Genomic DNA, 41977 nt, shown 5'->3' on the forward strand with positions numbered 1-41977 from the left:
AAAAGGGGCTTTAAAAGCATACTCAAAGCTGTAAGCTTTACGGAACCCCCAGCCTAGCTGGGGGTTTTCGGTGCACAACGAATAAAAACGGTGAGCATGATGCTCACCGTTTTTTTATGCCCGCGTTTGGCGCCAGACTACACCATATTTTTCAGCCGGTAGATCCATTCCAGCGCCTGGCGTGGCGACAGGGAATCCGGATCCAGCGCCTCCAGGGCTTCTACCGCCGGCGAGGTCTCTTCCTGCAGCAGCGTCATCTGGGTGGCATCGACGCTGCCCGAGGCGGTGTGGCTGGAGATAGACTCCAGCTCGCGCAGCTTCTGACGGGCGCGCTTGATGACGTCGCGCGGCACGCCGGCCAGCGCGGCGACCGCCAGGCCATAGCTTTTGCTGGCAGCCCCGTCCTGCACGCTGTGCATGAAGGCGATGGTATCGCCATGTTCGAGCGCGTCCAGATGCACGTTGACCACGCCTTCCATTTTCTCCGGTAGCGTCGTCAGCTCGAAGTAGTGGGTGGCGAACAGCGTCATCGCCTTGATGCGGTTGGCCAGGTTCTCGGCGCAGGCCCAGGCCAGCGACAGGCCGTCGTAAGTGGAGGTGCCGCGGCCGATTTCATCCATCAACACCAGGCTGTGCTCGGTGGCGTTGTGCAGGATGTTGGCGGTTTCGGTCATCTCCACCATGAAGGTAGAGCGGCCGGAAGCCAGATCGTCCGCCGCGCCGACGCGGGTGAAGATGCGATCCACCGGGCCGATAGTGGCCTTGGTGGCCGGCACGTAACTGCCGATGTGCGCCATCAGCACGATCAGCGCCGTTTGCCGCATATAAGTGCTTTTACCGCCCATGTTCGGGCCGGTGATGATCAGCATGCGGCGCTGTGGCGACAGGGTGAGCGGGTTGGAGATAAACGGCTCACTCAGCACCTGCTCTACCACCGGGTGGCGGCCTTCGGTAATGCGGATCCCCGGCTGTTCACTCATGGTTGGGCAAGCGTAGTTCAGGGTATCGGCGCGCTCGGCCAGGTTGGCCAGCACGTCCAGCTCGGCCAGTGCGGCGGCGCTTTGCTGCAGTTCCGCCAGGTGCGGCAGCAGCAGATCAAACAGCTCGTCGTACAGGCTTTTCTCGATCGCCAGCGCCTTACCCTTGGAGGTGAGCACTTTGTCTTCGTACTCTTTCAATTCCGGGATGATGTAGCGCTCGGCGTTTTTCAGCGTCTGGCGGCGCACATAGTGGATCGGCACCAGGTGGCTTTGGCCACGACTGACCTGAATGTAGTAGCCGTGTACGCCGTTAAAACCGACCTTGAGCGTATCCAGCCCCAGTTTTTCACGCTCGCGGATCTCCAGCCGATCGAGGTAGTCGCTGGCGCCGTCGGCCAGTGCGCGCCACTCGTCCAGTTCGCTGTTGTACCCGGGGGCGATCACGCCGCCGTCGCGCACCAGCACCGGCGGCGATTCAATGACCGCGCGTTCCAGCAGCTCACGCAGCTCGTCGAACTGGCCCACCTGTGACAGCAGCTGCTGCACGTGCGGGGTGTCCACGTCTTGCAGCAGCGCGCGGATGTCCGGCAGTTGCTGGAAAGCATGACGCATGCGCGCCAGATCGCGCGGCCGCGCGGTGCGCAGCGCCAGACGCGCCAAAATTCGCTCCTGATCGCCCACCTGACGCAGAGAAGGCTGCAGATCGGTGAACAGGTCCTGCAATGCGCCGATCGCCTGTTGGCGGGCGGTGAGAACCTTGATATCGCGGGTCGGCATGTGCAGCCAGCGTTTCAGCATGCGGCTGCCCATCGGCGTGACCGTGCGATCGAGGATCGCCGCCAGCGTGTTGTCGCTGCCGCCGGACAGGCTTTGCGTCAGCTCCAGATTGCGGCGGGTCGCGGCGTCCATGATGATGCCGTCCTGCTGGCGCTCCATGGTGAGGCCGCGAATGTGCGGCAGCGAAGTGCGCTGGGTATCTTTGACATACTGCAGCAGGCAGCCGGCGGCGCGCAGCGCCTGGTGCGCCTGCTCGACGCCAAAGCCGGTCAGATCGCGGGTGCCGAACTGCAGGTTGAGCTGCTGACGCGCGGTCTCAAGCTCGAATTCCCACAGTGGGCGGCGGCGCAGGCCGTGGCGCTGTTCTATGAGCGCCATTTGTTCGAAGGTTTCCGGGTAGAGCAACTCGGCCGGATTGGTGCGCTGCAGCTCGGCGGCCATGGTTTCCAGATCCTGCGGCTCGGCGACGCGGAAGCGGCCGGAGCTGACGTCCAGCGTGGCGTAGCCGAAGCCGCGCGCGTCCTGCCAGATCGCCGCCAGCAGGTTGTCCTGGCGCTCTTGCAGCAGCGCTTCGTCGGTGATGGTGCCGGGGGTGACGATACGCACCACTTTGCGTTCGACCGGCCCTTTGCTGGTGGCCGGATCGCCGATCTGCTCGCAGATGGCGACGGACTCGCCGAGCTGCACCAGCTTGGCCAGGTAGTTCTCCACCGCGTGGTGCGGCACGCCGGCCATCGGGATCGGTTCACCCGCCGAGGCGCCGCGTTTGGTCAGCGAGATATCCAGCAGTTGGGAAGCGCGCTTGGCGTCGTCGTAAAACAGCTCGTAGAAATCGCCCATGCGGTAGAACAGCAGGATTTCAGGATGCTGGGCCTTGAGGCGCAGGTACTGCTGCATCATTGGCGTGTGCGAATCGAGTTTATCGGTGCTATTCATGCGATTATTTTTCCAATCCATTGAATGTAAAGGTCACTGTGATTTTCATTGTCATCATTCGCTATCACATTGTTTCAGCAGGCGCCGCCCCATTTAGCGCTTGCCGGGCGGCGCAAATCAAATCATCAAAACGCCAGACGGCGCGCTCAAACCCGAGGTTTGCACAGACGCTTATACTAGCCTAGCGGGCAATCGGCTGTCACAGGTAAAAATGGGAAGCGCTGCGCAAGGCCGGTTTGTAACGCAGCGAGATTGTTGTTCGCCTGCGGGCAACAACGCAAGTCGCCGCCCGCAGTGGTGGTGGAAAGGTTATTGCGCGGCGGTGAGAGGCAAAGGCAGTTGATAGAGGCGGAAGCTGTCGGGCACTTCGGTTTCATGGCCGGGCAGCAGGCGGTGGCGGATGCGCGATTCGCTGACGAAGGCGCAGCCTTGTGGCGTGATAGTCAGGTTGACCGGCGATTCCATGCCTTCGCGCAAGATCTCAATCCGGTGCATGCCTGCCGCCTTGGGGGAAGGGATCCGCAGGATCCGCCCCTGGCCGCTCTGGATCCCGTTTTCCAGCACGATCAGCGCGCCGTCCGGTGCCAACCCCATCCCGTCCGGGTTTTCGATGAGGCGCGGCAGCTGCATTTCCGTCAGCTGCGGCTTTGGATCGTTATAGCTGAGGGCGTAGAGCTTACCGGTGCCGAAATTGGCGACTGCCATCAGCCGGTCGTCGAGCAGCACGATCCCGGCGGCCCCCAACCCGCTGGGAGCCGCCAATTGCGGATCCCGATACAGCGTACTGAATGCCGTTTCGCCCGGCCGCAGGCGCAGGATGCCGCCGCCGCGGGTTTCCGTCACGTACACCGTGCCGTCTGCGCCAAGCACGATATCGTTGCCCATTTCCCCCGCCGGCAGCGCCAGGCTGCGGTTGAGGGTGCCATCCGCGACGTTCAGCGCATAGATGCGGTTGGCGCGCGTTTTGCCGCCGGAGAGAAAGTCTGGCGAGTTCCCCCACAGCAGCCCGCGCCGTTCGTCCAGCCGCAGCGCGTTTGAGGCGAACACCGTGTCAGCACCGGGGAAGAAGGTTTCCCACGCCTGCCCCGGCCGTTTGCGCAGCACGTTGCCGCTGGTGATCAGCCCGACATACAGCGTACCGTCCGCCGCGCGGGCGATGCCGTTGGGGTAACGTGCGCCGGGCGGCAGCGTTATGCTGCTTTCCGTGCAGTCTGCGCTGACGGCGGCCTGCGCCGGCGCGCTAAGGGTGAATGCGGCAGCGAGGGTGAACAACGCCGCTCGCGCGGTAACAGCGTATGACATGTTTCTCTCCGGGAATGAGGGAAAGGGGGCTACCAGCGCTCGGGGCGGGCAGCGTGTGCCATTGGCGCCTCCAGCGCGGCCACGTCTTCCGGCGATAGCCTGAGGTCGAGCGCCGCCAGCGCATCCTGCAGATGGTGTGGCTTGGACATGCCCACCAGCGGCGACGCTACGCCGGGTTTGGCCAACAGCCAAGCCAGCGCGATCTGCGCCGGTGGAACGCTGTGCACGGCCGCCACCTCCGCTACGGCAGCGACGGTGCATTCCACCTCGTTTCTGCCGCCGTACCAACGGGGCGCCTGTTCGTCGGTGGCGGCGCGCAGCGTGCCGCCACTGGCGGAGCCGGCCAACACGCCGCGGGCCAGCGGCGACCAGGGCGTCAGGCCAAGACCTTCCTCCAGGCACAGCGGGATCAATTCTTCTTCGTCTTCACGCGTCACCAGGTTGTATTGGCTTTGCAACGAAATAAACGGCGCCAGGCGGTGCTGACGTTGAAAGGCCAGCATTTTCATCAGGCGCCAGGCGTGCAGTGAAGACGCGCCGAGATAGCGGATCTTGCCCGCCCGCACCAGGCCGTCGAGGGTGTCGGCAGTTTCTTCGATCGGCGTTTCGGTGTCGAAGCGGTGCAGGACGAACAAATCGAGGTAATCCGTTCCCAGCCGCTGCAAGGAGGCGTCGACGCTGTGCAGCAGGTGCTTGCGCGACAGCCCGCGGCTGTTCGGCTGCGCGTCCATCGGAAAGTAGGCTTTGGTGGCGATCACCACGTCTTCACGACGGGCGAACGCCTTCAGCGCGCGGCCGAGAATGCGCTCGCTTTCTCCGCCGGAGTAAATGTTGGCGGTATCGAAAAAGTTGATGCCCGCCTCCAGCGCCTCGCGGATAAAGGGGCGCGCTTGCTCTTCTTTCAGCACCCAGGGCCGCCAGGCCGGATCGCCGTAGGTCATGCCGCCCAGACAAAGGCGGGACACCTGCAGGCCGCTGTCGCCAAGCCGAACGTAGTTCATGGCGTCGCCCCCTCAGCGCATGCCGGCGATGGTGTAGCCGCCGTCCACCAGCAGGCTTTGGCCGGTGATGAAGCGGGCTTCGTCCGTCGCCAGCCACAGTGCCACATCGCCGATGTCTTCCGATTCGCCCAGGCGGCCGGCGGGCGTGTGGGCGATAAAGGGCGCAAACGCCGCGCTGTCGGCCACGCTGCCGCGCGCCATCGGCGTGTCGATGATGCCGGGGTTGATGTTGTTGACGCGGATGCCCTGGCCGCTGTATTCGAGCGCCACCGCGCGGATCATCGCATCGAGCGCGCCTTTGCTGGCGGAATAGCTGGATGAGCCGGCGAGCGCGCCGTGGGTCAGCCAGGAGGAGGTGTTAATGATCACGCCGCCTGAATGTTGCGCCAGGAAGGTTTCAATCTCGTATTTCATCGCCAGCCAGACGCCACGGAGGTTAATGGCGATCACGCGGTCAAAATCCTCGCTGCTCTGTTCGGTGATGGGGGCGAAGTTGCCGATGATGCCGGCGTTGTTGAAGGCGACGTCGAGCCGGCCGTAGTGGGCGGTCACCGTGGCGAGCAGCCTGCGGATGTCGTTTTCCTGGGAGACGTCGGCCACGATGGGCAGGGCGTCGCCGCCGGCGAGCGCGATGTCGCGCGCCGTGGCTTCAATTTCCGCCGCACGCCGGCCGGCCAGCGCCACTTTTGCGCCTTCGCGGGCATAGGCCAGCGCGGCTGCGCGGCCGATACCGGTGCCGCCGCCGCTTACCAGCACGACTTTGTCAGCCAGACGGCGCGGCGTTTCATGAGTTGGGGCTGTAGTATTAATCATCGCATCGATACCTGGTAATGGGTTCGATCGCAATGCTATGTTGTTAGATGACGGATAACTATCCGCTAAAAATTCATCTCACTATTAGATAATTTATATTAATAGCATGAAGAAACCCGAATTGTCCGGCCTGGCGGCCTTCGTGGCTATCGCCAGTGAACGCAGCTTCCGCCGCGCCGCCGCCCGACTGGGCGTGACGCCGCCGACGCTGACCCACACCCTGCGCGAACTGGAAGCGCAGGTGGGCATTCGCCTGTTGAACCGCACCACCCGCAACGTCTCGCCGACGGAGGCCGGTGAGCATCTGTTGGCACAGCTGGTGCCGGCCTTTACCGACATCGACGCCGCGCTGGAGAGCCTGAATGCGTTTCGCGAAGGGCCACGCGGCCTGGTGCGCATCAACGCGCCGCGTTCGGCGATCGATCTCGCCATCGTACCGCATCTGGGGCGGTTGGCCAGCGAGTACCCCGGCATTACGCTGGAGGTAGTGGCGGACGAAGGGTTTGCCAACATCGTCGAGCAAGGCTTTGACGCCGGTATTCGGCTCGGCGAGGATCTGCACAACGATATGCGTGCGGTGCGCCTGACGCCGGATCTGCGTTTTGCCATCGTCGCCACGCCGGACTATTTTCAACGGTACGGCGAACCGACGCATCCACAGGATTTGCTGCAGCACCGCTGCATCGGTTGGCGCAAGGCCTCTTCGGGCGAGCGCTACAAATGGGCATTTCAGCAGGGCGAGCAGCGATTTTCCGTGGCGGTCAACAGCCCGCTTATCGTGGATGACGCCAGGCTGTTGCTGCAGGCGGCGTTGGCGCACGTCGGCATCGCTTTCGCCATCGAACAGGAGGTGGAAGAACACCTCGCTAGTGGGCGGCTGCGGCGGGTGTTGGCCGACTGGTGCGCGCCGTTTCCCGGTTTTTACCTCTATTATCCCAACCGCAGGAATCATTCCGTGGCGCTGACCACGGTGATCGAGTTGCTGCGTCTGCCCACCTAATCTTCTTTACCGGCCATCGCGTTCGGATGGCAAGTAAGTGAATCAAGCTTGAACTATTTTTATTCCCTCTTCGTTTGTTCGGGCGCAAATAATCCCTTAAATTCCCGGCGAGTTTATAACTGGCTGTTTATAATTGTTATTTGAGTATTAATTGCGAATATTCCGAGTTTTTATCGGTTATTTGAGAGCCCGGTCACACTATTTTTTTATGTGAAATGTGAAGGGGGTCAAGCCGGCTGGTCAAGGAGAGACGGTTATTATCCCCGCTGGCTTACCGATCCGTTTTTCATGCTCCGTATACTGTCTGCAACCAGGGCAACGTGACGGAAATTTTCATAAGGAATGTGCGTGAAGCAATCGTGATTGCATCTGGCATACAAATAACACGGGGTTTTTTTGATTATCTGAGGTGCTTGGTATGGAAAAGAAAAAAATCTATCTGTTTTGTTCTGCCGGTATGTCCACTTCCCTGTTGGTATCAAAAATGAAGGCGCAGGCCGAGAAATACGAAGTACCGGTGATCATCGCCGCCTATCCGGAGGCGCTGGCCGCGGAGAAAGGCATTGAAGCGGATCTGATCCTGCTGGGGCCGCAGATCGCCTACACCTTGCCGGAAGTGCAAAAACAGCTGCCCAACAAACCTGTTGAAGTCATCGATCCGCTGCTGTACGGCAAGGTCGATGGGCTGGGGGTGCTGAAGGCCGCGGTGGCCGCCATCAAGAAAGCCAATCAATAACAGGAGGCCGCCGTGAATACCCTCATTGCCTCGCTCGAGAAGGTTATCCTGCCTTTCGCCGTAAAAATCGGTAAGCAGCCCCACGTCAACGCCATCAAGAACGGCTTTATTCGCCTGATGCCGCTGACCTTGACCGGGGCGATGTTCGTGTTGATCAACAACGTGTTCCTGAGCTTTGGCGAAGGATCGTTCTTCTATTCGCTGGGCGTGCGCCTGGATGCCTCCACCATCGAGACGCTGAACGGGCTGAAGAGCATCGGCGGCAGCGTTTACAACGGTACGCTGGGGATCATGTCCCTGATGACGCCGTTCTTTATCAGCATGGCGTTGGCCGAAGAGCGCAAGGTCGATCCGCTGGCTTCGGCGCTGCTGGCGGTGGCGGCCTTTATGACCGTCACGCCGTTCAACGTCGGCGAAGCCTATGCGGTGGGCGCTAACTGGCTGGGCGGCGCCAACATCATTTCCGGTATGGTGATCGGGCTGGCGGTGGCCGAGATGTTTGCTTTCATCGTGCGGCGCAACTGGGTGATCAGCCTGCCGGACAGCGTGCCGGCTTCGGTGTCGCGCTCCTTCTCGGCGCTGATCCCCGGTTTCATCATCCTCTCCATCATGGGGTTGGTGGCGTTCGCGCTGGCGCACTGGGGCACCAACTTCCACCAGATCATCATGGACGGCATTTCGGCGCCGCTGGCCAAGATGGGCAGCGTGGTGGGCTGGGTGTACGTGCTGTTCTCTTCGCTGCTGTGGTTCTTTGGGGTGCACGGCTCCATGGCGCTGGCGGCGCTGGACAGCGGCATCATGACGCCGTTCGCGCTGGAAAACGTGGAGCTGTATAACAAATACGGTTCGGTCGAAGCGGCGGTGGCTGCGGGGAAAGAGTTCCACATGTGGGCGAAGCCGTTCGTCGACTCCTACATTTACCTCGGCGGCACCGGTTCGACGCTGGGCCTGATCATCGCCATCTTCATCGCCTCGCGCCGCGAAGATTACCGCCAGGTCGCCAAGCTGGCGACGCCGTCCGGCATCTTCCAGATCAACGAACCGATTCTGTTCGGCCTGCCGGTGATCATGAACCCGGTGATGTTCATTCCGTTCATCCTGGTGCAGCCGGTACTGACCATCATCACCTCGCTGGCTTATTACTCCGGGCTGATCCCGCCTATCACCAACATCGCGCCCTGGACCATGCCGGTCGGCCTGGGGGCGTTCTTCAACACCAACGGCAGCATCATGGCCCTATTGCTGAGCCTGTTCAACCTGGCGGTCGCCACCGTGATTTATCTGCCGTTCGTGGCGATCTCCAACAAGGCGCAGAGCCAGATCGACGCGGCGACGGAAAGCGAAGAAGACATCGCCAAGGCGCTGAAATTCTAACAGTGGAACGGGGCGGCGTGGCCGCCCCGCGAGGGACGCGAGTATGGAATATCAATTTGCCGACGGGTTCTGGTGGGGCAGCGCCACCTCCGCGCCGCAGTCTGAAGGGGCGGCCGCACGGGACGGCAAGAGCCGCAACATCTTCGACTATTGGTACGAGATCGCGCCCGAGCGCTTTCACGATCGGGTGGGGCCGGGCGAGGCCTCAACCTTTTACGACCATTTCCGTACCGATATCGGGCTGCTCAAAACGTTGGGCCACAATACCTTTAGAACGTCGATCTCGTGGTCGCGGCTGATCCCGGACGGCGACGGCGAGGTGAACCCGCAGGCGGTGGCTTTCTATAACGCGATGATCGACGAACTGCTGGTGCAGGGCATCACCCCGTTTATCAATCTCTACCACTTCGATATGCCGCTGTGCATGCAGCAGCGCGGCGGTTGGGAAAGCCGGGCGGTGGTCGAAGCCTATGCGCGTTACGCCGACATTTGCTTCGGTCTGTTTGGCGATCGGGTCACCCACTGGTTCACCTTCAACGAGCCGATCGTGCCGGTGGAGGCCGGTTACCTGAATGACCTGCACTATCCTTGCGTAGTGGACTTCAAACGGGCGGTCACCGTGGCGTATCACAGCGTACTGGCGCATGCCATGGCGGTGCAGCGTTTCAGAGCGCGGGAGCTGCCGGGGAATATCGGCATTATTTTGAACCTGAGCCCGACCTATCCGCGTTCCGATGCGTCGGAGGATCGGCAGGCTGCGCACGACGCCGATCTGCTGCTCAACCGCAGTTTCCTCGATCCGGTCGCCAAAGGGCGTTATCCGGCGGCGTTGCTGCAGCTGCTGGAGCGGCATGGGCTGATGCCCCACTGCGAGCCGCAGGATGCGCAGCTGATTGAAGACGGCGTGGTGGACATCCTCGGCGTCAACTATTACCAACCGCGCAGGGTGCAGGCGAAAGAGGGGCGCCGTGCCGAGGGGCCGATCGCATCGCCGGAGGATTTGTTCAGTTACTATGCAATGCCGGGCCGCAAAATCAATCCGCACCGCGGCTGGGAGATCTACGAAAAGGGGCTGTACGACATCCTGATGGATCTGAAAGAGAACTACGGCAATCTGCCTTGTTATATTTCGGAAAACGGCATGGGCGTTGAAGGCGAAGAGGCGTTTATCGGCGCCGATGGGCGGGTGGAGGACGATTACCGCATCGACTTTATTCGCGAGCACCTGAAATGGCTGCACCGCGCGCTGGCGGAAGGCTCGCAGTGCAAAGGCTATCATCTGTGGACCTTTATCGACTGCTGGTCCTGGCTGAACGCCTACAAGAATCGTTATGGGCTGGTGCGGCTGGATCGGGCGGATCAGCGCCGCACCATCAAGAAAAGCGGCTACTGGTTTGCCGAGGCGGCCAGACGCAACGGATTTGACTAACGGGAGGCCGGCGCTGTGTCCGACAACCGAATTTCGCTGAGTGCGAACGACGTGAAGCTGATTCGCGAGCAGGATTTTTTTAACTGCAAAGATTTTCACCTGTTTATCTACAACAAGGTGGAAAGCGCCACTGGGCTGCATCAGCACGACTATTACGAGTTTACCATCGTGCTGAGCGGCAAGTGCTACCAGGAGATCAACGGCAAGCGGGTGCTGCTGGAACGCGGGGATTTCGTCTTTATCCCTATCGGCTCCTACCACCAGAGCTTTTACGAGTTCGGCGCGACGAAAATCTTCAACGTGGCGGTCAGCAAAGCGTTCTTTGAAGAGCACTATTTGCAGCAGCTGCCGCGCTGCTTCGTCGCCTCGCAGGCCTACAGCCTGAGGAGCGAGTTTTTGGCCTATATCGAATCGGTGGTGAGTTCGCCGCAGTTTCGCGAGGATGATTTCGCCGAATTTCTCGAAACGCTGACTTTCTATGTGATCAGCCGCATTCGTCACTATAAGGAAGAAAACGACGGCGGCGATGATATCCCGCAGTGGCTGAAGAACACCCTGGCCGGCATGCATGACAAGGCGATGTTCGGCGAAAGGGCGTTGGCGAACATGGTGGCGCTGTCGGGGAAGACCCAGGAGTATCTGACCCGGGCGATGCGGCGTTACTACCATAAGACGCCGATGCAGGTGATCAATGAGATCCGCATCAATTTCGCCAAGACGCAGCTGGAGGTCACCAACTCTTCGGTTTCCGATATCGCCTTTGATTCCGGCTATGGCGATGTCAGCCTGTTCATTAAGAACTTCAAGCGGCTCACCGACGTGACCCCAGGCAACTACCGAAAAAAGTGCTACGGCCCTCTTTAGGGCCGCTCCCGATCAGTATCAACGCCGATATGCCGATGAGCTTCAGGCCGCCGGCCGGTTAATCATTCGATTTTTACCTTAGCGAAGGGGAATGCCGCGTCGGTCGGTCGGGCTTCCCTTGCCAAAAATCCATCTCGCGGGAGCCATTATGGAAAAACTACTGATCGTGAATGCCGACGACTTCGGCCTGAGCAAGGGGCAAAACTACGGCGTCATCGAGGCGTATCAGCATGGCGTGGTTTCCTCTACCACGGCGATGGTGAACGGCGGCGGCGCCCAGCACGCGGCGGCGCTCAGCCGGCAATATCCGGGGCTGCCGATCGGGCTGCATTTCGTTTTGACCCATGGCAGGCCGCTGGGCGCCATGCCTTCGCTGGTCAACGAGCATGGCGAACTGGGTAAATGGCTGTGGTGCCGCGCCGAGGCCGGCGAGCTGCAGCTGGACGAGATTCAGGAGGAACTGCAGCGCCAGTTCGCGCGGTTTGTGACGCTGTTCGGCAGGCCGCCGACGCACATCGACAGCCACCACCATGTGCATATGCAGCCGCAGATTTACCCGCTGGTGGAGGCGTTTGCGCAGGCGCAGGGTCTGCCGCTGCGTCTCGATCGCGAAGAGGCGAAGCGGCGCGATATTACGTTGCAGACGCCCTGCAGCACCGACGCGTTTGACGCGGGATTCTACGGTGAAATGATTTCCGAAGCCTTGTTCCTGCAGCGGTTGACGCGCGCCGACGAGCAGGGCGCCGAGTCATTGGAAATGATGTGCCACCCGGCGTTCCTCGACGCGACGATCCTGCAGAGCAAATATTGTCACCCGCGCCTCGTCGAGCTGGAGGTGTTGACCGCGCCGACGCTGAAAGCGGCGATCGCCGAACGCGGTTTCATGTTGGGCTCCTTCCTGGATCTGTAGCGCTGCCGTTTACAGCATGGCGTGCGCCTTTTTCAGGCCGGTATCCTCTTGCGGATCGGCCCCCTGAGGCAGGGGCTCCGCCTCCTGTTCCTCGGGCTGCGGCTCGTCGACATCGGGCGCCGCTTCCGGCGGCGGCATGGTGTCGTGAATGATCTGCTCATCGAAGGTCGGATTGAGCGCCGGCGACAGCGGCGAACTGGTGAGGCTGTCCGGCAGCGGAATATGCGGCACCGGTGCGTCCTGCGCCAGCTGAGGTTCCTCCGCTTTCGCCGTGCGGCTGAGGGCCGCCAGCAGCACGCCGCACAGGGCGAAGAAGGCGTACAGGATATTACCGCCAAGCGGCTCGATCAGCGCGCCGACCGCCAAGGGCCCGATGCTGGCGCCGACGCCGAACGCCATCAGCAGGCAGGCGGCCAGTGAGACGCGGCGCTCCGGCTCAATCAGATCGTTGGCCAGCGCCACTACCAACGGGTAGAGCGTAAACTGCAGCATGCTGACGACAAAGCCCACCGCCAGCAGCAGCGGGAAATCGATGTGCGGCAGCAGCGCCAGCGGCAGCGCCGCCACGATCAGGAAAATAGCGTTGAGTCGCATCAGCAACGGGCGGCTATAGCGATCCGACAGCCAGCTGAGTGGGAACTGCGCCACCAGCCCGGCGAAGATGGCCAGTGCCATGAACAGGCCGGTTTGTTGAGTGGTTAAGGACTGCAGGCTGGCATAGACCGGCGCCAGGCCGTAAAACGAGCCCACCACCATGCCGATCACCAACGTGGTGGCCAGCACCTTGGGAATGGCGCCGACAAAGTAGCGCAGCTCCATCGGCGCCGGCGACATGTGGCGCGCATTGGTGCGGGTGGTGAGGGCGATGGGCACCAGACAGAGCGCGAAGCACAGCGCGATCACCAGCAGCGTGGTGATGCCCAGGTTGCTTTGCAGCATCAGCACGATCTGGCCCAGCGACATGCCGAGATAGGTCGCCGCCATATAGAAGCCGAACACCATGCCGCGCTGGTTGGATTCCGCCTGGTCGTTCAGCCAGCTTTCCAGCACCATGTACTGACACATCATGCACAGCCCGATCACCAGGCGCAGGGCGACCCAGGCGGGAATGAACTCCGTTAGGCCGTGCCCCAGCACCGCAGCGGTAATGATGCCGGCGCAGGCCACGTAGGCGCGGATATGCCCGACGCGGGCGATGAGAAAGTGGCCGACCTTGCCACCGATCACCAACCCGATGTAGTTGGCGGCGATGATGGCGCCGATCAGCGCGCTGCTGACGTGGATGGAGGCCAGCCGCAGCGAGACGTAGGTGGTGAGCAGGCCCGAGCCCAACAGCAGCAGCAGGGTGGTGGTGTACAACGGCAAGAATACGCCCAACGTTTTTTTCACGCTATCATCCTAATCTCTTCTGGTGCGCCCTGAGGCCGCCGCCGCAGCGTGCCGCCTCCGTGATGTTCCTTGTGCTGGTGCGCCGCCGCTCGCTGGGGCGCTTCTTTTGATACTAGCAGCTTGGCTGGGCGCTTAAAACCGCACCTCCTGCGAGGCGCTGCGCATTTCCACGCGTCGGCCGCCGCATCGCCTTGATAAATGCTACTATCGGGCGCATATACCTGAATTCGCGAGGGAGAGGTTATGAGTGAAAACCAACTGCGCCGGCTCAGCGTGCTGGTGGGGGAAAAACTGAAGGCACAGGGCCGCTGGATCACCTGTGCGGAATCCTGCACCGGCGGCGGTATTGCCAAGGCCATTACCGATATCGCCGGCAGCTCCGCCTATTTCGATCGCGGTTTCGTCACCTACAGCAATGCGGCGAAGCATGACCTGCTAGGGGTGAGAGAAGCCACGTTGGCGGCGCACGGCGCGGTCAGCGAAGAGGTGGTGCGTGAGATGGCGATAGGGGCGCTGCGGGCGGCGCAGGCCGATCTGGCGCTATCGGTGAGCGGCATCGCCGGCCCGGACGGCGGCAGCGCGGAAAAGCCGGTCGGTACCGTGTGGTTCGGCTTCGCCGGCAGCGATGGCCGGGGGCTGTCGCGCATGATGCAATTCGAGGGCGACCGCGACGCGGTGCGGCTGCAGGCGACGATTTTCGCGCTGCAAACCGCCATCGACGAATTTTTGTAAATTAGGCTTGATACTGTATGACTATACAGTATAATTAGTGACATTTCCTGCACAACATACATTCAGTGGCAGTGTGGGGTAACACCGGCATTGCGAAACGAAGGAGCAAAAATGGCTATTGATGAGAACAAGCAAAAGGCGTTAGCTGCGGCACTGGGCCAGATTGAGAAACAGTTCGGCAAAGGCTCCATCATGCGCCTGGGTGAAGACCGCTCCATGGACGTGGAAACGATCTCCACCGGCTCACTGTCACTCGATATCGCTCTGGGCGCCGGCGGCCTGCCGATGGGCCGCATCGTTGAAATCTACGGCCCGGAATCCTCTGGTAAAACTACCCTGACGCTGCAGGTGATCGCCGCTGCGCAGCGCGAAGGCAAAACCTGTGCGTTCATCGATGCCGAGCACGCGCTGGATCCTGTCTATGCGAAAAAGCTGGGCGTCGATATCGACAACCTGCTGTGCTCCCAGCCGGACACCGGCGAGCAGGCGCTGGAAATCTGTGATGCGCTGACCCGCTCCGGCGCGGTTGACGTCATCATCGTCGACTCCGTGGCGGCGCTGACGCCGAAGGCGGAAATCGAAGGTGAAATCGGCGATTCGCACATGGGCCTGGCGGCACGCATGATGAGCCAGGCGATGCGTAAGCTGGCCGGCAACCTGAAAAACGCCAATACCCTGCTGATCTTCATCAACCAGATCCGTATGAAAATTGGTGTGATGTTCGGCAACCCGGAAACCACGACCGGCGGTAACGCCCTGAAGTTCTACGCTTCGGTGCGTCTGGATATCCGCCGCATCGGCGCCATCAAAGAGGGCGACGAAGTGGTGGGCAGCGAAACCCGCGTGAAAGTGGTGAAGAACAAAATCGCTGCGCCGTTCAAGCAGGCTGAGTTCCAAATCATGTACGGCGAAGGCATCAACAGCCGTGGCGAGCTGGTCGATCTGGGCGTGAAGCATAAGATGATCGAAAAAGCCGGCGCCTGGTACAGCTATAATGGCGAGAAGATCGGTCAGGGCAAGGCGAATGCCTGTAACTTCCTGAAAGAAAACCCGGCTATCGCCGCTGAGCTGGATAAGAAGCTGCGTGACCTGCTGCTGCACAGCGGCGGTGAACTGGTGGCCGCTTCCGGTGACGACTTCGAAGACGACGAAGCGGAAACCAGCGAGCAGTTCTAATCGCTGAAGATATGCGCCGCCGTTCGTGTGGCGCATATCCCATAAATTCAGGCTTGAATGATGAATGACTTGCTAAGCCGCGCCATGCGCCTGCTGTCGCAACGCGATCATAGTGAAGCTGAACTGCGCCGCAAACTTGCGGCGCAGCCGTTTGTGGCGAAAGCCCGTTTTGGCGGCAAGGGGCCACATGCGCCGGCATCACCGCCGGTGGCTGAAGAGCCGGTGGATCCTGCGCTGATCGAGCAGGTTATTGCCTACTGTTACCAGCATAATTGGCTAGACGATAAGCGTTTCGCTCACAGCTACATCGGCAGCCGCAGCCGCAAAGGTTACGGTGCGCAGCGCATCCGCAGTGAGCTGATGCAAAAGGGCGTCGACAAAGCGCTGGTGCAGGACGCGTTGGCGGAATGCGACATCGACTGGTGCGAACAGGCGAAACAGGTGGCGCAGCGAAAATTTGGCGATGCGTTGCCAACCGACTGGAAAGAGAAAGCCAAAGTGCAGCGCTATCTGCTCTATCGCGGCTTCTTCCAGGAAGAAATTCAGTCAATTTACCGTGATTTTGCGCAATGAGCGCACACGGGGTTTTACTTCCCTCTGAAGAAAATTTATCTTATCCCCACTTTTTGTTCGTGAGCTGGTTGTCATCGTCGGGATGACGCGTCACCGGCTCACGTGTCGTTATTCTAGCCTTTCCAGGAAAATTATGAGCAAGAGCACCGCTGAGATCCGTCAAGCGTTTCTCGATTTCTTTCATAGTAAGGGTCACCAGGTTGTAGCGAGCAGCTCCCTGGTGCCTAACAATGATCCGACATTGCTGTTTACCAATGCCGGCATGAACCAATTTAAGGATGTTTTCCTGGGGCTGGACAAACGCGCCTATTCCCGTGCCACCACCTCGCAGCGCTGCGTGCGCGCAGGCGGCAAGCACAATGACCTGGAAAACGTCGGCTATACCGCCCGTCACCACACCTTCTTTGAAATGCTGGGCAACTTCAGCTTCGGCGATTACTTCAAGCATGACGCGATCAGCTACGCGTGGGAACTGCTGACCGGTGAAAACTGGTTCAACCTGCCGAAAGAGCGACTGTGGGTCACCGTGTATGAAACCGATGACGAAGCGTTCGACATCTGGCAGAAGCAAATCGGCGTACCGGCCGAGCGCATTATTCGCATCGGCGACAACAAGGGCGCGCCTTTCGCTTCCGACAACTTCTGGCAGATGGGCGACACCGGCCCATGCGGCCCGTGCACCGAGATTTTCTACGATCACGGCGATCACATCTGGGGCGGCCCTCCTGGCAGCCCGGAAGAAGACGGCGACCGCTACATCGAGATCTGGAACATCGTTTTCATGCAGTTCAACCGCCAGTCCGACGGCACCATGCTGCCGCTGCCGAAACCTTCGGTGGATACCGGTATGGGCCTGGAGCGCATCGCGGCGGTGTTGCAGCATGTGAACTCCAACTACGAAATCGATCTGTTCCGTACCCTGATCGCCGCCGTGGCAAAAGTGACCGGTGCAACCGATCTGGACAACAAATCCCTGCGCGTTATCGCCGACCACATCCGTTCCTGCGCCTTCCTGGTGTCGGATGGCGTGATCCCGTCTAACGAAAACCGCGGCTACGTGCTGCGCCGCATCATTCGTCGCGCGATCCGCCATGGCAACATGCTGGGCGCGAAAGACACCTTCTTCTACAAGCTGGTGGCGCCACTGATCGAAGTGATGGGCCCGGCGGCCGACGAACTGAAACGCCAGCAATCGTTGGTGGAGCAGGTGCTGAAAACCGAAGAGGAGCAGTTTGCCCGCACGCTGGAGCGTGGCCTGGCGCTGTTGGACGAAGAGCTGGCCAAGCTGCAGGGCGATACCCTGGACGGCGAAACCGCTTTCCGTTTGTACGATACCTACGGCTTCCCGGTCGATCTGACCGCTGACGTCTGCCGCGAGCGCGGTCTGAAAGTCGATGAAGCGGGCTTTGAAGAAGCGATGGAAGCGCAGCGCCGCCGTGCGCGCGAATCCAGCGGTTTCGGCGCCGATTACAACAGCCTGATCCGCGTGGACGGCAGCAGCCAGTTCAGCGGTTACGATCACGACGAGCAGCAGGCAACTGTCATCGCGCTGTTCCGCGACGGCCAGCCGGTCGATCGGATCAACGCCGGCGAAGAGGCGGTGGTGGTGCTGGATGAGACGCCGTTCTACGGTGAATCCGGCGGCCAGGTCGGCGATAAAGGCGTGCTGAAAGCCGCCGGCGTAGAGTTTGTGGTCAACGACACCCAGAAATACGGCCAGGCTATCGGCCACCAGGGCAAACTGGCGCAGGGCTCGCTGAAGCTGAACGATCGCGTGGATGCGCAGATCGACGCTGAGCGCCGCAACAGCATCCGTCTGAACCACTCCGCGACTCACTTGCTGCACGCCGCGCTGCGCCAAACGCTGGGCGACCACGTCGCGCAGAAAGGCTCGCTGGTTAACGACAAATATCTGCGTTTCGACTTCTCGCACTTCGAAGCGATGAAGCCGGAGCAAATCCGCGCGGTGGAAGATCTGGTGAACCAGCAGGTGCGTCGTAACCTGCCGGTACAGACCGAGCTGATGGCGTTGGAAGATGCCAAAGAGAAGGGCGCGATGGCGCTGTTCGGCGAGAAGTACGATGACAACGTGCGCGTACTGACCATGGGCGACTTCTCCACCGAGCTGTGTGGCGGTACTCATGCCAGCCGCACCGGCGATATTGGCCTGTTCCGCATTCTGAGCGAGTCGGGCACCGCGGCGGGCATTCGTCGTATTGAAGCGGTGACCGGCGCAGGCGCTATCGCCACGCTGCACCAGCAAAGCGATTTGTTGCAAGACGTTGCGCAGCTGGTTAAGGGCGACAGCAACACCCTGACCGATAAAGTGCGCTCGGTGCTCGATCGCACCCGCGCGCTGGAAAAAGAACTGCAGCAGTTGAAAGATCAGCAGGCGGCGCAGGAAAGCGCGTCGCTGTCCAGCCAGGCAAAAGTGGTTAACGGCGTGAAGCTGTTGGTCAGCCAGTTGGACAATGTCGAAGCCAAAATGCTGCGCACCATGGTGGATGACCTGAAAAATCAATTGGGTTCAGCCATCATCGTGTTGGCAACGACGGCTGATGACAAAGTCAGCCTGGTTGCAGGCGTGACCAAGGATCTGACTGACCGCGTGAAAGCCGGCGAGTTGATTGGCAACGTGGCGCAGCAGGTAGGCGGCAAGGGCGGTGGTCGCCCTGATATGGCGATGGCGGGGGGGACGGATATCAACGCCCTGCCAGCGGCGTTAAACAGCGTAGAAGCCTGGGTGGCCTCGAAGCTGTGAACATAAATAAATAGCACGCACAAACGCCATAATACTTTGTTGATTATGGCGTTTTCATACTGTGCTAACACAATTTAGTTACAATTGCGGGAACAAAGTTTTTCAGGTCGGCTAAACTTACCATTATCTGAGGTGGGACCAAGTCTGCTTACACTTATTGTGGGTTGCGCGGCTTACGTTTTCACCACATATGATGGATAATGACGGGGAAACTGAGAGACCCGACTCTTTTAATCTTTCAAGGAGCAAAGAATGTTAATTCTGACTCGTCGAGTTGGTGAAACCCTCATGATTGGCGATGAGGTTACGGTCACTGTGCTAGGGGTAAAAGGCAACCAGGTGCGTATTGGTGTGAACGCCCCCAAAGAGGTTTCGGTTCACCGTGAAGAAATCTATCAGCGCATTCAGGCAGAGAAGTCTCAGCAGACGACTTACTGATTCCGAAGCAGCGTCTCGTTGCCAGACGAGACGCTACTGCATCGTTTTACCCACTTCTTTCGTTCTCCCCTCTCTTTTTCGTGATTATTTTCCCGGTTAGTTCCCTGCTTTGTTGCTACAGATGCTGCGGTTGCCTGTTGATAAAACGCCCTTTTTGCCGTGAAATCGCCCATGTTGGGTGCGAATTGTGCAAACGCGCATGAGTTGGGAAAAATTGTTTGACTTAAAAGTCGGAGAAAGTAATATGTGCGCCACGCAGTGCCGATGAGCTTCTCTAAAGCAAGTTAGGCGCAATTCGAAAGAAGCGTTTGGTGAGGTGGCCGAGAGGCTGAAGGCGCTCCCCTGCTAAGGGAGTATGCGGTCAAAAGCTGCATCCGGGGTTCGAATCCCCGCCTCACCGCCATTTGCATCCGTAGCTCAGCTGGATAGAGTACTCGGCTACGAACCGAGCGGTCGGAGGTTCGAATCCTCCCGGATGCACCATATTAGCCGTATGGTAGAGTTGGGAACAAAGTACCATAGGGTATCAAAGAATTACTGTGCATCCGTAGCTCAGCTGGATAGAGTACTCGGCTACGAACCGAGCGGTCGGAGGTTCGAATCCTCCCGGATGCACCATTCTTTAAGTCTGGCTTCATTAGCGAAGCAGGCAAGCAGTAAAAATAGTAATGCATCCGTAGCTCAGCTGGATAGAGTACTCGGCTACGAACCGAGCGGTCGGAGGTTCGAATCCTCCCGGATGCACCATCTAAGAGAAACCCGCTTCGGCGGGTTTTTCGCTTTTCAGCATTTAGCCATTCTCTCTCCCCCGTCCTCCTTTGCGCCCGATCGGGCACAGCACATTCCGTTATGACGCAGTCAGCGACAACCCAACGGCTTTACGCTAAAGTAGTTTTCTTTCCTCAACGATCATGGAGTAACGATGTACGACCGCTATCAGGGTCTTATTTTCGACATGGACGGCACGATTCTGGACACCGAGCCAACGCACCGCAAAGCGTGGCGTGAAGTGCTGTCCCGTTATGGCATGACGTTTGATGAAGCGGCCATGGTGGCGCTGAGCGGTTCACCGACCTGGCGCATCGCCCAGGCGATTATCGCCAGCCATCAGGCCGATCTCGATCCCCATCACCTGGCCGCGGAGAAAACCCGCGCGGTGGAAGCGATGCTGTTGGACAGCGTGCGTCCATTGCCGCTGATCGAGGTGGTGAAGTCCTATCACGGCCGCCGTCCGATGGCGGTCGGTACCGGCAGCGAGCACCGCATGGCGGAAATGCTGCTGCGTCATCTCGGCCTGTTCAACTGCTTCGACGCGATCGTCGGTGCGGACGACGTGCAGCGCCACAAACCGGAGCCGGACACCTTCTTGCGCTGTGCCGAACTGATCGGCGTGCCGCCGGAAAAATGCCTGGTGTTTGAAGACGCCGATTTCGGCATTCAGGCGGCGAAAAGTGCCGGTATGGCTGTGGTAGACGTCCGTACGCTGTGAGTAGTACGCTAGCCGTAATATCGTTATTTGGCAGTAGCTTCCTCAGTGCGACGCTGCTGCCGGGAAATTCAGAAATCGTTCTGGTCGCCTTGCTGACCCAGAGTCGCGTCTCGCCGGAGTTGCTGGTGCTGGCCGCGACTCTGGGCAACACGCTGGGTGGCTTGACCAATGTCATTATCGGGCGCCTGTTACCGGCGTTGAAACCACAGCGGGGGCTGGCAACGGCGCTTGGGTGGCTGCAACGCTTCGGCCCGGCTGCGCTGCTGCTCAGCTGGGTGCCGGTGGTGGGCGATTTGTTGTGCGTGTTGGCAGGTTGGCTGCGCATGCCCTGGGGCTCTGTCGCGCTGTTTCTGTGTATCGGAAAGGCGCTGCGTTACATCGTTTTGGCTATGATAACGGTACAGGGCATCGCCTGGTGGCAGTAACCAAGTGAATATAACTCAATATTCTCTCGGGTGCGGATTCAGTATGCTTACGAGTTATTGTTTTTAGAAGCGGGAGGTCAATTTGATCCCGGACGTATCACAGGCGCTTTCTTGGTTGGAAGCCCATCCCCAGGCATTAAAAGGTATTCGTCGTGGCATCGAGCGTGAAACGCTGCGGGTCACGCCGAACGGCACCTTGGCGACCACCGGGCATCCGGAAAAGCTGGGCGCGGCATTGACGCACCACTGGATCACCACGGATTTCGCCGAAGCGCTGTTAGAGTTCATTACGCCGGTTGATGACAACATCGATCACCTGCTGACGTTCCTGCGCGATATTCATCGTTACGTGGCGCGCAATATCGGCGATGAGCGCATGTGGCCGCTCAGCATGCCGTGCTTTATCGAAGCCGAGCAGGATATCGAGCTGGCGCAGTTTGGTTCGTCGAACATCGGCCGCATGAAGACGCTGTACCGCGAAGGGCTGAAGAATCGCTACGGCGCGCTGATGCAGACCATTTCCGGCGTGCACTACAACTTCTCGCTGCCGCTGGAGTTTTGGCAGGCCTGGGCCGGGGTGCAGGACGCAGAAAGCGGTAAAGAGCAGATCTCGGCGGGGTATTTCCGCCTGATCCGCAACTATTACCGTTTCGGTTGGGTGATCCCGTATCTGTTCGGCGCATCGCCGGCCATTTGTTCTTCGTTCCTCAAAGGGCGTGAGACCAATCTGCCGTTCGAGCGCACCGAGCAGGGGATGTGCTACCTGCCGTACGCCACCTCGCTGCGTCTGAGCGACCTGGGTTACACCAACAAGTCGCAGAGCAATTTGGGTATCACCTTCAACGATCTGCACAGCTATGTGGCCGGTCTGAAGCGGGCAATTGCGACGCCTTCTGAAGAGTTCGCCAAGCTGGGCGTGAAAGAGGGCGATCGCTACCTGCAGCTGAACAGCAACGTGCTGCAAATCGAGAACGAGCTGTATGCGCCGATCCGGCCGAAGCGCGTGACCCAAAGCGGCGAGACGCCGTCGGACGCGCTGCTGCGCGGCGGCATCGAATACATCGAAGTGCGTTCGCTGGATATCAACCCGTTCTCGCCAATCGGCGTGGACGCGGTGCAGGCGCGTTTCCTGGATCTGTTCCTGGTGTGGTGCGCGCTGGCCGATGCGCCGGAGATGAGCAGCGATGAACTGCTGTGCACGCGCAAGAACTGGAACCGGGTGATTCTGGAAGGGCGTAAGCCGGGCCAGACCATCGGCATCGGCTGTGGCGCCAGCCATGAACCGCTCGAAAAAGTGGGTAAGGCGCTGTTCGCCGATCTGCGTCGGGTGGCGGAAGTGTTGGACGGCGAAGCCGGCAACCGTCAATACCAGCAGGTGTGTGATGAGCTGGTTGCCGCGTTCGACGATCCTGAGTTGACCTTCTCTGCGCGCATTCTGAAGGCGATGAAGGCGGAAGGCACCGGGCGCGTCGGGTTGCAGCTGGCGGAGCAGTATCGTCAGACGTTGCTGGAAGAGCCGTTGGAAATCCTGAACGAAGCCGAGCTGGATAAAGAGCGGGAAGCCTCGTGGCAGCGCCAACGCGACATAGAAGCCAATGATACGCTAAGCTTTGAAGCGTTCCTGAAGCAAAACGGCGGAAGCTGAAAAAGAAAAAGGCCACATCAATGTGGCCAAATATGCATCTCTGATGACAGGGATGATGATAACAAATGCGCGTCTTTCACATACTCAGACTCGCAGGGTTAGAAAAGGTTTCCCGGTTAGGAAAAAAAGTTTCGAAATAAATGCTCTTTTACGAGGAGGTAGCGAAATGCCATTGCTGGATAGCTTTACCGTCGATCATACCCGTATGGCAGCTCCGGCTGTCCGCGTTGCGAAAACCATGAAAACGCCTCATGGCGATACCATCACGGTGTTTGATCTGCGCTTTTGCCGCCCGAACCTGGAAGTGATGCCCGAGCGCGGCATTCACACGCTGGAGCACCTGTTCGCCGGCTTTATGCGTGACCACCTGAACGGCCAGGGCGTGGAGATTATCGACATCTCCCCGATGGGCTGTCGTACCGGTTTCTACATGAGCCTGATCGGCGTGCCGGAAGAGCAGCGCGTAGCCGATGCGTGGAAAGCGGCGATGGCCGACGTGCTGAAAGTGACCGACCAGCGCAAAATCCCTGAGCTGAACGAATACCAGTGCGGCACTTACCATATGCACTCGCTGGAAGAAGCGCAGGAGATCGCCAAGCACATCCTGGATAACGACGTGGTGGTTAACCACAACGACGAGCTGGCGCTGCCGAAAGAGAAGCTGCAGGAACTGCATATCTAGCCGCGAGTTTCCCGCAGAGATAAAAAAAGACGCGATTTCGCGTCTTTTTTACTTTCAGGCCGGCGGTCAGTGGTGGCCGACGCTGGATTGCAGCGAGGTGATCGGCGTGACCCGCACCTGTTTGATCATGTTGCCCTGCACGTCGAGAATGTCGATATCGTAATGGCCGATACGCACCCGGGTGCCAATTTCAGGGATCTCTTCCAGCTCTTCGAGCAGCATGCCGTTGACGGTGCGGGCCTCGCTGGCCGGCAGGGTCCAGTTGAAGGCCTTGTTCAGTTCGCGCACGTTGGCGGTACCGTCGATCAAGACCGAGCCATCGCTCTGCGGCGTGACCTCTTCCGCCAACGTTGGTGACATCGAGGTGGTGAAGTCGCCGACGATCTCTTCGAGAATGTCTTCTACCGTGACCAGGCCCTGAATGTCGCCGTACTCGTCGACCACGATGCCGACCTTCTCTTTGTTGCGCTGGAACTTCACCAGCTGCACGTTGAGCGGCGTGCCTTCAGGCACGAAGTAGATCTCATCGGCGGCGCGCAGCAGGTTCTCTTTGTTGAACTCTTTTTTCTCGGTCATCAGGCGGTAGGCTTCGCGCACGCGCAGCATGCCGATCGCGTCGTCCAGCGAGCTGCGATACAGCACGATGCGGCCGTGCGGCGAGTGGGTCAGCTGGCGCATGATCGACTTCCAGTCGTCGTTGACGTCGATGCCGACGATCTCGGTGCGCGGCACCATGATGTCGTTAACCGTCACCTTTTCCAGATCCAGCACCGAAATCAGCATGTCCTGGTTGCGTCGGGAGATTTGCGACTGGGATTCGCGCACGATAGTGCGCAGCTCATCCTTGCTGACGGCGTCGCTGATGCGCACGTTGGTGCGGATGCCGAACAGGCGCAAGGTCAGGCTGGTGATGCCGTTGAGCAGCCAGACCAGCGGGAACATCACCTTTTGCAATGGCGCCAGCAGGACGCTGCTGGGGAAGGCAATACGTTCCGGATAGAGGGCGGCGAAGGTCTTTGGCAGCACTTCGGCGAACAGCAGCACGGCGAAGGTCAGTATGCCGGTCGCGATCGCCACGCCGAGATCGCCATACAGCCGCATGCCGACGATGGTCGCCAGCGCCGAGGCGAGGATGTTGACCAGGTTGTTGCCGATCAGCACCAGGCCGATCAGCCGATCCGGTTTTTGCAGCAGCTTCTCCACCCGACGCGCCGAGCGGTTGCCCTGTTTGGACAGGTGACGCAGGCGATAACGGTTGAGCGTCATCATGCCGGTTTCGGAAGCGGAGAAGTAAGCGGAGACCACGATCATGATCACCAGGATAATGATGAGGGTCCCCGTCGACACATGCTCCAATGCAGTATTCCTTATAGAGAGGGAGAATTGAGCCGGGCTGGCTTAGCGCACCATCACCTGCTGAATCAGACGGCTGCCGAAGTAGGCGAGCGTCAGCAGGAAAGCGCCGGCGAAGCTGAACCAGACGACGCGGCGGCCGCGCCAGCCTTCATGGTAATGGCCCCACAACAGCACGATATACACGAACCAGGCCATGATCGACAGCACGGCTTTATGCACGTTCTCTTTGCTGAACAGATTATCCATGTACAGCAAGCCGGTGCACAGGGTGAGCGTCAGCAGCACCACGCCGATCTGGGTGATATGGAACATCTTGCGCTCGATGCTCATCAGCGGCGGCATGTCGGCGCTAAAGGTCAACTTCTTGTTTTTCAGAAGGTAATCGAGCCAGGCGAGCTGCAAGGCGTAGAGCGCGGCGATGATCAGGGTAGCGTAAGAGAACAGCGCCAGGCCGATATGCACCATCAGTTCCGGGCTGGCTTCCAGGTGAGTGATGAACTCGCCGGGCATGAAGCTGGCGAAGGCCAGGTTGATCATCGCGAAGCTGTAGACGATCGGCAGCAGGAACCAGCCGCGGTCGCGCGAGGCGACGAAGGTCATCACCGAGCAGATGATCAGGCTGACGATGGAGCCAATGTTCAGCAGGCTGAGATTCTGCCCGGCGCTGACGTCAAAGATGCGCTGCTGCAGCGCGATGGCATGGCAAATCAGCGCCACCACCGCCGAGACGAGGGCAAGCCGACGGTATGCGCTGTTCTTCCGCAACAAGCTGGGAATGATCAGTCCAAGGCTGAGCAGGTAGGCCATCAAAGCCACAATGGAGAAAACTGGCATAGCGTTTAATTTTGCTTCGGCGTGGTTAATTGGAGTGTCAGTATAACGTTGCGCGCGTTTCACTCCAACCTATCTCCAACGCTGAGGCAGAGATCCGCCGCGCTTCGTGTTATCATCGGCGCAATTGTGTCGCCGGAGCGGCCTGTCATTACACGTTGAGCATGAGACGATGTTTGAAAATTTAACCGATCGATTGTCGCGCACGTTGCGCAATATCAGCGGCCGCGGGCGGCTGACCGAAGAGAATATCAAGGAAACCCTGCGTGAAGTGCGCATGGCATTGCTGGAAGCGGACGTTGCGCTGCCGGTGGTGCGCGACTTCATCAACCGCGTCAAAGAGAGCGCGGTCGGCCATGAAGTCAACAAGAGCCTGACGCCGGGGCAGGAGTTCGTCAAGATCGTCAAAGGCGAGCTGATCGCCGCGATGGGCGAAGTCAACACCGAGCTGAATCTGGCGGCCCAGCCGCCGGCGGTGGTGCTGATGGCGGGCTTGCAGGGTGCCGGTAAAACCACCAGCGTCGGTAAACTCGGCAAATTCCTGAAAGAAAAACAGAAGAAGAAAGTGTTGGTGGTTTCCGCGGACGTTTATCGCCCGGCGGCGATCAAACAGCTGGAAACGCTGGCGGAAGGCGTCGGCATCGATTTCTTCCCGTCTGACGTCAAAGAAAAACCGATCGACATCGTCAATCGCGCGCTGCAACAGGCCAAGCTGAAGTTCTACGACGTACTGATCGTCGATACCGCCGGCCGTTTGCACGTTGACGAAGCGATGATGGACGAGATCAAACAGGTGCACGCGGCGATCAAGCCGGTAGAAACCCTGTTCGTGGTCGACGCCATGACCGGCCAGGACGCCGCCAATACCGCCAAGGCGTTTAACGAAGCGCTGCCGCTGACCGGCGTGGTGCTGACCAAGGTCGACGGTGACGCGCGCGGCGGTGCCGCGCTGTCCATCCGTCATATCACCGGCAAGCCGATCAAATTCCTCGGCGTGGGCGAGAAGACCGAAGCGCTGGAGCCGTTCTACCCGGATCGCGTGGCATCGCGCATCCTGGGCATGGGCGACGTGCTGTCGCTGATCGAAGATATCGAAAGCAAGGTCGACCGCGAGCAGGCGGAGAAGTTGGCCAACAAGCTGAAGAAGGGTGACGGTTTCGATCTGACCGACTTCCTGGAGCAGCTCAAGCAGATGCGCAACATGGGCGGCATGGCCAACATGCTGAGCAAGCTGCCGGGCGCCGGCCAGCTGCCGGACAACGTCAAGTCGCAGATGGACGATAAAGTGCTGGTGCGCATGGAGGCGATCATCAACTCGATGACGCTGAAAGAGCGCGCCAAACCGGAAATCATCAAGGGCTCGCGCAAGCGCCGCATCGCGATGGGGGCCGGCATGCAGGTGCAGGACGTCAACCGCTTGCTGAAGCAGTTCGACGAAATGCAGCGTATGATGAAGAAGATGAAGAAAGGCGGTATGGCGAAGATGATGCGCGGCATGAAAGGTATGATGCCGCCGGGCTTCCCAGGCCGCTGATGGGCCTCCGCACGCCGAGTGTGGGCGCTTTCAGCATTCGCCGTTCGCGGTGAAAACCGCCCGAAATTTGACAGGCTGCAAAAGTTGTCCCCTGCGATCGACGCTTTAGATTGCTTTTTGCGCCAAAATGAGTAAAATTTTCGGGCTTTTTATATTGCAACCGGGCCCCGTCCCTCAATGGGGCCCGGCTGTTTTATTAACTAAAGAGGATGTTATGGTAACAATTCGTTTGGCACGTGGCGGCGCTAAAAAGCGTCCGTTCTATCAAGTAGTAGTGACCGACAGCCGCAACGCTCGTGATGGTCGTTTCATCGAGCGCGTAGGCTTCTTCAACCCGATCGCTTCCGGTCAGGCTGAAGCACTGCGTCTGGACCTGGACCGCATCGAGCACTGGGTTGGTCTGGGTGCAACCGTTTCTGATCGCGTTCACGCGCTGATCAAAGACGCTAAGAAAGCAGCTTAATCTGTCGCGGTGGTGGCAATGAGCAAGCAACTCAAACCGGTAGCGCCTAAGCAGCCGATTGTACTCGGTAAAATGGGGTCCGCTTACGGCATTCGTGGTTGGCTCAGAGTGTTTTCATCCACCGAGAACGCCGAAAGCATTTTTGACTATCAGCCGTGGTTTATCCAGCAGGCGGGTCAGTGGCAGCATATCGAGTTGGAAGACTGGAAGCGCCACAGTCAGGATCTGATCATCAAGGTCAAAGGCATTGACGATCGGGACGCGGCGAATCTGCTGACTAATCGCGAGATTATGGTGGATTCTGAGCAACTTCCTCCGCTGGAGGGTGACGATTACTACTGGAAAGACCTGATGGGCTGCCAGGTAGTCACCACCGCCGGCTACGAGCTGGGTAAAGTCATCGATATGATGGAAACCGGCTCGAACGATGTGATGGTTGTGAAAGCGAACCTGAAAGATGCGTTCGGCATGAAGGAGCGGTTGATTCCGTTTCTTCATGGGCAGGTTATCAAGAAAGTCGATCTCACTGCCCGCGTGATTGAGGCAGATTGGGATCCTGGTTTTTGACCCCCGGATCAAACGGTCGAAGCAAGTGGAATAACGGTAAGGGGATTGGCTTGTGTTCATCGGTATTGTAAGCCTGTTTCCTGAGATGTTCCGCGCTATCACCGATTACGGGGTGACTGGCCGGGCAGTAAAAAATGGCCTGCTGAGCGTGCAGTGTTGGAGTCCTCGCGACTTCACCTACGACCGGCATCGCACCGTGGACGATCGCCCTTATGGCGGCGGCCCGGGAATGCTGATGATGGTGCAACCTTTACGGGAAGCCATTCATGCGGCGAAAGCAGCGGCAGGCGAGGGAGCAAAGGTGATTTATCTGTCACCTCAGGGGCGCAAGCTGGATCAAACCGGCGTGTGCGAACTGGCGGCCAATCAGAAGATGATTCTGGTGTGCGGCCGTTACGAAGGGATAGACGAGCGCGTAATCCAAACCGAAATTGACGAAGAGTGGTCAATCGGCGATTACGTTCTCAGCGGCGGGGAACTGCCGGCGATGACCCTGATTGATTCAGTCGCCCGTTTCATACCGGGTGTGCTGGGCCATCAGGCCTCAGCGGAGGAAGACTCCTTCGCCGACGGATTGCTGGACTGCCCGCACTATACCCGCCCAGAGGTGTTGGAAGGGATGGAAGTACCGCCGGTTCTACTGTCGGGCAACCATGCCGAGATACGTCGCTGGCGCTTAAAGCAGTCGCTGGGCCGAACCTGGCTTAGAAGACCTGAACTTCTAGAAAGCCTAGCTCTGACTGACGAGCAAGCGGTGTTGCTGGCTGAGTTCCAACGGGAACATCAGGCCAGGCAACAGGACTATGAAGGAAACGTCTGACATCAGACGGGACCGATATATCAGTTTACCTAGGGTAAGAGACATATTATGAGCAACATTATTAAGCAACTTGAACAAGAGCAGATGAAACAAGACGTACCTGCATTCCGTCCGGGTGATTCCGTGGAAGTGAAGGTATGGGTCGTTGAAGGTAGCAAAAAACGTCTGCAGGCATTCGAGGGCGTGGTTATCGCTATCCGTAACCGCGGTCTGCACTCTGCATTCACTGTTCGTAAGATTTCCAACGGCGAAGGTGTTGAGCGCGTATTCCAGACTCACTCCCCAGTAATCGACAGCATTACTGTTAAACGTCGTGGTGCCGTTCGTAAAGCTAAACTGTACTACCTGCGTGAACGTACTGGTAAGGCTGCTCGTATCAAAGAGCGTCTGAACCGCGTTAACTAACGCTGCATCCAAAAGTTAATAGTTATCAGGGGTTGGCCTATGCCAACCCCTTTTTTTATCTGAAAATCCGGCTGCCTTGCATTTGCGAGATTTGGCCACGTTGTAGCGACATTAAAAAGCCTGCATCAGCAGGCTTTTTGCATTACAGCGCGGCGGCGCTTTGTTTATGCTGATTCTCCGGCGGGTGCGGCTGCGCCGGGACAATGTCATCGCCGGGCTTGACGATCACCCGTGCAACGGATTCGTGCGTGGCGAACGTGCAGCTGCAGTTGATGTTGCGGCATTGATGGTAACGCTCTTTGGTCGATTCGCTCAGATAGCGACTGGAGCGAGTGTGGGCCACGTGACCGCATAGTGGACAGTGCATCATAAGAACCCCCCTTGAACAAATTAAGTGAAATTGTTGTGGCATCACCACTTAGGCGAGCGAGCCCGTCATGATGAGGCAATGCCTTGCAAGCACAGTGCGCGTTCCGTGGCGCGTCGCTGTTCCAGCCCCTTGTTTTTCTTTCCGTTTACGTAAACCCAACGTGGCAACTGATCGCAAGCCTGTTGCCACTGGCGCTGTTGCAGCAGCGTGACCAGCGTGGAGTGGCAGGCGGCGCTGATGCCCACGTTGAAGGCGAAGGCGATCACCGCGTCATAGGTTTCTTGTGGGAGCGTTTGCGGCAGGCAGGCGGCCATGCCACGCTCGGTGCGGCGAACATCGTCTACCAAATCCACAGCGGCTTGCCGCTCATCGATAGCCTGGCCCGGGATGACGCCGGCGGTGTGTCCAATGCCCTGTGTCCACACTCCGGCGCTGCACTGGTAAGGCGACAGGCGGCAACCTTCGAGATCGGCGATCAGCCTGAGGCCGGCTTCTGAGGTTTGCAGCTCGCCAAATGACGGTAACAGCACGGCGATGGCCAAAACGGCGGCGACGCTGCAGCGCTTAACGATTGCACTCATCGTAAATTTTCCTCCGTGATGCCGCATTGCGCTCAATAGCCTTCAAGATCTGCAGGCTTTTACGTCGGTAGTACCAGTTCACCAGAAACGTGCCGATGCCTACCGCCGCACCGACTAAAAAGACAATGTCCTGCGGAGAGAGCCTGCCGAGCCAGGCGAGAAACAGCGCCATGGCGTAGGTGATGAATGAGGTGATTTTCTCCATAGCTTATGCTCACTTTGTTTACAGTCTCTCGGAGCTGGGGGTTATCGATGCGTTGTTGGCCACTCGCTATCGAAATCCATCATGCCACGAGGCTGTATAATAATTACTGTATATGCATACAGTATTAAGCTATTTGCTAAAGTCGTCAATGGGCGAGATGAATATTTTTAGCAGATTGTGCAAGAGAGAGCGTCGGGTATAAAAAAAGCCCATCGATGATGGGCTTCGAGAGATTCTGGGCGGGGGGAGGTTACAGGCCGTAGACCAGCGTGACCGAGGTGGTGGTATCGGTGTTCTTCGGTGCGGAGGCCGGCGGTTTGCTGTTGTAGGTCACGGTGTAGGCCACGCGCAGTGAGAAGCGATCGTTGATCGCCACGTTCAACGCGCTTTCCGAGTTCAGCGTGGTTTCCTCGTTCGCCAGCGCGGAAACGCCCTGAATGAACTTGGTGTTGTCGGTCAGCTGATAGGAATAGTTGGCCGCACCGTAGGCCAGCCCTTTGGTCGAGCGGCCGCCGCCGTGGTATTCGTCATGGCGTACGCCGGGACCAAATTCCACCCGCAGATCGCTGAGCGGCCCGTTGAGGAGTTGGCGGCCGTAACCGCCGGTCAGCGTGGAGCGCGAGTCATAACCGTTGAAACGGTCGCTCAGCCAGCTGGCCTGGCCGAACAGGTAGTTGCGATCGGTCAGGTTATAGCGCGTACGGCCACCGGCCTGGTACTTTTCGGACGAGCGCACGTTGGAGGAGGTGGTGTTGTTGGCCGCCCCCCACAGGCTATATGCCGCGTCGGTATTGAACCAGGTCATATTGGTGTTGGCCAACAGGGTGGAGCTTTGCGAGTTGCCGGACTGGGCGTTGTAGCCCGCCTGCACGTTGCCTTCGAACGGTTTCTTGGCGGTGGCCGGATCGTCCATCGCGGTGAAAAGCGTATTGTCGGCAAGGGCTGAAACACTGGTGAAAGTCGTTAAGCAACAAATATACAGCGGAAAAGCGCGACGAGCGCGAGAAGAGAGCATCTTGGATCCAGTTGTTAAGGGTGGTTATTGTTGATGACGGTCACATTATATCGGTTCACTTCGGCGACAAAAATAGCCGCCATTAGCTTAAGTTTTTAATTTTTATTCCTCATTTATTCGCTTTTCTTCTACTTAAATTCATCGCTTTCGGCGGCATTTCGTGCTGAGCCTGACGGTATCCGCTACTGTCCGTTCGTGGGCGCCGAGACGGGCGGTGTATCTTCCCTGTAAAACTAATTGTACAAATATGTTTACGATTGGGTGTTTTGGTTCGCAGGGTGCCTAGGCGCGTTTTGATGATCCTGTAATTTTATTATATTATTGATTTAAATGAATTTAATTGTATTTTACTGATGTTTTTATACATGTTTTTTTATAAGCAAAAGCACGGTAATTTTTTATTTACGGAAATTGGATTGAAAACTTTACATTGCGTGATAAGGTAGAGCCCTGAAACGCTCAATGTTCCATTTCAACGCATAACGCCAAACGACAGGAATAGCATCATGCAAAAAGACGCGCTCAATAACGTACACATCAGTGCAGAACAGGTTCTCATCACGCCGGAGGAGCTGAAGAACCAGTTCCCGCTTAGCGCCGACGACGAAAATGAAATCGCCACCGCGCGCAACACCATCGCCAACATTTTGCAGGGGCGCGATCATCGCCTGTTGGTGGTGTGCGGGCCTTGTTCGATCCACGATCCGGATGCGGCGCTGGACTACGCCCGTCGTTTGAAAACCCTGGCGGCTGACTTGAGCGATCAGCTGTATATCGTTATGCGCGTCTATTTTGAAAAACCCAGAACCACTGTCGGCTGGAAAGGTTTGATCAACGATCCGTACATGGACGGTTCGTTTGACGTTGAAGCAGGCTTGCATATCGCGCGTCGCCTGTTGCTGGATCTGGTGGGCATGGGCTTGCCGTTGGCTACCGAAGCGTTGGATCCGAACAGCCCGCAGTACCTGGGGGACTTATTCAGCTGGTCGGCGATCGGCGCGCGCACCACCGAATCGCAGACCCACCGCGAAATGGCTTCCGGCCTGTCGATGCCGGTCGGGTTCAAAAACGGCACCGACGGCAGTCTGGGCACCGCCATCAACGCCATGCGCGCCGCCGCTATGCCGCACCGCTTCGTCGGCATCAACCAGGCGGGCCAGGTTTGCCTGCTGCAGACGCAGGGCAACCCGGACGGGCACGTGATCCTGCGCGGCGGCAAAACCCCGAACTACAGCGCCGAGCACGTTGCGGCCTGTGAAAAACAGATGCTCGAGGCGGGACTCCATCCGTCCTTGATGATAGATTGCAGCCATGGCAACTCGAATAAAGACTATCGCCGTCAGCCGGCGGTGGCCGAGTCCGTGGTGGAGCAGATCAAAGCGGGCAACCGTTCGATCACCGGCATTATGCTGGAGAGCCATCTGCATGAGGGCAATCAGTCTTCCGAACAGCCGCGTGCAGACATGCGTTACGGTGTGTCCGTCACCGACGCCTGCATCGACTGGGAGAGCACGGAAACGCTGCTGCGTCATATGCATCAGGAACTCGGCGCTGCGCTGACGGCACGCACGGGAGAAAAGTAAGTTATGGTGGCAGAACTGACCGCGCTGCGCGATCAAATCGACGAGGTGGACAAAGCGTTGCTGGATCTGCTGGCAAAACGCCTGCATCTGGTAGCGGAAGTGGGGGAGGTGAAAAGCCGCCACGGTTTACCGGTTTATGTGCCGGAGCGCGAGGCGGCGATGCTGGCCTCGCGCCGTCAGGAGGCGGAAAACCTCGGGGTGCCGCCGGATTTGATTGAGGACGTCTTGCGCCGCGTGATGCGCGAATCATACGTCAGCGAGAACGATAAAGGCTTTAAAACTCTGTGCCCACAGCTGCGGCCGATCGTCATCATCGGCGGCAACGGCCAGATGGGCCGGCTGTTCAACCGTCTGCTGACGCTGTCGGGTTATCAGGTCAGGGTATTGGATCAGGAAGATTGGCCGCAGGCGGAACAGCTGTTGGCCGACGCCGGCATGGTGATCGTCAGCGTGCCGATTCATGTGACAGAGCAGGTGATAAGCCGCCTGCCAACGTTGCCCGACGACTGTATTCTGGTGGATTTGGCGTCGGTGAAGAACCGTCCGCTGCATGCGATGTTGGCGGTGCACAACGGCCCGGTGGTGGGGCTGCACCCGATGTTCGGCCCGGACGTGGGCAGCGTGGCGAAGCAGGTAGTGGTCTACTGCGATGGCCGCCGGCCGGAGGCTTACCAGTGGTTGCTTGAACAACTGCAGGTGTGGGGGGCGCGGCTGCATCGCATCAGCGCGGTCGAACACGATCAAAACATGGCGTTTATTCAGGCGCTGCGGCACTTCGCCACCTTCGCCTACGGGTTGCACCTGGCGGAAGAGAACGTGCAACTGGAGCAACTGCTGGCGCTCTCCTCGCCGATCTACCGGCTGGAGCTGGCGATGGTTGGCCGCCTGTTTGCGCAGGATCCGCAGCTGTACGCCGACATCATCATGTCGTCGGAGGAAAATGTGGCGCTGATTAAGCGTTACTACCAGCGCTTCGGCGAGGCGATAAAGTTGTTGGAGCATGGCGACAAACAGGCGTTTATCGACAGTTTCCGCAAGGTGGAGCACTGGTTCGGCGATTACGCCCAGCGCTTCCTGGTGGAGAGCCGCACGCTGTTGCGGCAGGCTAACGACAGCCGGCAGTAAAACGCGGGTGGTAAACGTAAAGGTAAGGGGTTCGGCTTGGCCGAACCCCTTTTTTTATGGTTTCAGGATGGGTTGACCGGCACCACGGTGTCGCTCGGGTAACAGCCCAGTACCTTCAGCGAGCGGGTGATTGGTGCCAGATCGCGCAGCGCTTTTTGCATCGCGTCGGCACGCAGATTGGCCTGCACATCGATATAAAACATCTCTTCCCACGGATTGCCGTTGATCGGGCGTGACTCCAGCTTGGTCATGATGATGCCGTTGTCGCGCAGAACCAGCAGCGCTTCGACCAGTGCGCCGGATTGCTGGCCGGTCGCCATGATCAGCGTGGTTTTGGCCGGCACCTGTTCGGAGACGTCAATCGCTTTACGCGCCAGGACGATAAAGCGGGTGATGTTCTGCTGCTGGTTGGCAAGGTTGTGTTCCAGCACCTGCAGCCCGTACAGTGCGCCGCCGGCTTCGCTGCCCAGCGCCGCTACCTTCGGTGAATTCAGCTTGGCGACTTTCTCCATCGCGGCGGCGGTGCTTTCGGTGTATTCGATTTTCCAGTGCGGGAAGCGGTTCAGGAACTGGCTGCACTGCTGGAACGGCTGCGGGTGACTGTAGACGGTTTCAATCTGGCTCAAATCACTGTCGCCGGCAATCAGAACGCAGTGGTTGATCGGGTTAGTCAGCTCGCCGACGATCGACAGACTGGTGTGTTGCAGCAGATCGTACACCTCGTTAATCGAGCCGGAGCTGGTGTTCTCGATCGGCAGTATCGCGTAGTCCGCCTGGCCGGTTTCCACCTGGGTGAAGATATCCTGAAACTTCTGGCAGCCGCATTCGATCAGCTGATCGAAATGGCGGGCGGCGTATTGACGCGCCGCCAGATGTGAATAAGAGCCTTTCGGGCCGAGGAAGGCGATGCGGGCGGAGTGCTGGCTGACGGGGTTGAGCTGGTGCTGCAGCAGCGCCTGTTGGGTCAGAACGGAGTCTTCAATGATCAGTTGGAACAGGCGGGTGACGTAGAAGCCGTCCAGATCGTAAGGTTTGGCGGCGGCGATCAGCGCGTCCAGCAGGTCGCGCTCGCGTTCTTTATCGCGGATCGGGCGGTGAGAGTGCAGCTTGGTCTTGCCGACTTCGATCGCCAGCTCACGGCGTTCCGCCAGCAGGGCCAACAGTTTCAAGTCCAGTGCGCTGATGCGCTCGCGCAGCACCAATAACGGGTTGTCAGTCATAATCAGCTTCCGCCTTCAGTTCTTATTCGTTGTAAAATAGCCATAAAAAAAGCCCCCTGTTTCCAGGAGGCCTTGTTGTTCGTCTTCGCATTCTTTCTCACACGACGAAACGCCTCCCAGTCAGGGGAAGGTAAAAAAGAATGCGAAGAAAAACGGTGTGCGTGGCATGGTCTACCTAAGGTTAATGTGATCAGGTTTTAAAGTAACCGCTGGCCTTTACCCCGTCAACAAAAATACCCGACAAAAAACGCGCCCTCGGGCGCGTTTGATACGGCAATCGCTGTCGGACGGTTATTCTTGCTCTTGCGTGACTTCCGGCACGATGTCTTTCACGCTGGCATTGCAGCGGCGCGCTTCGCCTTTGTGCTGCACCTTGTTCAGCTGACGCTCCAGCTTGGCGATCAGCTCGTTAACGGCGGTATACATGTCGTCATGTTTGGCGCTGGCGACCAGCGGGCCGTTAGGCGTGGTAATGGTAGCGTCGGCGACAAACCCCTGCGGTTCTTTAGATAAGACGATATGCGGGTTTATCAGCTGGGTCTGCCATTTTTCCAGTTTGGTGAGACGGTCTTCGACGTGATTGCGGATTGCGGGAGTGATATCCATTTGTTTGCTGGTAATGTTCAATGTCATATAACTTACCTCTCTGTCTTTCCGTCTTGGTGAATCCAGCATACCCCGCTTTTTGTTTAAATACGTGATGTAAATCACGATTTTTTGTCACTTTTTGCAAAGTTAGTTCAATCTGTGATTCAGCATCTGAATTGGCTATCTAATGCTTGAGAGTTGCCGCCGGATGGCGCATTATCGATGAGTTGACCGGTGAGGAACGTTAGCTAACACCGTGTTTTTACTTGTGTATTTCTCCAGTAAAAAACCGGTCCACGCCAATGAAAACGGCAGCCGAGGCTGCCGTTTTGTTTTTCTGTCGTTGCCGACGCGCGGTTATTGCGGGTTGGCGGCGATCACTTTGGCCACTTTGTCAGCCTGGCCGTTCAGCTGCAGCTGCTTGTAGGCATTTTCCATCAGCGGCAACACGTCGTGCGTCGCTTTGGTATCCGGGAATTCACGCAACATCTGCTCGGCGCGATTAACGACCGCGACGTAAGCACCGCGTTTAGTGTAGTATTCCGCCACCGAAAGCTCATACTTGGCCAAGCGGTCTTTCAGATACACCAAACGCTTGTTGGCGTCGGTCGCGTATTGGCTGTTCGGGTATTGCTGAATCAACTGGCTGAAGTCGCGGAACGCAGCGCGAGCGTGCTGAGGATCGCGGTCAGAACGGTCAACCCCGAAGAAGCCCTGCAGTGCGCTGTCATCGAGCGCCATGTCGGTCAGGCCGCGCATGTACATCACGTAATCGATGTTCGGGTGCGTCGGGTTCAGACGCATGAAGCGATCGATGGATGCCTGAGCCATCGGCAAGTCGGCAGCCTTATAGTAGGCGTAAATCAAATCCAGCTGGACCTGCTGGGAATACGGCCCGAAAGGATAGCGGTTATCTAACGCTTCGAGTTGCGTAATCGCGCCCTTGAAGTTACCGTCCTGCAGTTTTTGCTGCGCGGTAGCATAGATTTCCGAAGGTGGGTTGTCGGGAACCGCATCCTTGGATGTGGAGCAACCTGCCAGCGCCAGGCTCAACGTGGCTGCCGCCACCAGATATTTCATACGCGTCATGACGTTTTGATTATCCTCAGGGTGTTATTCCGGGAGACTGTCCGTTAAGCTCCCGACAAAGACCAGGTACAATAGCACATTATATTAAACGGCATCGCCGTGAAAACCCAACGTTAACGAAGAAGCTGCATATGGCACAACAAGTACAACTCACCGCAACGGTGGCCGAATCTCAACTCGGACAACGTTTAGATCAGGCTTTGGCCGAATTGTTCCCTGATTATTCACGATCTCGCATAAAAGAGTGGATCCTGGGTGATCGGGTGAAGGTCAATGGCAAAACGTCAAACAAACCGAAAGAGAAGGTGCTGGGCGGAGAGACCGTCGCCATCGATGCACAGATTGAAGAAGAGGCGCGTTGGGAGCCGCAGGATATCGCGCTGGATATCGTCTATGAAGACAGTGACATCCTGGTGATCAACAAACCGCGCGATTTGGTGGTGCACCCTGGCGCCGGTAACCCGGACGGCACGGTGCTCAATGCGTTGCTGCATCATTACCCGGAAATCGCCGACGTGCCGCGTGCCGGCATCGTACACCGTCTGGATAAAGACACCACCGGCCTGATGGTGGTGGCGAAAACCGTGCCGGCGCAAACCCGGCTGGTGGAAGCGCTGCAGGCGCGTGAAATTACCCGTGAATACGAAGCGGTGGCGATCGGCACCATGACCGCCGGCGGCACGGTAGAAGAGCCTATCGCGCGTCACTCTACCAAGCGCACCCACATGGCGGTGCACCCGATGGGTAAACCGGCGGTGACGCACTACCGCATTATGGAACACTTCCGTGCGCACACCCGCCTGCGTCTGCGCCTGGAAACCGGCCGTACTCACCAGATCCGCGTACACATGGCTTACATCAGCCATCCGCTGGTGGGCGATCCGCTGTACGGCGGCCGTCCACGTCCGCCGAAAGGCGCTTCGGAAGCCTTCATCAACACGCTGCGCGGCTTTGACCGCCAGGCGCTGCACGCCACCATGCTGCGTTTGTATCATCCGATCAGCGGTATCCAGATGGAGTGGCATGCGCCGCTGCCGCAGGACATGGTCGATCTGATCAACGCGCTGAAGGCGGACACCGAAGAATTCAAAGATCAGATGGACTGGTAATGAATTCGCTCATTCTGCCCGACTGGCCGTTGCCTTCCGGCGTTAAGGCCTGCAGCACCACGCGCGGCGGCGGCGTCAGCCTGCTGCCTTATGACTCGCTGAACCTCGGCACCCACGTCGGTGACGAGGAGCAAGCGGTGAAGCGCAATCGGGAACGGTTGGTTACCGCCGCCGGCTTGCCGCAGATGCCGGTGTGGCTCGAGCAGGTGCACGGCACCCGCGTGGTGACGTTGACGGGGCAAGCGCCCGCCGATCTGCGGGCGGATGCGGTGTACAGCAACGTGCCGGGGCAGGTGTGTGCCGTGATGACGGCGGATTGTCTGCCGGTGCTGTTCTGCTCGCAGAACGGCGATGAAGTGGCCGCCGCCCACGCCGGCTGGCGTGGGTTGTGCCACGGCGTGCTGGAACAAACCGTGGCGGCGTTCAGCGCCGCACCGGGCCAGATCCGCGCCTGGCTGGGGCCGGCGATCGGCCCGCAGCAGTTTGAAGTCGGGCCGGAGGTGCGTGCCGCCTTTATCGCGGAAGACGCCGAAGCCGCGGCGGCGTTTATGCCGCACGGCGATAAGTTTTTGGCTAATATCTACTTACTGGCGCGCCAACGTTTGTTGCGGGCAGGCGTGCAGGCCATCTATGGTGGCGACCGCTGCACGGTTAACGAAAAGAGTCATTTTTTCTCCTATCGACGCGATGGAATAACCGGACGTCTGGCAAGTTTAATCTGGCTGATATAACCTATTGAATTAGGACGATCCAACGACGCATGGCGTTGTACCGAAAATTTAGCGTCGAGATAACCTTGAAAATTTGAGGGATGACCTCATTTAATCTCCAGTAGCAATTTCGACCCATCTTGGAGGTGTTATGCGTCTGGATCGTCTTACCAACAAATTCCAGCTTGCCCTCGCCGATGCCCAGTCACTAGCCCTTGGGCACGACAACCAGTTTATTGAACCGCTACATCTGATGAGCGCCCTGCTCAATCAGGAAGGGGGCACGGTTCGTCCACTATTAACTTCCGCAGGTATCGATGCCGGGCGCGTGCGCACCGAAATCGAACAGGCGCTGTCCCGTTTACCGCAGGTAGAAGGTACCGGTGGCGACGTTCAACCGTCCCACGAGCTGGTGCGCGTCTTGAACCTGTGCGACAAGCTGGCGCAGAAGCGCGCGGACAAATTCATTTCTTCCGAGCTGTTTGTGCTTGCGGTGCTGGAAGACCGCGGTTCGTTGACCGACTTGTTGAAAGCGGCCGGCGCAACGGCCGACAAAATCAGCAAAGCCATTGAACAAATGAGAGGCGGTGACAGCGTGGAAGACCAAGGCGCCGAAGACCAACGGCAAGCATTGAAGAAATACACCATCGATCTGACCGAACGCGCCGAGCAGGGCAAACTTGACCCGGTAATCGGCCGTGACGAAGAGATCCGCCGCACCATCCAGGTGCTGCAGCGCCGTACCAAAAACAACCCGGTGCTGATCGGCGAACCTGGCGTGGGTAAAACCGCCATCGTCGAAGGCCTGGCGCAGCGCATCATCAACGGCGAAGTGCCGGAAGGGCTGAAGTACAAGCGCGTATTGTCCCTCGATATGGGCGCCTTGATCGCCGGCGCCAAGTACCGCGGCGAGTTTGAAGAGCGCCTGAAAGGCGTGCTCAACGATCTGGCCAAGCAGGAAGGCAGCGTTATCCTGTTTATCGACGAACTGCACACCATGGTCGGCGCCGGTAAGGCGGATGGCGCGATGGATGCGGGCAACATGCTCAAACCAGCGCTGGCGCGCGGCGAGCTGCACTGCGTCGGCGCGACTACGCTCGACGAGTACCGTCAGTATATAGAAAAGGATGCGGCGCTCGAACGTCGTTTCCAGAAAGTGTATGTGGCGGAGCCGAGCGTGGAAGACACCATCGCTATCCTTCGCGGCTTGAAAGAACGTTACGAACTGCACCACCACGTGCAGATCACCGACCCGGCCATCGTGGCGGCGGCAACGCTTTCGCACCGTTATATCGCCGATCGTCAATTGCCGGACAAGGCTATCGACCTGATCGACGAAGCGGCGTCCAGCATTCGTATGCAGATGGATTCCAAGCCGGAATCGCTCGACAGGCTTGAACGCCGCATCATTCAGTTGAAGCTGGAACAGCAGGCGCTGAATAAAGAGTCTGACGACGCCAGCAAGAAACGCCTGGACATGCTCAGCGACGAGCTGGGACAGAAAGAGCGCGAATATTCGGAGCTGGAAGAAGAGTGGAAAGCGGAAAAAGCCTCGCTCTCCGGCACCCAGAACATCAAGGCCGAACTCGAACAGGCCAAAATCACCCTGGAGCAGGCGCGCCGCGTCGGCGATCTGGGGCGGATGTCGGAACTGCAGTACGGCAAAATTCCTGAGCTGGAGAAACAGCTCGCCGCCGCCACGCAGGCCGAAGGCAAGAGCATGAAGCTGCTGCGCAACCGGGTGACCGATGCGGAGATTGCTGAAGTGCTGGCGCGTGCGACCGGTATCCCGGTTGCCAGAATGCTGGAGGGGGAGCGTGACAAACTGCTGCGCCTGGAGCAAGAGCTGCATTCGCGGGTTATCGGCCAGGACGAAGCGGTCAGCGCGGTCTCGAATGCTATCCGCCGCAGCCGCGCCGGATTGTCCGATCCTAACCGGCCGATCGGTTCGTTCCTGTTCCTGGGCCCGACCGGGGTGGGGAAAACCGAGCTCTGCAAAGCGCTGGCTTCGTTCCTGTTCGACAGCGACGACGCCATGGTGCGTATCGACATGTCCGAGTTTATGGAGAAACACTCCGTTTCTCGTCTGGTCGGCGCGCCTCCGGGTTATGTCGGCTATGAAGAGGGCGGTTACCTCACGGAGGCCGTGCGCCGCCGGCCTTATTCGGTGATTCTGCTGGATGAAGTCGAGAAAGCGCACCCGGACGTATTCAATATTCTGTTGCAGGTGTTGGATGACGGCCGACTGACCGATGGTCAAGGTCGTACCGTCGATTTCCGCAATACCGTGGTGATCATGACGTCCAACCTGGGCTCCGATCTGATCCAGGAGCATTTCGGTCAGATGAATTATGCACAGATGAAAGAGTCGGTGATGGAGATGGTGAGTCACCACTTCCGCCCGGAGTTCATCAACCGTATCGACGAAGTGGTGGTGTTCCATCCGCTGGGCGAGAAACACATTGCTGCAATTGCCAAGATTCAGCTGTCGCGTCTGTACAAGCGTTTGGAAGAGCGCGGTTACGAAGTGACCATGACCGAACCGGCCCTGGCGCTGTTGAGCAAAACGGGTTACGACCCTGTGTATGGTGCGCGTCCGTTGAAACGCGCTATTCAGCAGGAGATCGAGAACCCGCTGGCGCAGCAAATACTGTCCGGCAAGCTGATCCCTGGCAAGCTGGTCACGCTGGATGTGGAAAACGACCATATTGTTGCACGCCAATAACGGCAATCGAGCGTAATAAAGATGAAAGGGAGCGGGTGACCGCTCCCTTTTCTTTATCTTCGTTTGTCCCTATTTACAGGGTTTGCCGCTATTACTGTGCTAAAAGCGGTATTTTTTGACTAATAAACATCCTAAAAAGGCATTTTGGGTGATTATTTGAGCGGTTGAAAGGTTTTTTGCAATTAGGGGTTGCGGCCCGCCGAGAACTCCCTATAATGCGCCTCCACTGACCGGGAACAACGACTGACA

Annotated in this window: 41 protein-coding genes, 4 tRNA genes and 1 other annotated feature; of the genes, 29 read left to right on the top strand and 16 right to left on the bottom strand. The window is 58.5% G+C overall.

All coding sequences use genetic code 11. From position 1 onward, the window contains the following. Window positions 1-137 precede the first annotated feature (137 nt). The 4 genes from mutS to AWX27_RS23620 all read right to left on the bottom strand — a co-directional run bounded on the left by mutS (window position 138) and on the right by AWX27_RS23620 (window position 5809). Window positions 138-2693 carry a DNA mismatch repair protein MutS gene (mutS, locus tag AWX27_RS23605; protein ID WP_060425333.1) on the bottom strand — a complete coding sequence of 852 codons (2556 nt, stop codon included), beginning with the start codon at window positions 2691-2693 and terminating at the stop codon, window positions 138-140. Window positions 2694-3002: 309 nt separating this feature from the next. Beyond that, entirely contained in the window at window positions 3003-3995 is a 993-nt protein-coding gene (locus AWX27_RS23610; protein WP_060425312.1) for a Vgb family protein, read from the bottom strand. 29 nt (window positions 3996-4024) lie between these two features. Further along, on the bottom strand, window positions 4025-4996 hold the full coding sequence (locus tag AWX27_RS23615) for an aldo/keto reductase (RefSeq protein WP_060425313.1): 972 nt from the start codon (window positions 4994-4996) through the stop codon (window positions 4025-4027). 12 nt (window positions 4997-5008) lie between these two features. Then, a complete protein-coding gene (locus tag AWX27_RS23620; RefSeq protein WP_060425314.1) occupies window positions 5009-5809 on the bottom strand; it encodes an SDR family NAD(P)-dependent oxidoreductase in 801 nt (266 codons plus the stop codon). 106 nt (window positions 5810-5915) lie between these two features. On the opposite strand from AWX27_RS23620, the gene AWX27_RS23625 reads away from it, so the two are divergent. The 6 genes from AWX27_RS23625 to chbG all read left to right on the top strand — a co-directional run bounded on the left by AWX27_RS23625 (window position 5916) and on the right by chbG (window position 12122). After that, window positions 5916-6809: a LysR family transcriptional regulator gene (locus AWX27_RS23625; RefSeq protein WP_060425315.1), complete on the top strand. Its 894-nt coding sequence runs from the start codon at window positions 5916-5918 to the stop codon at window positions 6807-6809. Window positions 6810-7227: 418 nt separating this feature from the next. Then, complete coding sequence (locus tag AWX27_RS23630; RefSeq protein ID WP_033641898.1) at window positions 7228-7545, top strand: PTS sugar transporter subunit IIB; 318 nt, start codon at window positions 7228-7230, stop codon at window positions 7543-7545. A gap of 12 nt (window positions 7546-7557) precedes the next feature. Continuing rightward, window positions 7558-8919: a PTS N,N'-diacetylchitobiose transporter subunit IIC gene (gene chbC / locus AWX27_RS23635; protein WP_060425316.1), complete on the top strand. Its 1362-nt coding sequence runs from the start codon at window positions 7558-7560 to the stop codon at window positions 8917-8919. A gap of 43 nt (window positions 8920-8962) precedes the next feature. Continuing rightward, window positions 8963-10348 carry a glycoside hydrolase family 1 protein gene (locus AWX27_RS23640; RefSeq protein WP_060425317.1) on the top strand — a complete coding sequence of 462 codons (1386 nt, stop codon included), beginning with the start codon at window positions 8963-8965 and terminating at the stop codon, window positions 10346-10348. A 15-nt stretch (window positions 10349-10363) separates the two neighbouring features. Beyond that, window positions 10364-11212 carry a transcriptional regulator ChbR gene (gene chbR / locus AWX27_RS23645; RefSeq protein ID WP_060425318.1) on the top strand — a complete coding sequence of 283 codons (849 nt, stop codon included), beginning with the start codon at window positions 10364-10366 and terminating at the stop codon, window positions 11210-11212. A 148-nt stretch (window positions 11213-11360) separates the two neighbouring features. Further along, the gene (chbG, locus tag AWX27_RS23650) at window positions 11361-12122 is read left to right on the top strand and encodes a chitin disaccharide deacetylase (RefSeq protein ID WP_060425319.1); all 762 of its coding nucleotides are present in this window, start codon (window positions 11361-11363) and stop codon (window positions 12120-12122) included. A gap of 9 nt (window positions 12123-12131) precedes the next feature. On the opposite strand, the gene AWX27_RS23655 is transcribed toward chbG, so the two are convergent. After that, window positions 12132-13511, bottom strand: a complete 1380-nt coding sequence (locus AWX27_RS23655) for an MFS transporter (RefSeq protein WP_038871834.1) — start codon at window positions 13509-13511, stop codon at window positions 12132-12134. 243 nt (window positions 13512-13754) lie between these two features. On the opposite strand from AWX27_RS23655, the gene pncC reads away from it, so the two are divergent. The 3 genes from pncC (at window position 13755) to recX (ending at window position 15992) form a co-directional block, all read left to right on the top strand. Next, window positions 13755-14243: a nicotinamide-nucleotide amidase gene (gene pncC, locus AWX27_RS23660; protein WP_060425320.1), complete on the top strand. Its 489-nt coding sequence runs from the start codon at window positions 13755-13757 to the stop codon at window positions 14241-14243. 111 nt (window positions 14244-14354) lie between these two features. Next, on the top strand, window positions 14355-15419 hold the full coding sequence (gene recA, locus AWX27_RS23665) for a recombinase RecA (protein WP_060425321.1): 1065 nt from the start codon (window positions 14355-14357) through the stop codon (window positions 15417-15419). Window positions 15420-15479: 60 nt separating this feature from the next. Further along, window positions 15480-15992, top strand: coding sequence for a recombination regulator RecX (recX, locus tag AWX27_RS23670; RefSeq protein WP_043135802.1), 513 nt, complete (start codon window positions 15480-15482; stop codon window positions 15990-15992). Window positions 15993-16032: 40 nt separating this feature from the next. Here the strand turns inward: recX and AWX27_RS25330 are convergent, their stop codons facing one another. Further along, window positions 16033-16176, bottom strand: a complete 144-nt coding sequence (locus AWX27_RS25330) for a hypothetical protein (protein WP_162091232.1) — start codon at window positions 16174-16176, stop codon at window positions 16033-16035. On the opposite strand from AWX27_RS25330, the gene alaS reads away from it, so the two are divergent. The 10 genes from alaS to luxS all read left to right on the top strand — a co-directional run bounded on the left by alaS (window position 16126) and on the right by luxS (window position 23432). Then, window positions 16126-18753: an alanine--tRNA ligase gene (gene alaS / locus AWX27_RS23675; RefSeq protein ID WP_060425322.1), complete on the top strand. Its 2628-nt coding sequence runs from the start codon at window positions 16126-16128 to the stop codon at window positions 18751-18753. The genes AWX27_RS25330 and alaS overlap by 51 nt on opposite strands. 252 nt (window positions 18754-19005) lie before the next feature. Then, the gene (csrA, locus tag AWX27_RS23680) at window positions 19006-19191 is read left to right on the top strand and encodes a carbon storage regulator CsrA (protein WP_004091602.1); all 186 of its coding nucleotides are present in this window, start codon (window positions 19006-19008) and stop codon (window positions 19189-19191) included. Window positions 19192-19501: 310 nt separating this feature from the next. Next, window positions 19502-19594: transfer RNA gene (locus tag AWX27_RS23685), tRNA-Ser, on the top strand. A 3-nt stretch (window positions 19595-19597) separates the two neighbouring features. Next, window positions 19598-19674, top strand: a tRNA-Arg gene (locus AWX27_RS23690). A gap of 58 nt (window positions 19675-19732) precedes the next feature. Beyond that, window positions 19733-19809 (top strand) — tRNA-Arg (locus AWX27_RS23695). A 52-nt stretch (window positions 19810-19861) separates the two neighbouring features. Continuing rightward, window positions 19862-19938, top strand: a tRNA-Arg gene (locus AWX27_RS23700). Window positions 19939-20113: 175 nt separating this feature from the next. Further along, window positions 20114-20680 (top strand): fructose-1-phosphate/6-phosphogluconate phosphatase, encoded by a 567-nt coding sequence (gene yqaB, locus AWX27_RS23705; protein ID WP_060425323.1) that lies wholly within the window; start codon window positions 20114-20116, stop codon window positions 20678-20680. Next, entirely contained in the window at window positions 20677-21105 is a 429-nt protein-coding gene (locus tag AWX27_RS23710; protein WP_004932520.1) for a YqaA family protein, read from the top strand. Before yqaB ends, AWX27_RS23710 begins: the two co-directional genes overlap by 4 nt. 82 nt (window positions 21106-21187) lie before the next feature. Further along, on the top strand, window positions 21188-22750 hold the full coding sequence (gshA, locus tag AWX27_RS23715) for a glutamate--cysteine ligase (protein WP_049200284.1): 1563 nt from the start codon (window positions 21188-21190) through the stop codon (window positions 22748-22750). Window positions 22751-22916: 166 nt separating this feature from the next. Next, a complete protein-coding gene (gene luxS / locus AWX27_RS23720) occupies window positions 22917-23432 on the top strand; it encodes an S-ribosylhomocysteine lyase (protein WP_019455133.1) in 516 nt (171 codons plus the stop codon). A gap of 66 nt (window positions 23433-23498) precedes the next feature. Here luxS and AWX27_RS23725 read toward each other — a convergent pair whose 3' ends face one another. Further along, window positions 23499-24788, bottom strand: coding sequence for an HlyC/CorC family transporter (locus tag AWX27_RS23725; protein WP_060425324.1), 1290 nt, complete (start codon window positions 24786-24788; stop codon window positions 23499-23501). 42 nt (window positions 24789-24830) lie between these two features. After that, the gene (locus AWX27_RS23730) at window positions 24831-25622 is read right to left on the bottom strand and encodes a cytochrome C assembly family protein (protein ID WP_004932506.1); all 792 of its coding nucleotides are present in this window, start codon (window positions 25620-25622) and stop codon (window positions 24831-24833) included. Window positions 25623-25791: 169 nt separating this feature from the next. On the opposite strand from AWX27_RS23730, the gene ffh reads away from it, so the two are divergent. The 5 genes from ffh to rplS all read left to right on the top strand — a co-directional run bounded on the left by ffh (window position 25792) and on the right by rplS (window position 29408). Further along, a complete protein-coding gene (gene ffh, locus AWX27_RS23735) occupies window positions 25792-27153 on the top strand; it encodes a signal recognition particle protein (protein WP_004932504.1) in 1362 nt (453 codons plus the stop codon). A gap of 214 nt (window positions 27154-27367) precedes the next feature. Further along, window positions 27368-27616 (top strand): 30S ribosomal protein S16, encoded by a 249-nt coding sequence (gene rpsP, locus AWX27_RS23740; RefSeq protein WP_004932501.1) that lies wholly within the window; start codon window positions 27368-27370, stop codon window positions 27614-27616. 18 nt (window positions 27617-27634) lie between these two features. Continuing rightward, window positions 27635-28183: a ribosome maturation factor RimM gene (gene rimM, locus AWX27_RS23745; protein WP_019455135.1), complete on the top strand. Its 549-nt coding sequence runs from the start codon at window positions 27635-27637 to the stop codon at window positions 28181-28183. A 52-nt stretch (window positions 28184-28235) separates the two neighbouring features. Next, window positions 28236-29003, top strand: coding sequence for a tRNA (guanosine(37)-N1)-methyltransferase TrmD (gene trmD / locus AWX27_RS23750; protein WP_004932485.1), 768 nt, complete (start codon window positions 28236-28238; stop codon window positions 29001-29003). 48 nt (window positions 29004-29051) lie between these two features. Next, entirely contained in the window at window positions 29052-29408 is a 357-nt protein-coding gene (gene rplS, locus AWX27_RS23755; RefSeq protein ID WP_015376707.1) for a 50S ribosomal protein L19, read from the top strand. A 142-nt stretch (window positions 29409-29550) separates the two neighbouring features. Here the strand turns inward: rplS and AWX27_RS23760 are convergent, their stop codons facing one another. The 4 genes from AWX27_RS23760 to AWX27_RS23775 form a co-directional block, all read right to left on the bottom strand. Beyond that, window positions 29551-29778 carry an ogr/Delta-like zinc finger family protein gene (locus AWX27_RS23760; protein ID WP_016929021.1) on the bottom strand — a complete coding sequence of 76 codons (228 nt, stop codon included), beginning with the start codon at window positions 29776-29778 and terminating at the stop codon, window positions 29551-29553. Between the two features lie 65 nt (window positions 29779-29843). After that, entirely contained in the window at window positions 29844-30359 is a 516-nt protein-coding gene (locus AWX27_RS23765) for a lysozyme (protein WP_038871806.1), read from the bottom strand. Then, window positions 30343-30564: an HP1 family phage holin gene (locus AWX27_RS23770; protein ID WP_060425325.1), complete on the bottom strand. Its 222-nt coding sequence runs from the start codon at window positions 30562-30564 to the stop codon at window positions 30343-30345. Before AWX27_RS23770 ends, AWX27_RS23765 begins: the two co-directional genes overlap by 17 nt. 250 nt (window positions 30565-30814) lie before the next feature. After that, the gene (locus tag AWX27_RS23775; RefSeq protein ID WP_047728881.1) at window positions 30815-31579 is read right to left on the bottom strand and encodes a DUF481 domain-containing protein; all 765 of its coding nucleotides are present in this window, start codon (window positions 31577-31579) and stop codon (window positions 30815-30817) included. A 506-nt stretch (window positions 31580-32085) separates the two neighbouring features. Here AWX27_RS23775 and AWX27_RS23780 point away from each other — a divergent pair. Then, a complete protein-coding gene (locus tag AWX27_RS23780) occupies window positions 32086-33162 on the top strand; it encodes a 3-deoxy-7-phosphoheptulonate synthase (RefSeq protein WP_038871801.1) in 1077 nt (358 codons plus the stop codon). 3 nt (window positions 33163-33165) lie between these two features. Further along, window positions 33166-34287 carry a bifunctional chorismate mutase/prephenate dehydrogenase gene (tyrA, locus tag AWX27_RS23785; protein WP_049273621.1) on the top strand — a complete coding sequence of 374 codons (1122 nt, stop codon included), beginning with the start codon at window positions 33166-33168 and terminating at the stop codon, window positions 34285-34287. Between the two features lie 62 nt (window positions 34288-34349). On the opposite strand, the gene pheA is transcribed toward tyrA, so the two are convergent. From pheA to bamD, 4 genes are all read right to left on the bottom strand, one after another. Beyond that, entirely contained in the window at window positions 34350-35507 is a 1158-nt protein-coding gene (gene pheA, locus AWX27_RS23790; RefSeq protein ID WP_060425327.1) for a bifunctional chorismate mutase/prephenate dehydratase, read from the bottom strand. 42 nt (window positions 35508-35549) lie between these two features. Then, window positions 35550-35676 (bottom strand) — a sequence feature (Phe leader region). After that, on the bottom strand, window positions 35628-35675 hold the full coding sequence (locus AWX27_RS25210) for a hypothetical protein (protein ID WP_101428074.1): 48 nt from the start codon (window positions 35673-35675) through the stop codon (window positions 35628-35630). Its footprint overlaps the feature before it by 48 nt. A gap of 122 nt (window positions 35677-35798) precedes the next feature. Beyond that, window positions 35799-36140, bottom strand: coding sequence for a ribosome-associated translation inhibitor RaiA (gene raiA, locus AWX27_RS23795; protein WP_004932457.1), 342 nt, complete (start codon window positions 36138-36140; stop codon window positions 35799-35801). Between the two features lie 312 nt (window positions 36141-36452). Then, complete coding sequence (gene bamD, locus AWX27_RS23800) at window positions 36453-37184, bottom strand: outer membrane protein assembly factor BamD (RefSeq protein ID WP_004932456.1); 732 nt, start codon at window positions 37182-37184, stop codon at window positions 36453-36455. Between the two features lie 131 nt (window positions 37185-37315). Between bamD and rluD the strand changes: the two genes are divergently transcribed. The 3 genes from rluD to clpB all read left to right on the top strand — a co-directional run bounded on the left by rluD (window position 37316) and on the right by clpB (window position 41728). After that, window positions 37316-38293, top strand: coding sequence for a 23S rRNA pseudouridine(1911/1915/1917) synthase RluD (gene rluD, locus AWX27_RS23805; protein WP_004932452.1), 978 nt, complete (start codon window positions 37316-37318; stop codon window positions 38291-38293). Continuing rightward, the gene (gene yfiH, locus AWX27_RS23810; RefSeq protein WP_060425329.1) at window positions 38293-39024 is read left to right on the top strand and encodes a purine nucleoside phosphorylase YfiH; all 732 of its coding nucleotides are present in this window, start codon (window positions 38293-38295) and stop codon (window positions 39022-39024) included. The genes rluD and yfiH overlap by 1 nt, the downstream gene beginning before the upstream one ends. 130 nt (window positions 39025-39154) lie before the next feature. Next, complete coding sequence (clpB, locus tag AWX27_RS23815; RefSeq protein WP_060425331.1) at window positions 39155-41728, top strand: ATP-dependent chaperone ClpB; 2574 nt, start codon at window positions 39155-39157, stop codon at window positions 41726-41728. The last annotated feature ends 249 nt before the right edge of the window (window positions 41729-41977 follow it).

Origin of the sequence: Serratia sp. 2880STDY5682894 (assembly GCF_001537385.1) — a bacterium.
In the GTDB taxonomy this organism is placed as follows: Bacteria; Pseudomonadota; Gammaproteobacteria; order Enterobacterales; family Enterobacteriaceae; genus Serratia; species Serratia nevei.

Bases quoted from the DNA above. Each gene is read 5' to 3' on its own strand.
- mutS (WP_060425333.1), bottom strand. From the start codon at position 2,693: ATGAATAGCACCGATAAACTCGATTCGCACACGCCAATGATGCAGCAG.
- AWX27_RS23610 (WP_060425312.1), bottom strand. From the start codon at position 3,995: ATGTCATACGCTGTTACCGCGCGAGCGGCGTTGTTCACCCTCGCTGCC.
- AWX27_RS23615 (WP_060425313.1), bottom strand. From the start codon at position 4,996: ATGAACTACGTTCGGCTTGGCGACAGCGGCCTGCAGGTGTCCCGCCTT.
- AWX27_RS23620 (WP_060425314.1), bottom strand. From the start codon at position 5,809: ATGATTAATACTACAGCCCCAACTCATGAAACGCCGCGCCGTCTGGCT.
- AWX27_RS23625 (WP_060425315.1), top strand. From the start codon at position 5,916: ATGAAGAAACCCGAATTGTCCGGCCTGGCGGCCTTCGTGGCTATCGCC.
- AWX27_RS23630 (WP_033641898.1), top strand. From the start codon at position 7,228: ATGGAAAAGAAAAAAATCTATCTGTTTTGTTCTGCCGGTATGTCCACT.
- AWX27_RS23640 (WP_060425317.1), top strand. From the start codon at position 8,963: ATGGAATATCAATTTGCCGACGGGTTCTGGTGGGGCAGCGCCACCTCC.
- chbG (WP_060425319.1), top strand. From the start codon at position 11,361: ATGGAAAAACTACTGATCGTGAATGCCGACGACTTCGGCCTGAGCAAG.
- pncC (WP_060425320.1), top strand. From the start codon at position 13,755: ATGAGTGAAAACCAACTGCGCCGGCTCAGCGTGCTGGTGGGGGAAAAA.
- recA (WP_060425321.1), top strand. From the start codon at position 14,355: ATGGCTATTGATGAGAACAAGCAAAAGGCGTTAGCTGCGGCACTGGGC.
- recX (WP_043135802.1), top strand. From the start codon at position 15,480: ATGAATGACTTGCTAAGCCGCGCCATGCGCCTGCTGTCGCAACGCGAT.
- alaS (WP_060425322.1), top strand. From the start codon at position 16,126: ATGAGCAAGAGCACCGCTGAGATCCGTCAAGCGTTTCTCGATTTCTTT.
- AWX27_RS25330 (WP_162091232.1), bottom strand. From the start codon at position 16,176: ATGAAAGAAATCGAGAAACGCTTGACGGATCTCAGCGGTGCTCTTGCT.
- csrA (WP_004091602.1), top strand. From the start codon at position 19,006: ATGTTAATTCTGACTCGTCGAGTTGGTGAAACCCTCATGATTGGCGAT.
- yqaB (WP_060425323.1), top strand. From the start codon at position 20,114: ATGTACGACCGCTATCAGGGTCTTATTTTCGACATGGACGGCACGATT.
- luxS (WP_019455133.1), top strand. From the start codon at position 22,917: ATGCCATTGCTGGATAGCTTTACCGTCGATCATACCCGTATGGCAGCT.
- AWX27_RS23730 (WP_004932506.1), bottom strand. From the start codon at position 25,622: ATGCCAGTTTTCTCCATTGTGGCTTTGATGGCCTACCTGCTCAGCCTT.
- ffh (WP_004932504.1), top strand. From the start codon at position 25,792: ATGTTTGAAAATTTAACCGATCGATTGTCGCGCACGTTGCGCAATATC.
- rpsP (WP_004932501.1), top strand. From the start codon at position 27,368: ATGGTAACAATTCGTTTGGCACGTGGCGGCGCTAAAAAGCGTCCGTTC.
- rimM (WP_019455135.1), top strand. From the start codon at position 27,635: ATGAGCAAGCAACTCAAACCGGTAGCGCCTAAGCAGCCGATTGTACTC.
- rplS (WP_015376707.1), top strand. From the start codon at position 29,052: ATGAGCAACATTATTAAGCAACTTGAACAAGAGCAGATGAAACAAGAC.
- AWX27_RS23760 (WP_016929021.1), bottom strand. From the start codon at position 29,778: ATGATGCACTGTCCACTATGCGGTCACGTGGCCCACACTCGCTCCAGT.
- AWX27_RS23765 (WP_038871806.1), bottom strand. From the start codon at position 30,359: ATGAGTGCAATCGTTAAGCGCTGCAGCGTCGCCGCCGTTTTGGCCATC.
- AWX27_RS23770 (WP_060425325.1), bottom strand. From the start codon at position 30,564: ATGGAGAAAATCACCTCATTCATCACCTACGCCATGGCGCTGTTTCTC.
- AWX27_RS23775 (WP_047728881.1), bottom strand. From the start codon at position 31,579: ATGCTCTCTTCTCGCGCTCGTCGCGCTTTTCCGCTGTATATTTGTTGC.
- AWX27_RS23780 (WP_038871801.1), top strand. From the start codon at position 32,086: ATGCAAAAAGACGCGCTCAATAACGTACACATCAGTGCAGAACAGGTT.
- tyrA (WP_049273621.1), top strand. From the start codon at position 33,166: ATGGTGGCAGAACTGACCGCGCTGCGCGATCAAATCGACGAGGTGGAC.
- pheA (WP_060425327.1), bottom strand. From the start codon at position 35,507: ATGACTGACAACCCGTTATTGGTGCTGCGCGAGCGCATCAGCGCACTG.
- raiA (WP_004932457.1), bottom strand. From the start codon at position 36,140: ATGACATTGAACATTACCAGCAAACAAATGGATATCACTCCCGCAATC.
- bamD (WP_004932456.1), bottom strand. From the start codon at position 37,184: ATGACGCGTATGAAATATCTGGTGGCGGCAGCCACGTTGAGCCTGGCG.
- rluD (WP_004932452.1), top strand. From the start codon at position 37,316: ATGGCACAACAAGTACAACTCACCGCAACGGTGGCCGAATCTCAACTC.
- yfiH (WP_060425329.1), top strand. From the start codon at position 38,293: ATGAATTCGCTCATTCTGCCCGACTGGCCGTTGCCTTCCGGCGTTAAG.
- clpB (WP_060425331.1), top strand. From the start codon at position 39,155: ATGCGTCTGGATCGTCTTACCAACAAATTCCAGCTTGCCCTCGCCGAT.